Consider the following 57,267-nt stretch of genomic DNA (forward strand, 5'->3'; position numbering starts at 1 on the left):
GAGGGTCTTTCTGTCCGCCGTCGCTCTCGCCGCAACTGTCATCTTCTGGCTTTGAAAATTAACGAGTCTGGAGCCTAGCAGGCCGGCGCCCCGCGCCATCCGAATTCACATAGATTATGTCCCCGGATCGGATTATTGGGGGCAGGCCGGCGCATGCGCCGGCAAAAGGGGAATGCTTGGGCCCGACACGGCCCGGCGGGGAAGGAAGAACAGCGACGGGCAGGTGCCCCGACCGCAAGAACGACCGCCATCGCGGCAGCAACCCCGACATCGGGCGGCACGGCCCCGATGCAGGCACCGGAAAAATACCAACAGAAGAGAGTGAGACATGAACGACAGATCTGATGCACCGCGCGGCCTCTGGGGGCGCTGGCGGTCCATGCTCTTGTGGAAGCAGATCTTCCTGGCGCTGGCGGCGGGCGTCGTCATCGGCGTCGTGCTGAACCAGACCGGCAACGAAGCCGCCGCCGAGGCGATCAAGCCCATCGGCACGATCTTCGTCAACGCGATCAAGATGCTGATCGTGCCGCTGATCTTCGTGTCGCTGGTCGTCGGCATGACCTCGATGCACGACATGTCCAAGATGGGGCGGATCGGGCTGAAGACGGTCGCGCTGTACCTGATGACGACCGCCGTCGCGATCACCATCGGGCTGGTGCTGGGCGCAGTGATCCAGCCGGGCGCGGGCATCGACATGTCGGCCGCCGCCGCGATGGAGGCCAAGGACGCCCCCAGCCTGGTCGACACGATCGTGGGGCTGGTGCCGACGAACCCGGTCTCGGCCTCGGCCGAGGGGAACGTGCTGCAGATCATCGTCTTCGCCATCCTGTTCGGCATCGCGATCAACATGGCGGGCGAGAAGGGGCGTATCGTCCGCGACTTCTTCGACAGCCTGTCCGAGGTGATCTACAAGCTGACCAGCATCATCATCGGCTTCGCCCCCTATGGCGTCTTCGCGCTGATGGTCTGGGTCGCGGGCACCTATGGGCTGGAGCTGCTGCTGCCCCTAGGCGCGGTGATCTTCGCGGTCTATCTGGGCTGCGTCATCCACGCGCTGGTCGTCTATGGCGGGATGATCCGCCTTGGCGGCGGGCTGAACCCGGTGCGCTTCTTCCAGGGCGTGCTGGAGCCGCAGATGGTGGCCTTCACCAGCACCTCCAGCTCGGGGACGCTGCCGGTCACGATGACGGCGGTGCAGCGCAACCTCGGGGCGTCGAAGGGCGTGTCCAGCTTCGTACTGCCGCTTGGCGCGACGATCAACATGGACGGGACCGCGCTGTATCAGGGCGTCTGCGCGCTGTTCGTGGCGCAGGCCTTCAACGTCGATCTGGCGATGGGCGATTACGTCACCATCGTCCTGACGGCGACGCTGGCCTCGATCGGCACGGCGGGCGTTCCGGGCGCGGGCCTGATCATGCTGTCGCTGGTGCTGACCTCGGTCGGGCTGCCGCTGGAAGGCGTCGCGATCATCGCGGGGATCGACCGGATCCTGGACATGGCGCGCACCGCGCTGAACGTCACGGGCGACGCCGCCGTGACCGTCCTCGTCGCCAAGAGCGAGGGCGAGCTGGACCAGGCCGCATATGACACGCCCCACGTTCTGGACAGCGCGTCGCTGAAGGAAATGCGCGGCTGATCGCGCAGACCCGCGCGGGGCGGCATCCGTCGCGCCCCGCGCACCCCGCGACCGGTGCGGAACCGCCGAGGATCCGTCGCATTCTTCCGAACCTCTGGCACGGGCGCGGGCGACGTGGCAGTGTCGCGCGACGAACACCAGCGAATGGATGACAGGATGCGCTTCGCCCCCGCCGCGACACTGGCCCTCGTGGCCGCCCTTGCCGGTTGCGGCATGCCTTCGAACCGGTCCGCGCAGGAATGCATGGAGCGGGCGATGTACTTCGAATCCATCCGCTCCAGCCGCGACGGGATGATCGCCGTGGGCAGCGTCGTGATGAACCGCGTCAGGTCGCCCGAATATCCCAACAGCGTCTGCGCCGTCGTCGGGCAGAAGAACCAGTTCGCAAGCGGGGTGATGACGCGCAGGATGGACCTGCGCACCGCCCCACAGATCCGGGGCGCTGCCGCCTCGGTCCTGCGCGGTGAACGCCATCCGCTGGTCGGGCGGGCCGAGTTCTTCCACGCCGCAAGCTATCGCGCGGGCTATGACAACATGCACTATGTCGTGACGGCGGGGGGCAACGCCTTCTATGAACGCCGCAAGCCGCATCTGGTCACCCAACCGCGCCCCCTGCCCCCGCTCGAGGGCATCACGGGGCGGTAGGGCCGCAGATCAGGCCAGCGTCCGCAGCAGCTCCAGCATGCCGACTGCCGGGGCGTGGTCCGAGAACTCGGTTTCCCGAAGCCGCTCGGCCAAAATGCGCTGGACGTGCTTCAGGTTGTCGGCGGCAAGGTCCAGCAGATCATCCTCGCTGTCGATGGTGACGCGGTCCTTGCTGGCCGGATCGACAAGCTTCGATCCGATCCGCCCTTCGATCCATTCGAGGTCCGCCCGGTGACGCTCGAACGCGGGCGCAAGAAGGTTGTCGGACAGCCCCAGCTTTCGCTTGCCGATCCCGTTCAGGGCCTGAACCCACCTTTCGTTCCGCGCCGGTCGGCCGGGGCCTTCGGTCTCCAGCCCCCCGCCGAATTTTCGCTGGAAGTAAATGAGGGCGACAGCCTCGGCGCTCAGCCCCTCGTTGACCCGCCGGATCTCGTGGTCCTGCAGCGTGACTCCGACCAGTTCCGCGAAATCGCGAACGACATCGCCCTGCGGGAAACGGGTCGGGTCGAACACCCGAAGCTCGACCCGGTCATGCCCGAATGCCTGATCGAGGCGCTCGACCCGCTTGCGATATTGCGGCCACAGACCCAACGGCTCTATCCGACCGAGCCCGCCCGCCTTCACCCGCTGCTGGAAGGCGCTTTCCATGAAGGAATGCGGTGGTCGCAGATACATGACCACCCGCAGCGGCAGATCGAACTGCGCCAGGATATCCCGGAACGCGATGATCCGACCGTCGTCCTGGGGCAGGCTGATCGCCCCGGCAGAAAAAATGCCGATCCCACGAAGCTCCCGCAGGAAGGCATCGAACTTCGCATATGTCTCGCGCTTCATATCCGTCAGCCTGTCGCCGGATATCCCAAGCTGACGAAACGCGAAGTTGTTCTCGGGGTCGGGATTGGTCAGGGCCTCGAAGGCCACGCCGTGGTTCTTGCGCCCCGGATTGAAGTAGCTGACGCCCTGCCGACGCAGCCCGAAGAAGGTTTCCTGGATCGAGCTGCTGCCGGTCTTGTGCATGCCTGCGTGGACGATGAGCATCGCGTCGGCCCCTTGAAACCCCTGATCGCGCCTTGCCTAGCGGTTGGATCCATGACTGTCGAGACAGCGCCAGTGCACGCACCCCGGCATTTCAACCCCGCGATTGTTTCCCGAGGGCGAACTCTGAAGATCGAATCCGGCGGGTAATCACGTGCGGGGTCGGCGCCTATCTCCTGTTCATGAAGACGGACCCAAGACGGCCCGCCACCCAAGAACCAGGAGTTTGAAAATGAAAACCGTCACCTACGCCATCGCCGCCCTCGCCCTTGCCACCGGTGTCGCTCAGGCCAGCAGCTCGGGGCCGATCGGCGGATCGAACCGCGAAGCCCAAGCCGTCGCCACCGTAGAGGTCGCCGCAGGCAGCGTCATGACCACCCGCGAACTGGTCGATGCGGGTCTGTCCGCCGACGATACGGTCACCGTGACCAAGATCCAGGCGCCCGAAGGCCCGGTCGACAATTCGAGCCACGGCTACTTCTGATCGCCGCGCCACGATCCGTCCCTGAAGCGATGGACCGCCCGCCCCAGACCGGGGCCGGCGGTCCTTTTCATTCCTGCGGTGGTCTTGCGGCCATTCGTCTCCGGCGGTATGTGCGTTACAGTATCACGTAACGGAGACCCCATGCCCCTCGACGACCGCCTGCCCGTCACGATCCTCTCGGGCTTTCTTGGCGCGGGCAAGACGACGCTTCTGAACCGGGTCCTGCACAACCGCGAAGGCCGCCGCGTCGCCGTCATCGTCAACGACATGTCGGACGTGAACATCGATGCCGACCTGATCCGGAATGGCGGCGCGGAACTGAGCCATGCCGAGGAAACGCTGGTCGAGATGTCGAACGGCTGCATCTGCTGCACGCTGCGCGACGACCTGCTGACCGAGGTGCGGCGCCTTGCGGAGCAGAAACGCTTCGACCACCTGCTGATCGAAAGCACGGGCATCTCGGAGCCGCTGCCCGTCGCCGCGACATTCGAGTTCCGCGACCAGAACGGCGACAGCCTGACCGACGTGGCGCGGCTGGACACGATGGTCACGGTCGTCGATGCCACCACGCTGGCCCGCGATTTCGACAGCCAGGACCTTGCGCGCGACCGGGGCGAGGCCGCCGACGACCAGGACCGGCGCAGCATCGTCGATCTGCTGGTCGACCAGATCGAGTTCGCCGACGTGATCGTGCTGAACAAGGCGACCGATGCAGGCCCGGATCGGCTGGCCCTTGCGCAGCGCATCGTTTGCGCGCTTAACCCCGATGCGCAGGTTCTGGCCGCGGATCACGGGCAGGTGCCGGCGGACCGCATCCTGGATACCGGCCTTTTCGATTTCGACCGCGCGCATCTGCATTCGACCTGGGCCAAGGAGCTGCACGGCTTTGCCGATCACACCCCCGAGACCCTCGAATACGGCATCGAGAGCTTCACCTATCGCGCGCGCAGGCCCTTCGATCCGGCCCGCATCCACGAGGTTCTTGCGGGCGATCTGCCCGGAGTGATCCGCGCCAAGGGTCATCTCTGGATCGCGACGCGGCCCGACTGGCTGGCCGAGTTCTCGTTGGCAGGGACGATGGCCAGCATCCGCCCGTCGGGGACGTGGTGGGCGGCAGTGCCACGCGACCGCTGGCCGGACCATGCGCAGGCACGGGATTACCTGGACCGCCACTGGTCCGAACCTTTCGGCGACCGGCGGCAAGAGCTGGTCTTCATCGGGATCGCGATGGATCGGGCCGCGATCACGGCGGCGCTGGACGGCGCATTGCTGCAAGGCGCCGACAGCCTGCGCCCGCAGGAATGGGCCGCCCTGCCCGACCCCTTCCCCGAATGGAGGATCGCGTGATGCAGGCGACCGGTCGAAACACGCGCAGTCAGCTGCGCCGACGCCGCAGGACCGTCGATCCGATGGCGGAATACGACCGCCTGCCCGGCCAGTTGCGCGACTGGCTGGCCCATGCGGCGCTGCCCTGGTCGCCGCGCTCGGCGTTGCGGTTGTGGCAGAAGGCGCTGCGCGAGGGGCGCGGCGATGTCGATCTTGCGCGCAGCTATCTTGCGCAGGTCGAGAACCGGCAGCTGCGCCGCGATACCGCGGGCCTCTATGGCAGCGATCACCCCGCGGCCTGATCGCGGTCCTGCAGGATCTCGGCCAGCCAATCGAGGAAGACCGCCAGCCGCCGCAAACCCGAACTGCGGGTCAGGAACAGCGCCGTGATGTCCAGGGGCGCGGCCTCCAGCCGGTCGGGGAACAGCTCGACCAGGCGCCCCTCGGCGATGTCGCGGGCCACCATGAAATCCGAGAAGCGGGCGATCCCCATGCCCCCGATCACGAGGCTGCGCACCGCCTCTCCGTTCGCGGCGCTGACGGCGGCGGGCACGGCGACGGGGGCGTCCAACCCGCGAAAACGCAGCGTGTTGATGTGATCGGGCGCGGTGAAACGCACCTGCGACAGGCGCGCCAGGTCGGCAGGATCGTGCGGCCAGCCGTTCCGGTCCAGATAATCCGGCGCGGCGCACAGCTTCCACGGCGCGCGGCCAAGCGGGCGGTGCAGCAGGTCGCTGTCGGCGAGGGGGCCGAAGCGGATCGCGATGTCGGCCCTGCTCTCGATCAGGTCGACGGTGCGGTCGGTCATGTCCAGCGTCAGCTCGACCAGCGGGTGGCGGGCGTGGAATTCGGCCAGGCGCGGCGCGATCACGTGCAGGACGAAGGGCACCGGCGCGTTGACGCGCAGCGGACCGCGCGGCGTCCGGCTGCCCTGCGCCAGATCGGCCAGCGCCTCGGTCTGGCGCACGATTTCCTGCGCCGATTGCAGCAGCTGGCGGCCTTCGGGGGTCAGCTCGATCGCGCGGGTCGAGCGGCGCAGCAGGCTGACGTTCAGCAACTCCTCGAGCCGCGTGACCGTCCGGCTGAGGGTCGAGGGCGCGACGCCCAGCCTGCGCCCGGCCTCGGCAAAGCCTCCGCCCTCGACCACGGCGACGAACACCGCCAGATCGCGCGTCTGTGGCAATTCGTGCATCCGACGCAAAGCCCCTTTGCCAAACCTTCCGTTCACGCAAAGACCTAGCGCATCCATCTTGGCCACGAAAGACGCTTTGGAAGGAGCAGACGACATGACGATCCAAAATATCGGCCCCTCCGCGATCCCCAGCCTTGGGCTGGGAACCTTCAGGATGGACGCGGGCGAGGCGCGCGAGATCACCAAGGCCGCGCTGGCCGAAGGGTACCGCCATATCGACACCGCGCAGGCCTACGAGAACGAGGCCGAGGTCGGCGAAGGCATCCGCGCCGCCGACACCCCGCGCGACCGGATCTTCGTGACGACCAAGATCCTGCCGCGCGACTTCGCCGCCGCCGATTTCCGCAAGGCGACCGAGGCAAGCCTGCGCGCGCTCGGGACCGATCACATCGACCTGCTGCTGCTGCACTGGCCGTCCAGGGACATTCCCCTGTCCGAGACGCTGCCCGTGCTGGACGCGCTGATCGACGAGGGCAAGGTCCGGTTCGGCGGCGTGTCGAACTTCACCACCGCCATGCTGGCCGAGGCACAGGGGATCATGCGCGCGCCCATCGCCACGAACCAGGTCGAGATGCATCCCTTCATCGACCAGACCCGGCTGCGGTCCTTCATGCAGGATGCGGGCATCCCGCTGACCGCCTATGCCCCGCTGGCGCAGGGTCGCGTCATGCAGGACGACACGATGGCCGCCATCGCCGAGGCCCACGGCACCAGCGCCGCCGCGATCGCGGTCGCGTGGCTGCTGTCCAAGCCGGGCATGATCGCCCTGCCGAAGACCGCCCAGGCGTCGCGGCTGGCAGGCAACCTGCGTGCGGCCGAGATCGTGCTGACCGCCGACGAGATCGCGCGCATCGACGCGCTTGCAGGCCCCGATGGCCGGATCGTCGCGCCCGAGACGCTGGCCCCCGACTGGGACGACTGATCAGGCGGGCTTCATCGCACTCAGGACGGCGCGCGCCGCCGTCACGACCGGGTCGTGCGTCTCGCGCAGGATCTCGACCCGGTCGAAGCGGTCGGGATCGCGGGTGACGGCCTCGCGCAGCGATTGGCCGAAGGCCATGCGCAGTTCGGTCCCGATATTGAACTTGCAGATGGCCGAACCCCGCGCCAGCGCGCTGCGCTGCGCCACCGGCACGCCCGATCCGCCGTGGATCACCAGGGGCACATCGGTCACGGCCTCGATCGCGCGGATGCGGTCCTCGTCCAGGCCGCCTTCCTTCTGCCGCTGCAGATGGACATTGCCGACCGAGATGGCCATCGCGTCCACGCCGGTTTCCCGGGCAAAGCGCGCGGCCTCGTCCGGGTCGGTTCCGGCGGAATCGTCGCCGCCGGAATAGCCGACAAAGCCGATCTCGCCCTCGCAGGACACGCCCGCCGCATGGGCCATCTGCACGATCTCTCGGGTCTGGGCGATGTTCTCGGCCAAGGGTTTGCGCGATCCGTCGAACATGACCGAGGTGAAGCCGCACGCGATCGCCTCGCGGCATTCCTCGACGGTATAGCCGTGATCCAGATGCGCCACGACCGGAACCGAGGCGTGCTGCGCAAGGTGCCGGAACATCGCACCCAGCACCGGCAGCGGCGTATGCGCGCGACAGCCGGGACCGGCCTGAAGGATTACGGGGCAATCCTCGGCCTCGGCGGCGGCGACGAAGGCGCGCATGTCCTCCCACCCCAGGGTCACGAGGCCCGCGACGGCATAACCGCCGCGCAGCGCCGGTTGCAGCACGTCGGCAAGGGTCACGAGGCTCATTTGAACTTGCTCACCATGTCCATGATGCCGGGGATCGTGTGCAGCTGGTGCGCATGGGTCGGCTGGAAATGCTGCTTCAGGCTGCGCTGACTGAAACCGCCGAGGATGGTGAAGTAATACATCTGGTAACCCGGCAGCACCGCGCAGGGGTGATAGCCCTTGTCGAGGCAGATCGTCGATCCGTCCACGATGTGATAGGCATCGCCCGGCTTGCCGTCCTCGCGCTGGAGCATCTGGACCCCCGAGCCGTAATTCGGCTTGAATCGGAAATTGTAGGTCTCGTCATGGCGCGTTTCGGCCATGCTGCCATCGTCGGCCTTGCGGTCGGTATCGTGCTTGTGGCTGGGAAAGCCGGACCAGCCGCCCTCGCCCACCGTGAACAGCTCCGAGACCAGCAGGCGGCCCACACGGTCATGGTGGTTCGACCCCAGGATGTGCTTGATCTTGCGGTGGGTCTTGGTGTCGTCGGACCCGTATTGCACCACGTCCAGATCGGCGGCGCGAACGTCGAAGGGCTCCAGCACGCGGTCGTATTTCGCGCCGGCGACGAAGATCTCGGCCTGCGGGGACTTGCAGGTCAGGCGGACCTTCGCCCCGACCGGGACATAGACGCCCTCGGGCTCTCCGTCCCAGACATCCTCGGTCCGGTTGCCCAGATCGGGGTAATGCGCGCCATCGACCGCGACATCGACGGTGCCCGTCGCGGGCACCACGCAGGTCTCGTAGCCCGCCACGGCATAGTCGAAATGCTGGCCCTGCGTCAGCTTCACGATGTTGAAATAGTTCAGCGGAACCAGCGCATCATCGACATCGACGATGGGTTCGTTCCGGTTGTCATAGGGGGCGATATGCATGGGTCTTTCCTTCAGCAATCCGTCGCGCCGGGATGGGCGGCCAGGAATTCGTTCAATCCTTGGGTATCGGGCATGGCGGGCGCGCATCCGGGACGCGACACCACGATCGAGGCGCAGGCCGAACCGCGCAGAACGGCCTCGTGCAGGGGGCGGCCATCGGCGATCCCCGCCAGCAGCCCCGCCATGAAGCTGTCGCCCGCGCCGTTGGGCTTGATCGCGGTCACCGGGAAGATGCCGGTGCGGATCTCCTGCCCGTCCGCGAGGGTGATCGCGCCCTTGTGGCCCATCTTGTAGACGACCAGCTTGCCCTGAGCTGCCAGCTCGCGCGCCTTGGCCAGCCCCTTGTCGATCCCGCCCGCCATGAAGCCGAATTCCTCGTCATTGCCGACGATCATGTCGCTTTCGGCACCGGCCCGCGACAGGACCTGCGCCGCCACCTCGGGCGAGGGCCAGGAATAGGGGCGATAATCGATGTCGAAGATGATCGGCAGCCCCGCCCGACGCGCAAGGTCGAAGGCGTGGAACGTCGCCTCGCGCGCGGGGTCGGCGGCAAGGACGGTGCCCGCGGTGATCAGCGCGCCGAAAGCGGCGTAATCGACGCGTTCGACATCCTGCGGCGTCACCTGGAAATCGACGGCGCCGTTGCGATAGATGACGTTCTGGAAATCCTCGATCCGGCTTTCATAGACCGCCAGCGACAGGCGGTATTCGCCCCCCACCACCTGCAGATGGGTCGTGTCGACTCCGTAATGCCGCAGCCGGTTGGCGGCAAAGCGCCCGACCGCGTCGTCCGATACGCTGGTCACCAGCGCCGCGCGGCAGCCCAGCTTGATCAGACCCGCGCAGATATTGGCCGAGGAACCGCCCAGATCGGCCTGGAACATCCCGGCATCTTCGGATTTCACGCCCGGCGTGGCGGCGAACAGGTCCATCCCCGCCCGCCCGAAGACCACGAAGCTGCGCTTCGCGATGGCGTCCAGAAGCGCCTGCATCAGACGCCCCTCCGCTGGTTCGCGCGTCCCGATTCCCAGTCCAGATGCGCCTGGCGCACCTTGTCGCTGTCGGTGACATGGGGGGTGCCGACCTCCCACCAGGCATGGCCCTGCTTGGTCCAACCCTCGTAGGCATCGACGTTCATCACGATGACATAGGTCCGGTCGCTGGCCTTGGCGCGCTTGAAGGCTTCGGCCAGTTCGGCAGGGTTCTCGACACGCTCGGCGGTGGCGCCCATCGCCGCGGCATGGGCCGCGAAATCGACGCCGAAGGGGCGGGTCACGGTCGGGCAATCCGCGATCAGGTTGTTGAAGCTGTCATTGCCGGTGTTGTTCTGCAGCTTGTTGATGACCGCGAAGCCGCCATTGTCCAACAGCATCACGATCAGCTTCTTGTCGCTGAGGACCGAGCTGTAGATGTCCGAGTTCAGCATCAGATAGGAGCCGTCGCCGCAGAAGGTGATGGTGTCCTGATCCGGTTCCTGCTGCGCCTGCGCGATGCGCGCGCCCCATGCGCCCGCGATTTCGTAACCCATGCAGCTGAAGCCGAATTCCACATCGACCGTGCCGGTGTCCAGCGTGCGCCAATTGGCCGTAACCTCGGCGGGCAGACCGCCTGCCGCCGCGACGATCCGGTCGCGGCTGTCGCACAGCGCGTTCACCACGCCGATGGCCTGCGCATAGCTGTTCGGCCCGTTCCCCGCGCGGGTGTTCTCGGCCACGTAATCCTTCCAGCTCGCGCGTTCGGCCTTGGCGAAATCCACCCATTCGGTCGGGGCGCGGTATCCGCCCAAGGCTGCGTGCAGCGCGGTCAGCGACAGTTTCGCATCGCCCACCACGGGCAGCGACAGGTGCTTGCTGGCATCGTGCCGCGCCGCGTTCACTGAAACGAAGCGCGCATCCTGCGCGAAGGCCGTCCACGACCCGGTGGTGAAGTCCTGAAGCCGCGTCCCGACCGCAAGGATCACGTCGGCTTTCGCCGCGATGGCGTTGGCGCTGTCGGATCCGGTGACCCCGATCGGCCCGATATTCAGCGGGTGTGCGTCCAGCATGTTGGCACGGCCCGCGATGGTCTCGACGACCGGGATGTCATGCGCCTCGGCCAAGGCAGTCAGTTCGGCCACCGCGCGGGAATACTGCACGCCCCCGCCCGCGATGATCATGGGGCGCTTGGCGCCCGACAGCAGGGCGATGGCATCGGCGATCTCGGCCTGGTCCGGGGTCTGGCGGCGGATGCGGTGGACCTTCTTCTCGAAGAACACCGCCGGATAATCGTAGGTCCAGCCCTGCACATCCTGATGCAGCCCGATGAAGGCGGGCCCGCAATCGGCCGGGTCCAGCATCGTCGCCAGCGCGTTGGGCAGAGATTGCAGGATCTGCGCGGGATGCGCGATCCGGTCCCAGTACCGCGTCACCGGCTTGAAGGCGTCGTTCACGCCGAAGGTGGGATCGTTGAAATTCTCCATCTGCTGCAGGACGGGATCGGGCAGACGCGTCACGAAGCTGTCGCCGCACAGCAGCAGCATCGGCAGCCGGTTGGCATGGGCCAGCGCCGCCGCGGTCAGAAGGTTCGAAGTGCCCGGCCCCGCCGATGCCGTGCAGAACATGAACCGCTGGCGCAGCCACTGCTTGGCATAACCTGCGGCGGCAAAGCCCATGCTCTGCTCGTTCTGCCCGCGATACAGCGGCAGCTCCTCGCGCATGGTGTTCAGCGCCTCGCCCAGGCAGGTCACGTTGCCGTGGCCGAAGATGCCGAAACCGCCGCCGCAGACGCGATGCTCGGCCCCGTCGATCTGGATATACTGGTTCGCCAGCCAGCGGATGATGGCCTGCGCCGTCGTCAGGCGGATGGTCGGTTGGGTCATGGTGCTGGCCTCGTTAATCTTGCAGCCTTGGGGTGATTGCATCTTGCGGGTCGTCGAATCTGACGATACAACTTTTGCAACCGGTTGCAATTTGATTTTCGGGGAGGGGACGAAAGTTGCGCGAAATCGGAATTGGAATTCTTGGCGGCGGCTACATGGGCAAGGCGCATTCGGTCGCGATGGCGGCGGTGGGCGCGGTCTTTGCCACGACGCTGCGGCCACGACTGGAGATGATCTGCGCCTCGCGTCCGGACAGCGCGGAACGATATCGCCGCGAATACGGCTTTGCCCGTGCGACGGCGGATTGGCGCGAACTGGTGAACGACCCCCGGGTCGAGGCCATCGTGATCGCCACGCCGCAGGACACCCACCGCCAGATCGCCGAGGCCGCCTTTGCCCTTGGCAAGCCGGTCTTCTGCGAGAAACCCCTGGGCGCCGGGCTGGAGGACAGCCGCGCGATGGTCGCCGCCGCCGAGGCCAGCGGCCAGGCCAACATGGTCGGCTTCAACTATATCCGCACGCCCGCCAGCCAATATGCGCGCAAGCTGATCGCGGATGGCGTAATCGGCCAGGTGACCATGTTCCGCGGCGAACATACCGAGGATTTCTATGCCGACCCGCAGGCCCCCGCGACATGGCGCACGACGGGCATGGCGAACGGCACCATGGGCGATCTGGCCCCGCACATGATCAACGGCGCGCTGGCTCTGCTGGGCCCCATCGCCAGCGTCATGGCCGAGATCGAGACCGTCCACCCCACCCGCCCCGGCGGCGAGGTGACGAATGACGACCACGCCCAGATGATGGTCCGCTTCGACAATGGCGCGATGGGGCAGATGTATTTCTCGCGCATCGCGACGGGCCGCAAGATGGGCTATGCCTATGAAATCTCGGGGACCAGGGGCGCGATCCGCTTCGATCAGGAAGACCAGAACGCGATCTGGCTGTACCGGATGGAGGGGGACGAGGCGATGCGCGGCTTCACCAAGATCCTGACCGGCCCCGCGCATCCCGACTATCAGCCCTTCTGCCTGGGGCCGGGTCACGGCACCGGATACCAGGACCAGATCATCATCGAGGCCCGCGATTTCCTGAAGGCGATCGAGACGGGGCAACCCGTATGGCCGACCTTCCGCGACGGGCTGGAGGTGACGCGCGTCGTCCAGGCCGCCCTGCGATCCGCCAGCGACCGCCGCTGGATCGACATTCAAGACATCTGATCACCGGAGAACACCAGATGAGCATTCGTATCGGAAACGCGCCCTGCAGCTGGGGTGTGGAATTTGCCGGTGACCCGCGGAATCCCGATTGGCGGCAGGTGCTGAAGGAATGCGCCCAGGCCGGCTACAAGGGGATCGAGCTTGGCCCCGTCGGCTTCATGCCCGAAGACCCCGCGGTGCTTGCCGATGCGCTGGCCGAACATGACCTGCAACTGATCGGCGGCGTGGTCTTCCGCCCCTATCACGACCCCGCGGCATGGGACGAGGTGCTGGACGCCACCCACCGCACCGCCCGCGCGCTGAAGGCGCATGGTGCGCAGCACATGGTGCTGATCGATTCCATCTCGCCCCGCCGCGCCCCGACCGCCGGACGCGCCTCCGAGGCCGAGCAGATGGACCGCGCCGAATGGCAGTCCTTCCGCGACCGCATCGCGGAATCCGCCCGCATCGGCACCGAGGAATACGGCCTGACCGTCGGCATCCACGCCCACGCCGCGGGCTTCATGGATTTCGAACCGGAACTGGAACGCCTGCTGGACGAGGTCGACGAGAAGATCCTGAAGATCTGCTTCGACACCGGCCACCATTCCTATGCGGGCTTCGATCCCATCGCCTTCATGAAGCGCCACATGGATCGCATTTCCTATATGCATTTCAAGGATATCGATCCGAAGGTGAAGGCTTCGGTGATCCAGAACCGCACCGGCTTCTACGACGCCTGCGGTCAGGGCATCTTCTGCAGGCTGGGACAGGGCGACGTCGATTTCCCGGCGGTCCGGCAGGTGCTGCTGGATGCAGGCTTCCAGGGCTGGTGCACGGTCGAACAGGATTGCGATCCGACCATGGACGTGACCCCCATGGAGGACAGCCGCGCCAACCGCGAATACCTTGAATCAATCGGCTTCAAATAAGGGGCAGGCCATGACGAAACTGAAATGGGGCATGATCGGCGGTGGCGAAGGCAGCCAGATCGGCCCGGCGCACCGTCTGGGCGCCCTTGCAGACAGCCGCTTCGACTTTGTCGCGGGCGCGCTGGACCACCGCCCCGAGATCGGGCGCGAATACGCGACCCGGCTGGGCATCGCCGACGACCGCGCCTATGGCGGCTGGCAAGAGATGCTGGAGGGTGAGCGTAACCGCGACGACCGCATCGATCTGGTGACGGTGGCCACGCCCAACGCCACCCATTTCGAGATCACCAAGGCGTTCCTGCAGGCCGGCTTCAACGTGCTGTGCGAAAAGCCGATGACCATGACCGTCGAGGAGGGCGAAGAGATCGTCCGCATCGCCCGCGACACGGGCAAGATCTGTGCGGTCAACTATTGCTATTCGGCCTATCCGATGGTCCGGCAGGCCCGCGCGATGGTCCGCAACGGAGAGATCGGCAAGGTCCGGCTGGTGGTCACGAACTTCAGCCACGGCCATCACGGCGATGCGACCGATGCGGACAATCCGCGCGTCCGCTGGCGCTATGACCCCGCGATGGCGGGGGTGTCGGGGCAATTCGCGGATTGCGGCATCCACGCGCTGCACATGGCCAGCTTCATCGCCGACGATCAGGTCGAGCGGCTGTCGGCGGATTTCGCCTCGACCATTCCCAGCCGGGAACTGGAAGACGACGCCATGGTCAACTTCCGGATGGAGGGCGGCACGGTCGGGCGTCTCTGGACATCCTCGGTCGCGATCGGGCGGCAGCACGGCTTCGACATCCAGGTCTTCGGGGAAACGGGCGGGCTGCGTTGGGCATCGGAACAGCCGAACCAGCTGATCCATACGCCCGTCGGCGGCCGGACGCAGATCATCGAGAAGGGCGAAGGCGGCCTGCACGCCGATGCGCAGCGTCTCAGCCGCGTGGCCATCGCCCATCCCGAAGGCTTCCCGCTGGCGGTCGCGAACATCTATTGCGATCTGGCCGATGCGATCGCGGGCCATGACCGCGACGGGTTGCCCCTTGCGGCGGATGGCGTGCGGTCGATGGCCGCGGTCCATGCCGCCGTGGCATCCGCCAAGCGCCAGGGCGAATGGGTCGAGGCCCGCCCCTCGATCTTCCGATGAACGGTACGGGCGGTCCTTCGGGGCCGCCCCACCCCGGTTACGGCAGCGGGCGCAGGGTCTTGCGCTCGACGATGCTGCAGGGGAACAGCCGCGCCTCGGGATAGCGGTCGGGATCGTCCATCGTCGCCACCATCAGCTCGATCGAGGAATTCACGATCTCGCGGATGGGCTGGCGGATGGTCGTCAGGGCAATGTTTTCCCAGCCCGCGACCTCCATGTCGTTCAGGCCCAGAATGCCGATATCGCCCGGCACCGACAGGCCCGCATCCGAGATGGCCGAGATCGCCCCGATGGACAGCACGTCGTCGCCGCAGAAATAGGCCTGCGCGGGCCGATCCTTCAGCAATTGCTGCATCTGCTCACGCCCGGCCTCGAAGCTGTAGGCGCGCGCATGGCTGCAGGTGACGCGCACGTCCGGATGCGCCGCCAGTTCCGACAGGAACCCCGCCTGCCGGTCCTGGGTCGAGGTCGCGGCCTCGGGTCCGCCCAGAAACGCCAGATCGACATAGCCCCGCGCAATCAGCGTCCGCGCCGCCATGCGTCCGCATTCCACGTTGTCGATCCCCACGACATGCACGTCCGGGGCGCTGGAATATCGCCCGAAGGCGTTGACCACCGGGACGCCCGCATCGCGGAACGCCTGCGAGAATTCGGGCGGCAGGGTCGATGACGCGACCATCACCGCATCCACCGAATACTGTCGCAGCATCCGGACGGAATTGGCGGGCTCCACTTCGTCGGTCAGGTTGACCAGCAGGGGGCGCAGGCCCCGCGCCTGCAGGCCGCGCGTGAACTGGTCGAAGATCGACAGGAAGATCGGGTTGTGGAAGTTGTTCGACACCAGCCCGATCATCCGCGTCCGCCCCGTCGTCAGCGACGAGGCCAGCGCGTTCGGGCTGTAGCCCAGATCCCGTGCGGCCTTCTCGACCTTGCGGCGGGTCTTGTCGCTGACCGAGGCGCCGGGCGTGAAGGCACGCGACACGGCCGAGCGGCTGACCCCTGCGCGTTCCGCGACCTCTTTCAATGTGACGACCATGCCGGCTCCGCTGCGATTTGGCATTCCGATACCCTGTCAGTGCAGCTTTGGACATTAGTTTTCGCGCGTCCACATTGCAACCGGTTGCAATATGGCATGACGTGTGGTTATCTTTTCAGCGGAGGATGGGCCGAATGGCCTGCCTGAACGAATCTGGGAGGGTTCAATGAAGAGAACGGTTCGCACGCTTCTGATCGCCGCCGCGATCGCCCCCGCCCCCGTGGCCGCTATGGCCGAGGGCGAGAAATACATCCTTGTCAGCCACGCTCCCGACAGCGACAGCTGGTGGAACACCATCAAGAACGGCATCGCCCTGGCCGGCGAGCAGCTGGATGTCGAGGTCGAATACCGCAACCCGCCCACCGGCGACATCGCGGACATGGCGCGCATCATCGAACAGGCCGCTGCATCCGGCCCGAACGGCATCATCACGACGCTGGCCGATTACGACGTGCTGAAGCAGCCGATCATGGATGCCGTGGCCTCGGGCGTGGACGTGATCATCATGAACACCGGCAGCGGCGATCAGGCCCGCGAGGTCGGCGCCCTGATGTATGTGGGCCAGCCCGAATACGACGCGGGGCTTGCCGCCGGTCAGCGCGCCAAGGGCGACGGGATCGAAAGCTTCCTCTGCGTGAACCACGCCATCCAGCAGCCGACCCTGGCCGAACGCTGCCAAGGCTTTGCCGACGGGCTGGGGATCGAGCTGGGCACCTCGATGCTGGACAGCGGCGCCGACCCCGCGGAAATCAAGAACCGCGTGCAGGCCTATCTGTCCGCAAATCCCGACACCGACGCGATCCTGACGCTCGGGCCCGTCTCGGCCGATCCGACCCTGCTGGCGCTGGAGGAAAACGGCATGGCGGGCGACATCTATTTCGGCACCTTCGATCTGGGCGAGGAGATCGTCAAGGCGATCAAGTCCGGCGTCATCGAATGGGGCATCGACCAGCAGCCCTTCCTGCAGGCCTATCTGCCGGTCGTGATCATGACCAACTATCACCGCTATGGCGTGCTTCCGGGCAACAACATCAATGCGGGCCCGGGCTTCGTGACCGTAGAGGGCCTCGAGAAGGTCGAGCAGTTCGCCGGCGAGTATCGCTGAGCCGCGACGATTCGGGCGCCCGGCAATCGGGCGCCCCTTCCCCACAAGCAACATCGACAGGAGCGCGCTGATGGGCGACGCAGCTTCAACTTCGCCGTCGCAGGACGAGCGGATCAAGGAAATATCGGCCCTGCGCCGCGCGCTGATCCGGCCCGAACTGGGCGGCATGGTCGGCACGGTCGCGGTCTTCACCTTCTTCCTGCTGTTCGCATTCGACAGCGGCATGTTCAACAGCCAGGGCGTGATGAACTGGGCGGTCGTCTCGGCGCAGTTCATGATCATCGCGGTCGGCGCCTGCCTGCTGATGATCGCGGGCGAATTCGACCTGTCGGTCGGCTCGATGATCGGCTTCGCGGGCATGATCATCGCGATCCTGGGCGTCACGCTTGGCTGGCCGATGTGGATGGCGATCCTTGCGACCTTCGCGCTCTGCATGGCGATCGGGGCGCTGAACGGCTGGATCGTGGTGCGCACGGGCCTGCCCAGCTTCATCGTGACGCTGGCCTTCCTGTTCATCCTGCGCGGCTTCACCATCTTCCTGCCCCAGATGATCGAGCGGAAGACCATCATCGGCGGCATCCGCGACGCGGCGCAGGGCGACTGGCTGGCCGCGGCGTTCGGCGGCAAGATCCTGGGCGGGCTGTTCGTCTGGCTGGGCGACATGGGGCTGATCGCGGTGTTCGATCGCGGCACCCGCGCCGGGCAGCCGGTGGTCGACGGCATCCCCATGCTGATCGTCTGGGCGCTGGTCCTGATCGTCTTCGGCCATGTCGTCCTGACGCGCACGAAATTCGGCAACTGGATCTTCGCCGCAGGCGGCGATGCCGAGGCCGCGCGCAATTCCGGCGTGCCCGTCAACAAGGTCAAGATCCTGATGTTCATGTTCACCGCCTTCTGCGCGACGGTCTTTGCCGTCTGCCAGGTGATGGAATTCGGATCCGCAGGCGCCGATCGCGGGCTTCTGAAGGAATTCGAGGCGATCATCGCGGTGGTCATCGGCGGCGCGTTGCTGACGGGCGGCTACGGCTCGGTCATCGGGGCGGCGCTTGGGGCGCTGATCTTCGGCGTCGTCCAGCAGGGCCTGTTCTTCGCGGATGTCGAAAGCTCGCTCTTCCGGGTGTTCCTGGGGGTGATCCTGCTGGGCGCCGTGATCCTGAACACCAATATCCGCCGCATCATCACCGGAGAGCGCTGATCATGACCAAAGGGAACGCTCCGATCATCCAGATGACCGATATCGAGAAGCATTTCGGCAGCGTGATCGCGCTGGCCGGCGTTTCGGTCGACATCTTTCCCGGCGAATGCCATTGCCTTCTGGGCGATAACGGCGCAGGGAAATCGACCTTCATCAAGACCATGTCGGGGGTCCACAAGCCGACCCACGGCCAGATCCTGTTCGAAGGCCGCCCGATGCATTTCAACGATCCGCGCGACGCCATCGCCGCGGGGATCGCCACCGTCCACCAGCATCTGGCGATGATCCCGCTGATGTCGGTCAGCCGCAACTTCTTCATGGGCAACGAGCCCGAGAAGAAGGTCGGCCCGTTCAAGTTCTTCGACCACGATTACGCCAACCGCGTGACGATGGAGGAGATGCGCAAGATGGGCATCAACCTGCGCAGCCCCGATCAGGCGGTGGGCACCCTGTCGGGCGGCGAGCGTCAGACCGTCGCCATCGCGCGGGCCGTGCATTTCGGCGCGAAGGTGCTGATCCTGGACGAACCGACAAGCGCGCTTGGCGTGCGGCAGACGGCGAATGTGCTGGCGACCATCGACAAGGTGCGCAAGCAGGGGATCGCGGTGGTGTTCATCACCCACAACGTGCGCCACGCGATGGCGGTGGGCGACCGCTTCACGGTGCTGAACCGGGGCCAGACGCTTGGCACCGCGCAGCGCGGGCAGATCACCCCAGAGGAACTGCAGGACATGATGGCGGGCGGTCAGGAACTCGCCGCGCTCGAGGGCAGCCTGGGCGGGACCGTCTGACGGCCACCTGCCCCGAAACCAACGCGGCCCCGGCAGCGATTCCGGGGCCGCGTCTCGTCTCAGTCACGGACCGCGGGCGGGCGGTCGTCATGTTCGTCGGCCAGCACGCGGTCGCGCTGCATTTCCAGCCACATCGCGTTCATCACCGCGAAGATCGCGGCCAGCGGCAGCCCCAGAAGCCAGGCGAAATACCACATCGTTGCTCTCCTTTCCCTCAGTACAGGCTGTCGGAATCGGCAGTCACGTCGGCCTCGCCGACCTTGCCCCACAGCACGCGATAGACCCAGGCCGTATAGGCCAGGATGATCGGCATGAAGATCACCGTCGCGACCAGCATGATGAACAGCGTCAGATGCGAGGACGAGCTGTCCCAGACCGTCAGCGACGAACGCGGATGCAGCGACGACGGCAGGATGAACGGGAACATCGTCAGCCCCACGCTTGCGATGGCCCCGAAGATCCCCAGCTTGGACCAGACCAGGGTCGAGACCTCGCGGCCCGCGCGCAGGCCCGCCACGGCCAGCGACATGCCCGCCAGCGCCATCACCGGCGCCACCACGATCCAGGGCCGCGCGACATAGGCCGCAAGCCAGCTGTCCGTCCGCGCGACCTCGGAGTAGAGCGGGTTCGACGGCCCGTCGGTCACGACCTCTCCGATGATGGCGTAACCCTCGATCCCGAAGGCCAGCCACAGCCCCGCAAGGACGTATCCCGCGATGGTCACGACCCCCGTGACACCGCCGATGCGGCGGGCACGATCGGCCACCGCGCCCCGGGCCTTGAGCGACAGCCACGCCGCCCCATGCGTCACCAGCATCGCCAGCGACACGACGCCGGTCAGCAGCGCGAAGGGGTTCAAGAGCCCCAGGAACTTGCCGAAATAGCTGCCCTCGTAGCGCGAGAACAAATCGGGCGTCAGCTCGAACGGGACGCCCTGCAGCACGTTGCCGACCGCGACCCCGAAGACCAGCGCGGGCACCGCGCCCCCCGCGAACAGCGCCCAGTCCCAGCCGTTCCGCCAGGCGGGGGACGGCCGCTTGGACCGGTACTTGAACGCGACGGGCCGCAGGATCAGCGCGCAGAGGACCGCGAACATCGCAAGGTAGAACCCCGAGAAGCTGACCGCATAGAGCGGCGGCCAGGCCGCGAAGATCGCGCCGCCGCCCAGGATGAACCAGACCTGGTTCCCCTCCCATACGGGGCCGACGGTATTGATGGCGATGCGCCGTTCGGTGTCGGTGCGCCCGACGAAGGGCAGCAGCGCGCCGACCCCCATGTCGAAGCCGTCCGTCAGCGCGAAGCCGATCAGCAGGACCCCCAGCAGAAGCCACCAGGTCACGCGCAGCACGTCATAGGATATCAGTTCGTGAAGGATCATCTTGCTCACTCCGCAGGGGTCGGAACGGGGGCGGCACCGCCGCGCAGGCGCGTCTCGTGGCGGGCCTCCCAGGCTTCGGTCTCGTCGATGTCCTGGAACGGGCCCTTGCGGATGTATTTCAGCATCAGGCCCATCTCGACGACGAAGAGGATGGTGTAGAAGGTGACGAAGCCCGCCAGCGTCAGCAGAAGGTCCTGCACGCTGAGGTGGCTGACGGACAGCGCGGTCGGCAGCACGCCGTCGACCGTCCAGGGCTGGCGGCCGTATTCGGCCACGAACCAGCCCAGCTCGGCCGCGATCCAGGGCGCGGGAATGATCGCCACCGCGACCCGCAGCGCCCACCGCGGATAGCTTTGCTGACGGAAGGACGACCGCCAGAAGAAATAGGCCATGACCCCGATGAACAGGAACCCGAGCGCGACCATGAAGCGGAAGGACCAGAACAGCGGCAGCACGCCCGGAATGGTATCGTTGGCGGTCATCGCGATCTGTTCGGGCGTCGCGTCGCGCGGGTCGTCCATGTAGCGCAGCAGCAGGAAGGCGAAACCCAGGTTGCCCGAGTGCTGTTCGAACGTGTCGCGGATCGCGGGCGGGGTCGCATCGCGCATCTCGCGGATCGACATCAGCGCGTCATAGGCGAGGATGCCGCTTTTGATCCGGTCCTCGGCCTCGGCCACCAGGTCGTTGATGCCCGGGATCTCGGTCCCGAGGGACCGGGTGCCGATCAGCCCCATGACGAAGGGGATCTCGACCGCGTAATGGGTCTCGCGCGCCTCGATGTCGGGGATGCCGAAGGCGGTGAAGGGCGCGGGGGCCTCGTGGGTTTCCCACATGCCCTCCATCGCGGCCAGCTTCATGCGCTGCGTGTGGCTGGCGGCATAGCCGCTCTCGTCGCCCAGCACGACCACGGAGAGCGATGCCGCAAGCCCGAAGGACGCCGCGACCGTGATCGAGCGCCGCGCCAGCGCGGTGTGGCGGCCCTTCAGCAGGTACCACGCGGACACGCCCAGCACGAAGACGGATGCCGTGACGTATCCCGCCGACACGGTATGCACGAACTTGGCCTGCGCGACCTCGTTGAAGAGGACGGCGAAGAAATCGTCCATCTCCATCCGCATGGTGTCGGGGTTGAAGGACGCGCCCACCGGGTTCTGCATCCAGCCGTTCGCGATCAGGATCCACAGCGCCGAGAAGTTCGACCCGATGGCCACCAGCCACGCGACCGCCAGATGGGCCACGCGGCTCAGCTTGTCCCAGCCGAAGAAGAACAGCCCCACGAAGGTCGCTTCGAGGAAGAAGGCCATCAGCCCCTCGATCGCCAGCGGCGCGCCGAAGATGTCCCCGACATAGTGGCTGTAATAGCTCCAGTTCATGCCGAACTGGAATTCCATGGTGATGCCCGTGGCGACGCCCAGGGCGAAGTTGATCCCGAACAGCGTTCCCCAGAATTTCGTCATCTGCCGCCAGATCGGGCGGCCCGTCATGACATAGACGGTCTCCATGATCGCGACCAGGATCGACAGACCCAGTGTCAGCGGCACGAAGAGGAAATGATACATCGCCGTCATCGCGAATTGCAGGCGTGACAGCTCGACCACGTCGAGTTCCATTGCGGCAGGCTCCTTCGATGCTGTGCCGCCGGGGCGGCGCGCATCTTCTAGCAGCCCTGCCGACCGCGCGATTTGATCTGGCGCAAATCGCGCGGGGTTTCAGCGGCTTCCGGGTTGCGACAGCGCGACGCAGGCATCGAAGACGGGATGGTCCTGCCCGCGATGCATGGCCGTCAGGATCGCGGCATCGGGCAGGAAGGCGCGGATGTTCGACAGCACGGCATCCGCGGTATCGGGGTCCAGCCCCTCGGTCGGTTCGTCCAGCAGCAGGATCTGCGGGCGGGGCAGCAGGCTGCGCGCAAGGGCCAGCCTCTTGGCCTGCCCGCCCGACAGGCCCGCGCCCCCTTCGGCCAGCCGCGCATCCAGCCCGCCGCGTTCGCGGATGGCGGGCGTCAGGGCCACGACATCCAGCACGGCCCACAGCGCATCGTCGTCGAAATCGCCCGCAAGGGTCAGGTTCTCGCGGATGGTGCCGCCGATCAGGGCGCTGCGCTGAGGCAGCATCACGACGCGCGCGCGCAGCGATGCCTCGTTCCATTCGCAGGGTGGACGCCCCGCGATGCGGATGCCGTCACCCGGCAGCATGGCCGCGACGGCCAGCAGAAGCGTGCTCTTGCCCGCGCCGCTCGGGCCGGTCAGCGCAAGGGCCTGCCCCGGCCCAAGCGTGAAGGCGATATCGTGGCGGGACACCGCCAGATCGGGCCGGTTGGGCAGATCGGGGCGCGTGTCGGGGGCAGGTCGCCCCCGGCCGGGACCGATGCGACGGGCAGCGCCCGCAAGGCGTCCGATCTCGGCAAAGCCGCGCCGCAGGGGCAGCAGCGTCTCGGCCAGGGCCAGTGCGACGAACAGACCGATCGCCGCACGGGCGGGCCCCACAGTCTCGACCAGCGCCCCGCCCGCGACCAGCGCCCCCGCGACGGCCAGCGCCACAAGCGCCGACAGGACCAGCCCGGCCCGACGCTCGACCCGGTCGAGGATCGCCGCATCGCGACGGGCCGCATCGTCGATCTCGGTCAGCGCGGTTTCGCGGGCCGGAAGGCGACCGGCAAGGATCAGGGCCTCGCGGTCGCGGATCATGTCGATCATGCCGCGCCGCAACGCCTGCGCGCCGCGCTCTGCCATGTCGGCGGGCCGCAGCGTGCGCCGCGCCAGCCAGGTCAGCACGATGACCGCGCCGGGCAGCAGGACCGCCGCGACCGTCAGCGCCACCGACGGCCCGACCAGCCACCACAGCGCGGCCAGGGCCGCAAGCTGCGTGACCAGCCCCGCCGCGACGGGCAGGACCAGCCGCAGGATCAGCCCGTCCAGCGCATCCACATCCGCGATCATCCGCGTCAGGATCGTCTCTCCGCGCAGGCGGGCAAGGGCGCGCGCATCGAGGTCCGCATGCCGTCGCAGGATCGCGACGCGCAGCGCCGCCAGCGCGTGCAGGATCGCGTCGTGGGTCAGCAGCCTTTCGCCGTAACGCGCCGCCGTCCGGCCAAGCGCAAGGAACCGCACCCCCGCCGAGGGTCGGAACACGTCGAAGGCGATGCCGATGCCCGCCAGCCCCGCCACGCCGGTCGCGGTGATGAACCAGCCCGACAGCCCCAGCAGCGCGGCACCCATCAGCAGGACGATCACCGACAGCGCGGCCCCGCGCATCATCGCGCCGGGGGCGGCGCCGATCAGCAGGCGGACAAGACCAAGCATTCGGGTCATCCCGCCACCTTCGCGCGGGCGTCGGCTGCCGCGATCAGCGCGGGATCGTGGGTTGCGACCACCACCGCACGGCCCGCCTGCGCGATGCGCCGCAGCGATGCGATGATGCGCACGGCGGTCGCCCCGTCCAGGTCGGCGGTCGGCTCGTCGGCAAGGATCAGGTCGCCGCCCGCCATGACGGCCCGCGCCAGCATCAGCCGCCGCGCCTCGCCCCCCGATACGCCGCCGCCGCTTTCGCCCAGTCGGGTGTCCAGGCCCGCGGGCAGGCGCTCGACGATGCGGCTGGCATCGGCCATGCGCAGCGCGGGCCAGGGATCGGCCCCCGTGCTGCGCGGGTCCAGCCAGGCACGCAGCGGCAGGTCCGGGAAATGCGGACGCTGCGGGACAAAGGCCAGCCGCGCGCGCCAGGCATCCGCCGTATCGGGCGTTAGATCAGTGCCGCAGACCGCGATCCGCCCCGCATCCAGCGGCACGAGCCCCGCGATGGCCGCAAGCGTCGTGCTCTTGCCCGCGCCGCTTGGGCCGGTGACCGCGATGATCCCGCCGACTGCGACCTCCAGCTCGGGCAGGCGGACGTGCCGCCCCGGCAGCGCGGCCACGGCACCGGACAGCCGCAGCGCAAAGGCCCCCGGCAGCGGCGCGGCATCCCGGCCATCGCCGATCATCGAGACACGCTCGGCCGCGTCCAGCGCCTCCAGCTCCTCGACCACGGCAAAGCCCGCGGCGCGGTCGTGCCAGGCCGCCGAAAGATCGCGCAGGGGCTGGAAGAACTCGGGGGCGATCAGCAGCAGGAACAGCCCCTCGGCCAGGGTCAGGGGGGTGCCCCAGCTGCCGAAGCCGATCTCTCCCAGCAGGGTGAAGCCCACGAAGACCGCGACCATCGCCACCCCCAGGGCCGAGAACAGCTCGAGCACGGTGGAGGAGAGGAAAGCGATCCGAAGCACCGCCATGGTCCGCCGGCGCAAACCCTCGGCGCGGTCGGCAAAGCCCGTCGCCGCGCGTTCGGTCGCGCCCAGAAGGCGGATGTCGGACAGCGCGGCCAGCCGGTCCATCAGCATCTCGTTCATGGTGCCGATCTCGGACATCTGGCGGCGCGATGCCTGTTCGGCGGCCATCCCGACCAGCGCCATGAACAGCGGGATCAGCGGCCCCGCGACCAGCAGCGTCAGGCCCACGACCCATGACAGGCAGAACGCCAGAACCAGAAGCACGGGCGGCAGCACAGAGACCCGCGTCATCGCGACGTGATAGCGCGTGATCCAGGGCTGCAGCAGCGGCAGCTTCTGGACCGCCAGCGAGGCTATGGCGGCCGAGCCTGCGCCGGTGACTGCGCGGGCCTCGCGCCCGATCAGTGCGCGCCGTTCGCGGGCGATGGTCGCATCGGCGGCACGGAACAGCAGCGCACCGGCACGGTGATCCAAGGCCGCGCGCAGGATGCCCCCCGCCGCGATGATCCCGGCGGCGGTCAGCGTCCGCGCCGCGTCGGCATCGCCCCCGACCCAACCGGAAATGGCCCATGCGATCGCCGCCGCCTGCACCGGCCAGACCAGCCCCGCCGCGACCGACAGCATGCCCGCGCGCCGCAGCAGGCCATCGACCGGCGCGATGATCCGGTCCCGCGCCATCGCGCGCGGTGACCGCATTCCTACCACATTGCGCATATCGTTCACCATTCGCCGCCCTTACGATGCCGATCGCTACTCTACTGTAGGCGAGCTGTCGACAATGCGGCAAATGGCCATGGGAAGTGTCAGGGGCACCAATTGCGCCACCTACCGGTCAAGCCACTCGGCTCAGGCGTCTTCGCGGATGAAGCGGGCGGCCTTCTCGGCGATCATCAGGGTGGGGGCGTTCGTGTTGCCGCTGGTGATGCGGGGCATGATGCTGGCATCGACCACGCGCAGCCCCTTGATGCCGCGGACGCGCAGACGAGAATCCACGACGGCGTCCGGATCGTCGGCGCGGCCCATCTTCGCGGTCCCGACGGGGTGGAAGATCGTCGTCGCGATGTCGCCCGCCACCCGCGCCAGATCCTCGTCGGTGGAAAACTGCGGGCCGGGCTTCCATTCCTCGGGCCGGTATTTCGCGAAAGCGGGCTGGGACACGACCTTGCGGACCTGGCGCAGGCTTTGGGCCGCGACCAGCCGATCCTCGTTGGTCGACAGATAGCCGGGGGCGATCAGCGGTGCATCGCCCGCGCGGCCCGACCGCAGACGCACATGGCCGCGACTGGTCGGGTTCAGGTTGCACACGCTGGCCGTGATCGCGGGGAAAGGATGCAGCCCCTCGCCAAAGGCTTCGAGGCTGAGCGGCTGGACATGGTACTGGATGTTCGCATGCGCGCGGGCTGCGTCCGAGCGGGTGAACGCGCCCAGCTGGCTGGGGGCCATGCTCATGGGGCCGGACCGCCGCAGCATGTATTCCAGCCCGATCCGCATCTTGCCCAACCCGTTTCCGGCAAGCGTGTTCAGCGTCTTCGCGCCCGTGACCTTGTAGACCGCGCGGATCTGCAGGTGGTCCTGCAGGTTGGCACCGACGCCCGGCAGGTCCGCCGTGACCTCGATCCCGTGATCGCGCAGATGCTCCGCCGGACCGATCCCCGAGAGCTGCAGGATCTGGGGCGAATTGATCGCGCCCGCCGACAGGATCACCTCGGACCGGGCGTGGACACTCAGCGTCTCGGGGCCCCTCCGCACTGTCGCGCCGGTGCAGCGCCTGGCCCCGTCGGGGCCGGTCTCGATCCGCAGGTGCTGCACCGTGGCCTCGGTCCAGACGGTCAGGTTGGGACGGCGGCGCGCGGGTTTCAGGAATGCCTTGGCGGTGTTCCAGCGCCAGCCGGACCGCTGGTTCACCTCGAAATAGCCAACGCCCGCATTGTCGCCGGTGTTGAAATCCTCGTTCCGCTCGAAGCCCGCCTGGACCATGGCTTGGGTGAAATCCTCCAACACGTCCCACCGCAGGCGCTGCTTCTCGATCCGCCATTCGCCGCCACGCCCGTGCATGTCCGAAAACCGGCTGTTGCTGCCCGTCGCGGGATCCGCCCCGCCATCCAGCCGGTAATGATCCTCGTGCGCCTTGAAATCGGGCAGGCTGTTTTCCCACGACCAGTCGTCATCGCCCGTCAGCGCGGCCCAGCCGTCATAGTCGCGCGCCTGCCCGCGCATGTAGATCATGCCGTTGATCGACGAACAGCCGCCAAGCGTCTTGCCCCGAGGATAGCGCAGCGTGCGCCCGTTCAGCCCCTTGTCCGGTTCGGTATGATACAGCCAGTCGGTGCGCGGATTGCCGATGCAATACAGGTATCCGACCGGAATGTGGATCCAGGCATAGTTGTCGCGCTTGCCCGCCTCCAGCAGCAGGACGCGTTTCTCGGGGTCCGCGCTCAGGCGGTTCGCCAGCAGGCATCCCGCCGATCCGGCCCCGATCACGATATAGTCGAACCGGTCTTCCGGCATGGCAGCTCCTCCCTCGGTCCCCTTGCGCGGGGGCGATCCCTTGGGGACCAGATCTAGCGGGGTGCGGGGGCAGAAGGCTAATGACTAATCGCGCGGGGCGATATAAATCCTGCTGATATGAGACCGAGGGTGGACCTGAAGATCCTGACGGCTTTCGTCACCGTCGCGCGCGAAGGCAGCGTCTCGCGCGCGGCCGAGGCGCTGTGCCTGACGCAGCCGGCCGTCAGCCTGCAATTGCGGCGGCTGGCGCGGGAAACCGGGCTGGAGCTGTTCACCCGCAGCCCGCACGGGCTGGACCTGACGCCCGACGGGGCCGCCCTTCTGCTGAAGGCGCAGCGCGTCTGCGCCCAGATGGAGGAATTCGAGCTGCATGCGCGGCAGCTTACCAGCTCGGTTCGGGGCACGCTGCGCATCGGCACCATCATCGACCCCGAGTTCATCCGGCTTGGCGATTTCCTGCAAGGGCTCGTCGGACAGGCCCCCGATCTGCGCCCCGAGCTGACCCATGGCACAAGCGGCGACATCCTGCGCCGCATCGCCCGCGACCAGCTGGATGTGGGCTATTTCCTGGGCGAGGCTGCGGATCTTGCCGCGCTGATCGACGATCCCGCACAGGACCTGGCGTTTCGCAGGCTGACCGATCTCAGCTATCGCGTGGTGGCCCCACGCGGGTGGGAGGGGCGGCTGCGGGGGCTGGACTGGGCGGGGCTTGCCGCGCTGCCCTGGATCGGGACGCCCGTGGAATCGGTGCATTCGCGGCTGCTGTCCCGTGTCCTCGGGCCCCAGGGATTGCAGCAGAACATCGTGACGCTGGCGGATCAGGAAAACTCGATGCTGGAACTGGTGCGCGCGGGGATCGGTCTGTGCCTGTGCCGCGAGGCGGTGGCGCTGCATGAAAGCCACGCGCATGGCCTGGCAATCGTGCCCGACCTGCATCTTCGCACGGCGCTGCATTTCGTGACCCCCGGCACCCGCGCGACCGACCCTCGCATCGCGCTGGCGGGCGACACCATCGCCCGCATCTGGCAGGACCGCTGAGCGCGGGCCGCATTGCAAAGCGCCGCCCGATGCGCGACGCTTGCCGAAACGCCAAGGGGGTTCGCGATGCACAGCACAGGCCATGTCATGCCCGCGCGGGTGGGTTCGCTGCTGCTGGCCCTGACGCTTCTGACCGGTCCCGCGCAAGCCGACCCGGTCACGATCGAGGATGTCCGCGCCAGCGAGGGCGCGAATGGCTGGCGCTTCGACGTCACTCTGCGCCACCCCGATACCGGGTGGGACCATTATGCCGATGCCTGGCAGGTGCTTGCGCCGGACGGCTCGGTCCTTGGGACGCGGGAACTGGCGCATCCGCATGTGGACGAACAGCCCTTCACGCGCAGCCTGTCGGGGATCGCCGTCCCGCAGGACGCGGACCATGTGCTGATCCGCGCGCGCTGCCTTGTGGACGGCTGGAACGAGGGCACGGTCCGGTTCGACCTGCCGGGGCGCTGAGGCACAGGCTCAGCGGCGGCGGGCGAGATAGTCGAAGGTGATCGCGGCGACGATACCATAGAGCACATGCCCCACCAGCGCGACCCAGGTGATGCCCGTGAAGCCCAGGAAGAACTTCAGCCCCGCGACCGAGGAGATCCCGCCGATCGCGAAGATCCACAGCCCGAACCCGTAGATGGCCGAGGACAGCAGCATCGGCATGCCCGGCGCGAATTTCTGCTGCAACGGGCGGAAGATGTACAGCCACCCCACCGGATAGGCGATCAGCCCCACCAGGAACAGGTGCATCAAATTGCCCGCCCACGCGGCATTCGGCAGCCCGAACGTGCCCAGAAGCGACCGCGCCAGCCCCGCCGGTGCAAGGTTCGCAAAGCCCAGCATCGGGCTGATCGCCTGCCCCCACAGATCGAAGGCGACGGTGGCCACGGAACCCGCGATGACCATCGCGATCACGGTATCGGCATTCAGGGGCGGGGTGTTGGTGCAGGTCTGGGTCATTCTTGCTCTCCGTTCTCTGTTGGTCGTTTGTTGTTGTTCCAATTCCGTCCGAACTGCTGGAAAGTTACGAGGGCAGGCGCGCGATCACGCGTTTGTTACCTCGTCCGTGAAAGAGAACCGGGTTCCGCGACGAATGGAAGAGGCGAAGACAAGCTTGGACAGGAAAGTGGACGATCTGATGACGGATACGAGGCAGATGACGGCGGCGGACATCCTTGCGCAGCGGCTGTACCGGGCGGGGGTGCGCTTCGCCTTCGGCATGCCGGGGGGCGAGGTGCTGGCCCTGATCGACGCGCTGGCCCGCGCGGGGATCGAATTCGTGCTGGCCAAGCACGAGAACGCCGCGGGCTTCATGGCCGAAGGGGTCTATCACCGCACCGGCGCGCCCGCGCTTCTGGTCACGACCGTGGGGCCGGGCGCCCTGAACGCCGTCAACGTGGTCGAGAACGCGCGGCAGGACCGCGTGCCGATGATCGTGCTGTCGGGCGCGATCGACCCGGCCGAGGCCGCGACCTATACCCACCAGGTGCTGGACCAGCGCGAGGTGTTCCGCCCCGTGACCAAGGCCAGCTTCACCTTCGATGCGGGCGCGGCGGCGGCGATTGCCGACAAGGCTGTCGCCATCGCGACCGAAGGCCGCCCCGGTCCGGTGCATATCGACGTCCCGATCTCGGTCGCCTCGGCGCCGGTGCCCGCCCGGCCCGTCTTCGACCGTAAGGATGCGGCGCCCCTGCAACCCGCCGACGGGGGCGATCTGGCGCAGGCGCGGCGATGGCTGGCGGCGGCGGAACGTCCCGTGATCGTCATGGGGCTGGACGCCATGAACCAGAATGCCGGTGCCGCGATCCGCGATTTTGCCGAAAGCTTCGGCGCGCCCGTCATCTCGACCTACAAGGCCAAGGGCCTCATCCCCGAGGATCACCCCCTGTCGCTTGGCGCGGCGGGCCTGTCGCCCAAGGCCGATCGGCTGCTGCTGCCCCTGCTGGCCGAGGCCGACCTGATCATCTGCGCGGGCTATGACCCGATCGAGATGCGCGTGGGCTGGCGCGACCCGTGGGACGCGGCCACCGTGCCCGTCATCGACATCACCGCCGCGCCGAACCATCACTACATGCATCAGGCGGGCGTGAACTTCGTGGCCGATTGCGGGGCGACGCTTGCCACGCTGGCGCTTGGGGTGACGCCCCGCGCCGCATGGGGCGACCGCATCGCGCGGCTGAAATCCGAACTGGCCGCGGCCTTTCCGCGCGACGAGGACTGGGGCCCCGCCGCCGTCATCGACACCTGCATGACCGCCCTGCCCGAAGGCACGCTGGCCACCGCCGACAGCGGCGCGCATCGCATCCTTCTGTCGCAGATGTGGCGCTGCACCGAGCCGCGCGGCCTGATGCAATCCTCGGGGCTGTGCACGATGGGCTGCGCGGTGCCGCTGGCCATCGGCGCGGCGCTGGCCGCGCCCGAGCGCCACGTGGTGTCGTTCTCCGGGGATGCGGGGTTCCTGATGGTCGCGGGCGAACTTGCCACGGCGGCGGAACTGCGCACGCCCGCGATCTTCGTCGTCTTCGTCGATGCCAGTCTTGCGCTGATCGACCTGAAGCAGCGCCAGATGGGCCTGAACTCGAATGGGGTCGATTTCGAGGGACCGGACATCGCGGCCATCGGACGTGCCTTCGGCGGCGCGGGACATACCGTGCGCAATCGCGCCGAGCTGCAGGACGCGCTGCAGGCCGCCATGGCCGAGACCCGCTTTACCGTCATCGCGGCGGTGATCGACCGCAAATCCTATGACGGGCGGCTGTGACATGACCAACGACAAGACGCCGATGGCGCTGGAGGGGCTGGTCGTCCTGGACCTGTCGCGCATCCTGGCCGGACCGACCGCGACGCAGCTTCTGGGCGATCTGGGCGCGACCGTCATCAAGATCGAGAACCCGCGCAGCGGCGGCGACGACACGCGCGGCTGGGGTCCGCCCTATGCCACGCTGAAGGATGGCAGCACGGGCGATCTCAGCGCGTATTTCATGGCCGCGAACCGCAACAAGCAGTCGGTCGCCGCCGATCTGGGCACCGAGGCGGGGCGCGATCTGGTCGCCGCGCTGGCCGCCCGCGCCGATGTGGTGATCGAGAATTACAAGCCCGGCGGGCTGGTCAAGTACGGGCTGGATCACGACACGCTGCTGGCGCGGCATCCGGGGCTTGTCTACTGCTCGATCTCGGGGTTCGGGCAGACGGGACCGAACCGCGACAAGCCCGGCTACGACCTGATGGCGCAGGGCTATGGCGGCATCATGAGCCTGACCGGCGCCCCCGAAGGCCCGCCGATGAAGGTGGGCGTCGGCATCGCGGACGTGATGTGCGGGATGTATGCCACCATCGGCATCCTTGCCGCGCTGCGCCACCGCGACCGCACCGGCGAGGGGCAGCATATCGACCTTGCGCTGGTCGATGCGCAGATGGCCTGGCTGATCAACGAGGGCACGAACTTCCTGACCTCGGGGCAGTTGCCGCAGCGACGCGGCAATGCCCATCCGAACATCGTGCCCTATGACGTGTTCCAGGCCGCGGACGGGCATGTGATCGTCGCCGTCGGCAATGACGCGCAATTCGCGCGGTTCTGCGACGTGTTCGGCGCCGCGCATCTGGCGGCGGACCCGGATTATGCGACGAACCCTGCGCGGCTGGCGAACCGCGACGCGCTGATACCGCAACTGCGCCCGCTGCTGACCGCCCATCCCGTCGCCTGGATCGTCCAGCGGCTGGAGGCGGTGAAGGTCCCCGTCGGGCCGATCAACGATCTGGACCAGGCGCTGAACTCGGAACAGGCGCAGGCCCGGCAGATGACCGTCGCGATGGACGCCCCCGAAACCGAGGCGGGACAGGTGCGGCTGCTGGGCAATCCGCTGAAATTGTCGCGCACGCCCGTCACCTATCGCAGCGCACCGCCGCGTTTCGGGGCCGATACCGACCGCGTCAGGCGGGATCTGGGGCTGGACGGCGACTAGGCCGTCCAGCGATACAGCCAGACCTCGGACAGGGGGCGGTCGGGGGCGCGCAACTGGACGCGCAGTTCGGCCAGGGTCGCGGTCCCGGGGGTGAAGGTCACGGCAAGGCGAGCGCCCCCGGTATCGGGGTTGCGCTGCAGCACGCCGCCGCTGACCTGCCCCGCACTGCTGCGGGTCACCAGCTCCACGCCCGACAGGTCGCCCTCCAGATCGGGATGCGGGGCGAAATCGACCGTGATGATCCAGTCCTGCGTCTGCATGTGGCGGCCCATGCGTGTATTGGTGACCTGCGCCAGCCCGCGCGGGGGCGCGGGATCGTCGCCCCATGACAGGCGGTATCCGAAACGGTGTTCGGTACCGGGCAGGACCGGCTCGGACGGGCGCCAATAGGCGACGATATTGTCGAAGATCTCTCGATCGGCGGGGATCTCGACCAGCGTGACGGCCCCGCGCCCCCAATCGGCATCGGGCGTGACCCACAGGCTGGGACGGCGATGGTACAGCGCCTCGAGATCGGCGAAATCGCTGAAGCCCCGCGCCCGCTGCATCAGGCCGAAACCCTGCGGACCGTCATCGACGAAGGCCGAGATCTGCAGCTGTCGCGGGTTGGACAGGGGCCGCCAGATCGTCTCGCCCGCGCCGTTATGGATCAGCAGCCCGTCGCTGTCATGGACGGCGGGCCGGAAATCCGAGAACCGGTCGCGGATGGTCTCGTCGAACAGGAACATCGAGGTGAGCGGCCCCAGCCCGACATGCGACAGCGGCTGGCGCGCGAACAGATGCGCGGTCACGTCCATTTCCAGGACCGCGCCGGGGCGGATGCGGAAACTGTAAAGACCTGTCGCGCGCGGGCTGTCCAGCAACGCATGAATGACGGTTTCGCGCGCAGCGTCCGCCGGACGCTCGATCCAGAAATCGGTGAACTCGGGAAATTCCTCGCCGCTTGGTTCGGCGGTGTCGATGGCAAGGCCGCGGGCCGACAGGCCATAGATCTGCCCCGTGCCGATCCCCCGGAAATAGCTGGCGCCCTGAAATACGGCGAATTCCTGGAAGATGCCGGGCTTCTCGATCTCGGCGCGCAGGCGCAGCCCGGAATAGCCGAGCGTTTCGTCCACCGGCAGATCGGGAAAGCGGTCGGTCGTGTCGAAGACGCCCAGGTCGAACAGGACGGGACGGGTCTGCCCATCCTCGACCACCGAGATGCCGACCGGACGGCGATAGAACAGCCCCGGCGGGAACAGGTCAACCTGCAGCGGCGCCTGCCCGCCGCGCCACAGCGCATTGCGCCCGTCGAACCAGATCATCCGGTACTGGTCATAGCTGATCTCGTGCCATGCCTGCGGGATCTGCGGGCGCGGGCGATGAGGGGCGCCGGCCATGCGGCGCGCCCGGTCGATCAGCCCCTCGACCGAGAAGGGCTGGGCATCCCCAAGGGTCAGGCCCGGTTCCTCGGCCCATGTCGCGCGGGGGGCAAGGGCCGCAGCCATAAGACCGGCCAGGACGGATCGACGCCGCATCGGCTCAGGCCCTCTTGCGCCAGGGGTGGGATTTGAACCAGCCCGCAACATAGGCCACCATGACCAGCAGCGCCGCGCCCGTCAGGTTGACCCAGAACATCGTCCAGTTGCTGCGGCCCGCCTGATCCAGCGCCACGCCCATCAGCCGCGCCATGAACATCGAGGCGATGAACACCGCCAGCGACTGCTGCCCGACCTTCATGATCATCGCCAGGCAGGCACGCCAGATGCGGGTGACGGCCCCCTGCCCGCCCGGCGGCAGCAGGCGGTGCCCGGCCTCGCCCGCCGCGATCCAGGCCAGATAGGCGACAGCCAGGAAATGGACATAGCGCAGGATGCCGAAATCGCTCTTCTGGATCAGGAAGCGCCAGTCGGACCGCCATGCACCGATCTCGGGGATGGCGTTGATGATGCGGAAATAGGCGAAGGGCACGGTCAGCAGCACCACCGCCGCCGCGATCACCGCCAGTCGCCAATCGACCGGCGGCTTCGGGATCCAGCCCGCCGAGAAGGCGAAGCCTGTAAAGAAGATCAGCTGCCAACCGAGCGGATTGAAGAACCACTGGCGGTCCGACCACGGCTCGGCCGGGAAGTTCACGTCGCCGATATTCGCGGTCAGCCACAGCCCCGCGACCAGCGCCAGCGCCAGCAAACGCGAGATACCCGCCAGCCAGATCACCACCGGCATCAGCGCCAGCAGCACCAGATACATCGGCAGGATGTCGAAATAGTTCGGGACATAGAATAGCCCCATCAGCGCGGGCAGGTTCGTCAACGGATCATTGAAGAACGGATGCAGGTTCAGCGACCCGACATAGTCCTTCTCGAAGCTGCCCAGCCCGTTCAGCATCGCCATGGTCGCAGCGATCGCCATGAACAGCCCGATATGCGCCCAGTAGACCTGCCAGATGCGGAAGCCCACCCGCGCCGTCCCAAGCGCCATGCCCCGCTGTTCGAACAGCTTGCCGAAGGCGATGGCCGAGGCCGCGCCCGAACAGAAGACGAAAGCCTCGGTCGCGTCGGAAAATCCGAACCGCGCCGGGATCCACAGCGTCAGCCAGTTCGACGGCACATGCGCGATCAGGATGATGAACATGTTGATACCGCGAAAGAAATCAAGTCGCGGGTCGCGCACGCGCGCGGCAGGGGCCGAGACGGTCGCGGCGGGGGCGCGACCGGCATCGGAGATGTCTTGGACCATGGTCATGCGGGTCGGTGCTCTTTCAGTCTCAGGCAGAGGCGGCAAGCCGCATCGCGGCAGAGAGTTGCTGCATGCGGGCGGCGGCAAAGGCATCCTCGACCCCGCCACGCAGCGCGGTGCGCTTACGGATCAGGGCCTCGGTTTCCGACAGATAGCCCGCCCGCATCCCTGCGTCGATGGTGATGCGTTCGAACACGTCGCGCTGCGCGTGGCTGCCGCCGACGGTCTGCATGCGGGGCTGGGCCTGCGCAAGGTTGCGGAAGGCGGCGGCATAGCGCCCCTCGCCATAGGCGGCCAGCCCCTCGGCTGCGGTGAGGCCGGGATCGGCGATGATGCGCAGCGTCTCGGCCTCGGGGGCGGCGGCGTCGCGGTGGAACCGTTCCAGCATGGCCTGCGTCGCCTGTTGTCGCCCCTGCTGGCTGAGCGCCATCATGTAGTGCAGATCCGCGAAGGCCACGCAGGCATCGTTGGCGCGGGTCTCGGCCAGGTCGGCAAGCTCGTTCCAGCGGTCGCCGACGGACACGCCCTCAAGCTCCAGCCGCATCAGCAGCGAGCTGGCGTTCGAGAAGTCGCGGTAATCGTCGGTGCGGTCGTGGCGGACCTCGGTGTCGTACAGTTCGACCACCTTGTCCAGCTCTCCCCGGTCCAGATGCAGCAGCGCCTTGTGCCACCAGACGTGATAGCGGAAATTGTTGCAATGCAGCCAGCTTCCGCAGTTTTCCTCGATCAGGGAAATGCCGCGATCCGGTTGATGGGTCATGTCATAGACATGCGCGACCGCGTGCAGCCCCCAGGCATCGTCCGAGGCGTGACGCAGCCCCTCCAGCCCCGCCGCCTCGGCAGCGCGGTAATCGCCGGTCTCCTCCAGCGTGAAGGCGTGACAGCCCAGCACGAAGCCGCGCAGCGGGTGGTCGGGGCCATGCGCGGGCAGCACCCGTTCGATGGACCGCCGCATCCCGTGATGGTCGCCCAGCACGAAGCGGATCGCGTGCGAGACCTTGGCCGACAGCGTGTCGCGCGGATTGTCCAGCAGCGCCTCTTCCATGGCGGCGATCGCGCCCGAGGGACGGCCCGCAAGCCATGCAGACAGCGCGCGGCACCACAGCTTTTCGCGCAGCGCGGGCTGACCCTGGCGCAGCGCGGCCAGGGCCACATCCAGCGCATCCTGCGCGGGGGCGATCAGTTCGCGCCGGCCCAGCATCAGGGTGAACAGCCCCTTGGCGGCATGCCCCATCGCAAAGCCCGGTTCGCGTTCCAGCACCGCGCCCAGATGCACCGGCGTCTGGCTGCCATGGGCAAGGAAGGCGCGGATGGTGCTGTTCCATTCCTCGAGCGCGGTGGAATCGGTGATGCTGACGCTGCCGTCGCAGATGTCGGTCTTCATTCGCTTGGCCTTCCTGTTGGTCTGTTCGTGGGGCACCCGTCGGTCGTTGCCACGGATGCCCGTCAGGCTCAGTCGGGGACCGAGGCGCGGAAACCCGGAATGCGGTCGCGGGATGCGGCCGCCCCCTCGATCCCGCCCCAATTGCCCTCGGCCAGCGTGATGTTGCCGGGAATATCCTCTTCCCAGAAGCCTACGACCCTGTCGGTGATGTTCAGATACAGCTTGCCATCGACGATGCGCCACAGGTTCGGATTGCCCGGAACCTTGCCACCCTTGGCCACGCCATAGGCGCAATGCCCGTCATACTGGGGCGCGAATGCCGCCGGATCGGCCAGGAACCGGTCGCGGTTCGCCGCCGAGGCGAAGGCGAAGCTTGCGCCGTTATAGGTTGCGGTGAACTGCTTCAGCCCCTTGGCGGGCGTCGGTTGCGGCTGGCCAAGGGCCGCCTGCGGAAGGTCGAAATAGGATACGACGTCATATCCCGACACCGCGTATCCGGTGCGGTCGACATATTGCTCGCCCGCGAATGCGCCCGTGGCCATCACGAGCGAAAGGGCAGCGGCCTTCAAGGGAAAACGGATCATCTTCGGCCTCCGACATGAACCATGACGTGCGGTTCGTGCCGGAGGGCCGGAATGTTACACCGATCACGGCTTCGTGATCGTGGGGGCCGTCAGTGCACCGCCGCCAGCAGCGGCTTGGCATTGCGCTGGTGGCGCATCGCAAGCTGCCGCGCCTGTCTGCCCGACAGCAGCATCCGCGCCGCGATCGAGGAATAGTCCACATCCAGCAGGTCCGGGAAGATCGACAGGATCTCCTGGCGCGATTTCTGCGGCAGGGACTTCATCGCCTCGGGGCCGGTATGCAGGCTCTCGGTGGCCGCGCCGTTCGCGATGACCAGTTCGTGACGGTCGCACATGAAGTGGAAATACTCGATCTCGGTGCATTCGTGCATCACGTCGACCCCGTCCAGCGCCAGCAGCTGCTTGGCCGCCGCAAGCACCTCGGGCTGGCCGAACATGCGCTGCGCGATGCGCGAGCGGACCAGCATGCGGTGCTGGGGCGACACGATCAGGTCGCGTTCCGGCAGCCCGCAGCCAAGCGCGCCCGCCGCGATGCGGATCGGCTTCAGCTTGGGGTTCGCGCCCAGATCGGCCGCGCTCAGCTTCTGGCTGCCGATCCATTTGATCTGCTGCAGGCCGTTGTCGACGGTCTGGACGTAATCGCCTTCGGTCAGATCCTCGATGCGGACCTCGCCATTGTCGGTCATGATCATCGCGTCGCGGGTGAAGCAGGTGACCGAGATGTTGATCGTCTCGAAGTTCGAGAAGGTGATCCCCCCGACCTGGCCCGCCTCGTCGCCGCCGGTGATGCTGATCGTGCCGCGGCCATAGGTGCCGGACTGGATCGCCACGACCAGTTCGCCATAGGTGGGCTGGCCCGCGCCGCCGAAGGGCACGATGGTCCCTTCGTCGCTGGTGAAGACGCCGCTGGCACCCGGAGCGATGCCCGTGATGCTGTCGAAACCGGTCGCCGTGCTGAAGGTGATCGTGTCGTTCTGGCCCGCGACCTCGGCCGCGACGAAGTTCTCGAACGAGGTGAAGGTGCCCCCGTTGACGCCGTTGATGGTGGCCGAGCCGTTGCCGTTCTCGTCGACGGTCACGTTCATGTTGTTGGCAAGGGTTTCTACGCCAATATACGCCTGAAGAGTATCGGTCCCCTCTCCGCCATCGACCGTGTCGGCCCCCGAGGTCGCGATGACCAGGTCGTCGCCGATCCCGCCCTCGATCAGGTCCGCGAAACCGTTGCCGCCCGCCAGGGTGTCGTTGCCCTCCTCGCCAAACAGCGTGTTGTTCCCACCCTGCCCGAACAGGATGTCGTTGCCGATGCCGCCATAGATCGTGTCGTCGTCGGCGTTTCCGTACAGGCTATCGTTGCCGGCCCCGCCATAGATCAGGTCGGCGCCCGCGTCGCCCCCAATAACGTCGTCGCCGACACCGCCATCGATCAGGTCGGCCCCCGCGCCGCCCACGATGGAATCGGCCCCGTCCTCGCCATAGACGGTGTCGTTCCCGTCGCCCGCGTTGACGGTATCGTTCCCGGTCCCGCCAAAGACGAGGTCGTCGCCCCCGCCCGCACCGATGCCGTCATTGCCGCCATTGCCCAGGATCGTGTCGGCGCCGTTCGTGATCCGGTCTCCATCGGCATCGGTGAAGCCCACCCCCATGGTCTGACCATCGGCGGTTCCGTCCACGACGCCCGGGGCGTTTGCGAACAGGTTAAGGGGCTCGGTGCTGAGGGGGGCATATGACGCGAGCACACCACCCAAGAACGGCAAGCCCTGCGGAAGATAGACCCAAAGCTGCTCGGTATCGCCACTGCCGGTCGAGAAGATTATCATCGGTGTCGAGTTTATTGCACCGATAACCGCACTGGATCCGATGTAGTTCAGTGGCTGCTCGGGCCCGCCACCCAAGCTCACGGTGGTGTCGTCGTCCTGCGTCAGGATTCCGTCGCCGTCGGTGATGATCCCCGAGGTCTGTCCGGAAAATACAGGAAGAACGTCCAGCCCAAGCAGATTGGCGACGCTGCCGTCATAGGCATAGAGGTTGTTGCCCGTGTTAAGCGAAACGACCATGACCATCTTCCCCTTGGCGCGGACAGGGTCCGCAAGTTGACATGCACCATCACCCGACCGCAGCCGTTGCATGCGGCGATACTTGCCGGTGCCTCGGGGTCGTCCGAAGGGCCCGGTGGGCTTAGGCTTGGGGCGCGACCCCTCGAATGGGCGGACTACTGCCTGCGGTTGTCGAAATCGCGCTTTCGACTATCCTTACGGATAGCCTGATATAAAACCAATATGGCATTTTATAAAATTGCGTCGCACGCCAACCATTGCTAGGGAAACGATCACCCGGACCGGAGCCAGACCCATGAGTTCGCAGACAGAGACGGTCGAAGCCGACATCATCGCCCGCATCCTGTCGCGGCGGCTGCTGCCCGGCGACCGGATCGACGACGGCAATCTGCGCGAACGCCTCGGCGTCTCCGCGACCCCGGTCCGAGAGGCGTTCATGCGGCTGGACGCCAAGCGCATCGTCACGCGCAGATCCAGCGGCGGCGTCTTCGTGACCCGTCTGGACCTCGCGGACCTGCTGCGCCTGAACGAGGCCCTGTCCGAGATCGAGGGCGCGATCGCCTTTCACGCCGCCCAACGCATCAGCCGCGCGCAGCTTGGCGTGCTGGAAACCGCCATCGCCCGATGCGAGGCCGCGGGACAGGATGCCAACCTCTACTATGACGCCAATATCGACTTCCATCACGGGCTGATCGCCGCATGCGCCAACCCGGCCCTGGAAGAGGCCGCCTATGGCTTCGCCCTGCGCATCATCGGCTATATCGTCGCGAAGCTGGACCTGCCCGGCCAGATCGAGAAATCGAACCTCGAACACTGGCGGATCCACGAGGCCGTCGCCTCGGGACAGCCCGACCTGGCGCGCGACCTGATGATCCGGCACATCAAGATCAGCGACTCGGTCGCGATCGGCATCATGGGCCGGATGGCAGAAGGCGCGCCGCGCATCGCGTGACGCGCCGGGGCCTCAGCGGCGGCGGGGCACATGCGCGCGGACGGCGCGCAGGGCCTCCATCCCGGTGATCAGGCGGGCACCCTTCGACCGGAAGACATAGCTGGAGAACCAGTTCATCGCGACGAATAGCGGGCGCTTCATCCCGATCAGGAAGTAGATGTGGATCAGCCCCCAGCAGAGCCACGCGAAGAACCCGCTGAGATTGATCCGCCCGAACGAGATGATGGCCGAGTTCCGCCCGATGGTCGCAAGACTGCCCATGTGGCGATACCGGAAGGGCGCGGGCGCGGCGCGTCCCGTGGCCAGCGCGGCGATGCGGCGGCCCGCATATTTCCCCTCCTGCTTGGCGGCGGGGGCGATGCCCGGAACGTCCATCCCGTCGCGCCAGGGCAGCTTGGCCGCATCCCCGATCACGGAAACCGCGGGCAGGTCCGGCACCGTCAGGTCCGGCATGACGGCGACCCGCCCGATCCGGTCGGTCTCGCATCCCAGCCATTGCGCAAGGCTGTCGATCTTGACGCCCGCGGCCCAGATCGCGGTCATCGCGGGGATGGTCTCGCCCCCGGCGATGACGTGATCGTCGGCGATCTGTTCGACCATGACGCCTGTGCGGACCTCGACCCCCAACCGGTTCAGCGACGCCTCGGCCTTGGCAGACAGGCTTTCGGGAAAGGCCGAGAGGATGCGCGGCCCGGCCTCGATCAGGATCACGCGGGCATCGTCGGGATCGACGCGGCGGAAATCGTCGGACAGCGTGACATGAGCCAGCTCGGCGATGGCGCCCGCCATCTCGACGCCGGTCGGACCCGCGCCCACGATCACGAAGGTCATCTCTCGGGCCTGATCCTCGGGGTCCTCGCACAGTTCGGCGCGCTCGAACGCCATCAGAACGCGGCGGCGCACCTCGGTCGCATCGACGATCCGCTTCAGGCCGGGGGCGTGTTCGGCCCAGTGATCCTTGCCGAAATAGGAATGCGACGACCCGTTCGCAACGATCAGGTGGTCAAAGCGGGATTCCCCGTTCTCGTGCAGGACGACCTGACGGTCGGTATCGACATCCATGACCTTGGACAGCGTGACCGTGACGTTCTTCTGGGCCGAGAAGATGCTGCGGATCGGCCAGGCGATATCGGCGGGCGACAGGTCCGCCGTCGCCACCTGGTACAGCAGCGGCTGGAACAGGTGATAGTTGCGCTTGTCGATGATCTCGACATCGACGGGGGCGTGGCGCAGCGCCTTGGCGGCGGCCAGCCCGCCGAAGCCCGCCCCGATGATGACGACCCGCGGCCGCGTTTCCGTCTGGGACATGGGGATACCTTCCGTTTCCTTGCGAAGGGTCGCATGGAGGTCGGCCCTTTTCGCCGCCGCCATGCGCCCGTCGGATCGGAAGTTCAATGGGTTGCGCCATCACGACGGCGCGATCCCCCTTGCCTTCAGGGCAGGTCGAAGGACCACAGGAACGTCTCGCCCGAGGCATCGTCCACGCCGTCATTGTCGGTGACGATCCAGACCCGCCCCGCGTCCGAGATGGCCATCCCCTCGACCTTGTCCTGCACGTAGCCGTTCCAGCGGCGCAGGTCCGGGATCAGGTCGCGGACCACCTCCTTGGCGACCAGCGGCAGATCGCCGCCCAGGGGCGCGGGCTGCAGATCGGCCAGCGCCACGCGGGTCACGGTCTTGAGCACGGCCGCGTCCCCGATCAGGTTGTCGCGCTCGATCAGGTACAGGTGGTCGCCATGGACCGTCAGTTCGGACAGGCCGACCCAGCCCTCGCCGGTCTCGAGCGGATAGCGCACGCCCGACCATTCGCCGGTGGCGGGGTCCAGTTGCAGCAGCTTGGCCTGCCCCGCCGGATCGTCGCCCCATTCGCGCTGGACCGCGATCCACAGCTTGCCCTCGTGCAGGGCGATCCCCTCGAAGCCGAAGCGCTTGCGATGCGCGACCAGCGCCTCGGGCAGGCCGAATTCGCGGAGGATCGCGCCATCGGCATCCACCTGCAGGACCAGGTGCGGGACATCCTTGTCGGCATTTCCCTCGGATGCCAGCCAGAAGCCGCCCTGGCCATCCGGCGCGATGCCTTCCAGGTCGATCGCCTCGGCAGGCGCACCGTCGCGCGTCAGCACCGTCTTGGCGGTGATGCGGGCAGGCGTCTGCGTGGCGTCGATGGTGAAGATCGCGGGCTGCGTGTCATAGGCGCTGTCGCTGACGGCAAACAGCGTACCGGGCTGGGCTGGGTCCATCGCAAGGCCCGACAGCGCGCCCCAGCCGATCAGCTGGTCCGACCCTTCGGACGTCACCGTCGGATAGGCCGCCTGCTCCTCGGCGCGTTCGAAGATCATGACATGGGCGCGCGCGCCGCCATCCTCGCCCAGGTCGGTCTCGTTGGCGGTGGCGAACAGGTTGCGTTCGGGGATCGCGACCAGCCCCTCGGGGCCGATGCCCGAGGGCAGCATCTGCAGCAGGCGGGGCTGGGCCGGGTCGGTCGCATCATAGACGCCGACGACGCTGCCGCGTTCGGATGCGACGAACAGCAGGCGCTGGCCGTCGAAGGTTGCGACCGTCACGGCCTCGGGCTCGGCGCCCTTGTTCTCCGAGCGGTGCTCGGGATAGTGGCCGATGGCCGCGACCGCACGGTCGAAGCCGTTGCCGCTGTCGAAGACCACGCCGCCATCGCGCGCGAAGACGGTGAACCCACGAGAGCCGCCGTTCCAGTCGCCCTCGTTCGCGGTCACGAAATGATCCGCATCCAGCCATTTGACCGCGTCGGGCTCACGCGGCACGTCGCGAAGCTGGCCGGTAAAGTCCAGCGCCCCTTCCTCGGCCACGTCGATGCCGTCCAGATCGACGCTGCCCGCGCTGAAATGGCTTGCGATGGCGCCATCCGCGCCGATCACGACGACATGGTTGTTCTCCTGCAGGGTCACCACGATCTCGCCCGCGTCGTTGATGTCGAGGAATTCGGGTTCGGGATCCTCGGGCGCGATCTCGGCCAGGCCGGTCAGGTCCACGCGGGTCATCGCCGCGCAATCGACACCGCCCTCGGTCAGCGGCAGCAGCGCCACGAAGCCTGCGGGCATCTGCGGCAGGCCGCCATCGCCCAGATCCTCGTCACGCTCGTTCTCGATGGCGACCGCGATCATGTCCGCGCCGATGGCCACGCTGTCGGGCTGCCCGCCCAGATCGCAGTTGTCGACGATGCGCCCTTCGGCCAGGTCGATGCTGCGCAGCGCACCCGACGGGTCGGTGAAGCTGTCCGAGGTGTTGACGCCGACGAAGGCCATCCCCTTGCGGATCACGGCGGTCGTCGGTTCTCCGTCCACGTCGATATTGCCAAGCGGCTTCGGCGCGCGGGGGTCGGTGATGTCGATCATGCCGATCACCCCGAGCGGGCTGTCGGAATAGATCAGCTGCATGCCGTCCTCGGTCGCCGCCATGATCTCGGCCGAGGTCTCGCGCATCCGGTCCTCGCCCTCGGCCATGTTGGCGGTGGTCGCGAAGCTGGCGATCCGGTTGAAGACCGGATCGGCCAGCGCGGGCGCGGCCGCGACCAGCGCGCAGACGGCCGTCAGCGTTGCGGGAAGATGCATGGAAACCTCCTGTCCGTGTTTCCGTGCTGTTTCGCGGCGCTTCGTGACGGTTTCGTGCAGGCCGGGTGAAATGATGGTGACAGCCAGCCGTCACTCGGCCGCGCAGCGGGTCGCCTGTCGTGCCAGAAGCTGCGCGATCTCGGGGCGGCAGGACCCGCAATTCGTGCCCGCCAGCAGACATTCGCCCACCGCCTCGACCGAGGTCAGGCCGCCATCCTCGATCGCCGTGACGATGCTGTTCACGCCGACCCCGAAGCAGGAACACAGCATCGGACCCGGATCGGGACGCCCGACCGGCGGCAGCCCCGTCAGCACGTCCGTCCCGTCGCCCCCCGGCAGGCCCGCAAGATGGTCGCGCATGACCGCCACGGGCCGCCGCGCGACGAACAGCGCGCTGGCCAGCCGCCCATCGCGGAACAGCGCGATCCGCGCCGTGCCGCGCGCAGGGTCGCAGAAGCTGACGGCATCGCCCGCGGGACCGAAGATGCGGCGGGCCTCGGCCTCCCAGTCGTCGACGGGCGCGCTGCCCGCGATCTCGGCCCGGTAGCCGGCGGCGGTCCGGGCGATGGCCCAATAGGCGTGATCGGGCCGGAAGGCGCGGTCGGACACCGCGAAGCCGTACCACGCCGCGTCGAAGCGGCGCATGCCGACGACCGCGGCCTTGCTTTCGGGCTGCCCCGAGACCGGGTCCGTCACGGCGGGGATCAGCGCGTCGATCCGGGCGGATGGCGCGGTCTCGCCCGTCCAGTGGATGGGGGCGAACAGCTGGCCGGGGCGGACCGCATCGGTGATCCGCGCGCGCAGGATCGCACGGCCCGTCGGGCTGTGAAGCCGCACCAGGTCGGCATGCGCGATCCCATGCGCGGCAGCATCGGCGGGGTGGATGTCCACGAAAGGCTCGGGCAGGTGCGAGGACAGGCGCGGCGACAGCCCGCTGCGCGTCATCGTGTGCCACTGGTCGCGGATGCGCCCCGTGTTCAGCCGGAAGGGCAGATCCCCCGAGGCAGGCGCCGCCGGAGGCCGCGCCGTCACCGGCAGCATCCGCGCCTTGCCACCCGGGTGGAAGAACCGCCCGTCCGCGAAGAAGCGCCCGCCGCTGCGGCCAAGGCCGACCGGCCAGCGCTGCGGCTGCAGCGTGTCGTAATCCGCCCCGGCCAGCCCCGAGATGTCGAAATCCCGCCCGAACCCTGCGGCCACGCCCGACAGCCGCGCGTATTCGCCAAAGATCTGCGCGGGCCCCTCATGGTCGAAGCCCGCAAAGCCCATGCGGCGTGCGACCTGCGCCAGCATCCACCAGTCGGGGCGCGACTGGCCGGGCGCTGACAGAACGGCGCGCTGACGGCTGATCGTGCGGTCGGAATTGGTGACGGTGCCGTCCTTCTCGGCCCAGGCGGCGGCGGGCAGCAGGACATGCGCAAGACGCGCGGTATCGGTCGCGCCCGTCACGTCGCTGACGACCACGAAATCGCAGCCCGCGATGGCGCGGCGGACATTCTCGGCATCGGGCATGGTGGCGGCGGGGTTGGTGTGGATGATCCACAGCGCCTTGATGCGACCCTCGGCTGCGGCGCGGAACATCTCGACCGCCTTCAGGCCGGGCCTGTCGGCCATGCGGGGCGCGTCCCAGAAATCCTGCACGGCCTGCCGGTGCGCTGGATCTTCGAGGTCCAGATGGCAGGCCAGCATGTTCGCAAGGCCGCCGACCTCGCGGCCACCCATCGCGTTGGGCTGGCCCGTCACCGAGAACGGCCCCATGCCCGGCCTGCCGATCCGACCCGTCGCCAGGTGGCAGTTCAGGATCGCGTTCACCTTGTCCGCCCCCGACGAGGACTGGTTCACCCCCTGGCTGAAGATCGTCACCACGCGCGGCGTCGCGATCCACATGCGGCAGAACTCGCGCAGGGTTTCCTCGGGGATGCCGGTATCCATGCCCTCGGCGCGGGCGGCAGCGATGGCATGGTCCAGCCCCTCGACGTTCTGCGCGAAATCGGCGTCCACCGCGCCCGCATCCGCGATGGCGGCCAGCAGGCGGTTGAAGACCGCGACATCGGCCCCCGGCGACAGCGCAAGATGAAGGTCGGCCTGATCGCAGCTGGCCGTGCGGCGCGGGTCAATGACCACGATCCGCGTGCCGCGCGCCTGACGCGCCGCCAGCAGGCGCTGGTGCAGGATCGGGTGGCACCACGCGAGGTTCGACCCGACCAGCACGACAAGATCCGCCTCTTCGAGGTCGTCATAGGTGCCGGGCACCGTATCCGTCCCGAAGGCCCGCCGATGGCCCGCCACCGTCGATGCCATGCACAGCCGAGAGTTCGTGTCGATATTCGCCGACCCGATGAACCCCTTCATCAGCTTGTTCGCGACATAGTAATCCTCGGTCAGCAGCTGACCCGAGACATAGAACCCCACGCTGTCCGGCCCGTGTCGGGCGATCGTGTCGCGGAACCGGTCGGCCACCAGGTCCAGCGCGGCGTCCCAATCGGTCGGACGCCCGTCCACCAGCGGCGCGGTCAGGCGTCCCGCATGGCCGACCGTCTCGGCCAGGGCCGCGCCCTTGGAACACAGCCTGCCGCGATTGGCCGGATGGTCGGGATCGCCCCTGACCGACAGCCCGCCCGCGCCATCGGCGCGCAGCATCACCCCGCAACCCACCCCGCAATAGGGGCAGGTGGAACGCGTCTCGCCGCTCATGCGGCGGCCCTGCGCAGAAGGGTCGCGTCGATCAGGATGCGGCCCTGTTCGACCCTGACGGGATAGGTCGGGATGCTGGCATCCTCGCCCCGCGCCTGCCCGGTTTCCAGGTCGAAGACCCAGTTGTGCAGCGGGCAGGTGACGGCGCGGCCATGCACGATCCCCTCGGCCAGGGGGCCACCGCGATGGGGACAGGTGCCGCCCGTGGCGAAGACCTCGTCCCGGTCGGTGCGAAAGACCGCGACGCAGCCCAGATGGGTGCGCAGCTTGCGCGCGCCGCGCAGGGGGATGTCGTCGATGGCGCCGATATCGATCCAGCTCATTCCGCGGCCTCCAGTGTCAGGTCGGCAAGGGGGGCGTAATCCGCCGCGCGGGTGGCGGCATGTTCGGCCCAGGGGTCCTTGCGATAGATGGATTGCGACAGCTCGAACGCGTCGATCAGGCGGCGACGCTCGGCCTTGTCCTCGATCCGTTCGCGCACCCAGTCCAGCCCCACCTTCGCGATCCACTTGTAGGGGCGGTCCAGGTATTTCGCGTTCTCGCGATAGAGCTGGACGAAGGCGGTCGTCACCTCGATGGCCTCAGCCTCGGTCGCGACATCCAGCAGGCGCTCGGTCTCGCGCAGGTCCATGCCCGCGGCACCGCCGACGCCGATCTGGTAGCCGCTGTCCACGCAGACGATGCCCACATCCTTGCAGGTCGCCTCGGCGCAGTTGCGCGGGCAGCCGGAAACGCCCAGCTTGACCTTGTGCGGCGTCCACGACCCCCAGAGCAGCTTTTCCAGCCGCACGCCCAGGCCCGTGCTGTCCTGCGTGCCGAAGCGGCAGTGATCGGTGCCCACGCAGGTCTTCACCGTCCGCAACCCCTTGGAATAGGCGTGGCCGGACACCAGCCCCGCGCGGTTCAGATCGGCCCAGATCGCGGGCAGATCCTCGCCCCGGACGCCCAGCAGGTCGATGCGCTGGCCGCCGGTGACCTTGACGGTGGGGACGTTGTACTTCTCGGCGGCATCGGCGATGGCGCGCAGCTCGGTCGGGTTGGTCAGCCCGCCCCACATGCGCGGAACGACGCTGAAGGTGCCGTCCTTCTGGATGTTGGCATGCTTCCTTTCGTTGATGAAGCGGCTTTGCGGGTCGTCGCGATATTCCAGCGGCCAGTCGGCCAGCAGATAGAAGTTGATCGCGGGACGGCAGACATGGCAGCCGTTGCGGGTCTTCCAGCCCAGTTCCTGCCAGACGGCCTCTTGCGATTTCAGCGGCATGGTCTTGATCAGGCGGCGCACATCCTCGTGGGTGTGGTCGGTGCAGGCGCAGACGGGCTTGGCCACCGGCATGACGAATTCGTCGCCAAGCGTGACCTGCAGCAGCTGTTCGACCAGGCCCGTGCAGGTCCCGCAGGACGCGCTGGCCTTGGTAGTGGCGCGGATGGCGTCCAGGTCGGTCGCCCCCGCCCCGATCGCGTCGGTGATCGTGCCCTTGCAGATGCCGTTGCAGCCGCAGATCTCCGCCTCAGGCGGCAATGCTGCAACGGCTGACAGAGGGTCCGCCGAGGCACCCCCCTGATGCGCGGGGCCGAAGATCAGCGTCTCGCGCATCTCCTCGATCGGGGTGGCGTCCTTGATCAGGCCGAAGAACCAGTTGCCGTCGGCGGTGTCGCCATACATCACCGCGCCGATCAGGCGGTCGCCCTCGATCACCAGCCGCTTGTAGATGCCGCGCGCGGGGTCGCGGAAGACGATGTCCTCGCGCCCCTCGGCATCGGCGAAATCGCCCGCGCTGAACAGGTCGCAGCCGGTGACCTTCAGCTTGGTGGACAGCGATTTCTGGACGAACGCGGCATCCTCGCCCAGCAGCGTGGCGGCCAGAACCTTCGCCTGGTCATAGAGCGGCGCGACAAGGCCGAACACCGCGCCCTGGTGTTCGACGCATTCACCCACCGCGAAGATATCCGCGTCCGAGCTGCGCATCTGGTCGTCCACGTGGATGCCGCGCCCGACGGCAAGCCCCGCCTGCTGCGCCAGCGCGACATTCGGGCGGATGCCCACCGCCATGACCAGCAGGTCGCAGGGCAGATCGGTGCCATCCTCCAGCCGCAGGGCCGCGACATGGCCGTCCTTGCCGACGATCTCCTTCGAATTGGCCTGAAGTCTGACCTCGATCCCCTTGGATTCCAGCGATTTCCTCAGAAGGTATCCGGCGGCCTCGTCCAGCTGCCGCTCCATCAGGTGGCCCATGATATGGACGACGGTGACCTGCGCACCGCGCGCGGCCATGCCCGCAGCCGCCTCGAGACCCAGCAGCCCGCCCCCGATCACGACGACACGCTTGCCCGCGCCCATCGCCATCATGCGCTGCGTATCCTCGAGGTCGCGATAGGCGATGACGCCTTCCAGATCGTGACCCGGCAGCGGGATGATGAAGGGGTTCGACCCCGTACCCATGATCAGCCGGTCATAGGGCACCGCGCCGTTCTCGCCATGCACCACGCGCGCCTCGCGGTCGATGCGCAGCACCTTCTCGCCAAAGCGGGTGGCGATGCCGCGATCGGCGTACCAGGCATCGTCATGGGTGACGATATCCTCGTAGGTCTTGTCGCCCGCCAGCACCGGCGACAGCATGATGCGGTTGTAGTTCCCGCGCGGCTCGGCATTGAAGAGGGTGATCTGGAAGCGGTCCGGAGCCGCATCGGTCAGGTGTTCCAGCACCCGCCCCGAGGCCATGCCCGCGCCGATCACGACGATCTTCTGCTTGTCCATGTCCATCACTCCGCAGCGATGGCCTTGGGGTCGGTCTTCCCCTTGGCCCTGGCTTCGTTCGGCCGCGCGCCATGCTCGTATTCCTGAAGGAAATCGAGGACCTCCTGGCGGTAGGCGTAATAATCGGGATGTTCCAGCAGCGCCTTGCGGGTGCGCGGGCGCGGCAGGTCGACCTTGGTGATCTTGCCGATCGTGGCCTGCGGGCCGTTCGTCATCATCACCACGCGGTCGGCCAGCAGGATCGCCTCGTCCACGTCATGGGTCACGCAGATCGCGGTGACCTTGGTGCGGGACCAGACCTCCATCAGGACCTCCTGCAGCTCCCACCGGGTCAGGCTGTCCAGCATGCCGAAGGGTTCGTCCAGCAGCAGCAGCTTGGGCGACAGGGCGAAGGCGCGCGCGATGCCCACGCGCTGCTGCATGCCGTTCGACATCTGGGCTGCGGGACGGTCCATCGCATCGCCCAGGCCCACGCGTTCCAGATAGTATTCGACCACGTCCTGGCGCTCGGCCTGGCTGGCACGGGGATAGACCTTGTCCACGCCGACGCTGACATTCTCCTTGGCGGTCAACCAGGGGAACAGGGACGGCGACTGGAACACCACGGCCCGTTCGGGATCGGCGCCCTGAACGTGCTTGCGGTCCAGCGTGATCGCGCCCTTGCTGATCTCGTTCAGGCCCGCGGCCATCGTCAGCACGGTCGATTTCCCGCAGCCCGAATGCCCGATGAGCGAGATGAACTCTCCCCGGTCGATCTTGAGGTCGAAATCCTCGACCACGGTCAGCGGCCCCTTGGGCGTGGCATAGATCTTGTGCAGCTGCGAGAATTCCAGGAAGCGCTGATCGGCCAGCCCCGCCTGCGCATCCGCCACGGCGGTGGGCTTGCCGAAGATGGGCGTCACGTCGGGCAGCACGCGCGTGCCCTCGACCCGCGCCTCGATGCCCGCGTCCATCAGGTATCCGGTGACGGCGGCGCGCAGCTTCTTGAAACCCGCGTCGCTGTTCATCGCGCCCCGATCGCGCGGGCGGGGCAGATCGACGCGGAATTCCTGGCCCAGGGTGCCGTCGGGGTTCAGCGGCACGATGCGGTCGGCCAGCAGGATCGCCTCGTCCACGTCGTTGGTGATCAGCACGCAGGTCTTGCGGTCGGCGGCGCAAAGACGCTCGATCTCGTCGGCAAGGTTCGCACGGGTCAGCGCGTCCAGCGCCGACAGAGGCTCGTCCAGCAGCAGCATCTCGGGGTCCATCGCCAGCGCGCGGGCGACGTTCACCCGCTGGCGCATGCCGCCCGACAGTTCCGCCGGGCGCCGATGGGCGGCGTGGCCCAGCCCCACCATGCGGACATAGTGGTCCACCCGCGCGGCGCGGTCGGCACGCGACAGGTTCGGGAACATCGTGTCCACCGCCAGCGCGACGTTCCCGTTCACCGTCAGCCAGGGCATCAGCGAATAGGACTGGAAGATCACGCCGCGCTCGGGGCCGGGTTCGGTGATCGCGCTGCCCTTGAAGGTGACGCTGCCGCGGGTGGGGCGTTCCAGCCCCGCCATCAGGTTGATCAGCGTCGTCTTGCCCGTGCCCGAGAAGCCCAGGATGACCAGGAACTCTCCGGCCTCGACCTTCAGGTCCACGTCCTTCAGCACCTGCGTTTCCCCGAAGGATTTCGAGACGCCCGTGAATTCGAGTATCGTCATGACCTGTCCCTCAGCGGTTGTTGGTGAAGGTGAACAGCGACTGGATGGTGAACATCAGGCGGTCCAGCAGGAAGCCGATGATGCCGATGGTGAAGACCGCGACCATGATCTTGGCCAGCGACTGGCTGCTGCCGTTCTGGAACTCGTCCCAGACGAACTTGCCCAGGCCCGGGTTCTGGGCCAGCATCTCGGCCGCGATCAGGACCATCCACCCCACCCCGAGCGACAGGCGAAGGCCCGTGAAGATCAGCGGCAGCGCGGAGGGCAGGACCAGCCTGCGGATCTTGGTCCAGGTGCCCATCTTCAGCACCTTCGAGACGTTCACCAGGTCCTTGTCGATGCTGGCCACGCCAAGCGCGGTGTTGATCAGCGTGGGCCACAGCGAACACAGCGTCACGGTGATGGCCGACACCAGAAACGACTTCTCGAACCAGCCGTCATCGGCGGTATACAGCGCCGAGACCACGATCGACACGATCGGCAGCCATGCCAGCGGCGAGACCGGCTTGAAGATCTGGATCAGCGGGTTCAGCGCCGCGTTGGCGGTGGCCGACAGCCCCGCCGCGATCCCGAGCGGCACCGCCACGGCGGTCGCCAGAAGGAAGCCGAAGAACACCGTCGTGATCGAGGTCCAGATCTGCTGGTAATAGGTCGGCGCGCCCGTGAAATCGCGGAAGCGCGGTTCCTGCCCCGCCGCGATGCGTTCGGCGTTGCGTTCGTCCTGGCGGGCATAGAAGTCGGCGGCGCGTTCGCGCGTGCGGGCCGCGTCCTCGTTCAGGTTCACCACCTGCTCCCACACGGCGGCGGGACCGGGGATCGCCCCGAGCGATGTCTGCACCCGCGGCGCAAGCGTTCCCCACAGCAGCAGGAAGGCCATGATCGCCAGCAGCGGAACGCCCATCAGGCGCCACAGCTCGCGGCCCTGCGTGCGGGCATTGTCGCCCGCCGCGATCCGCATCATCGGCGTCAGCCAGCCCAGGCCCGCGACCTTCAGCCAGGCATCGGCCTTGTTGATGCGGGTGAAGTTCCGTTCGCGGCGTGCCTCGCGGGCGGCGTCGAAATTGGGGTCGATGGTTGTCATGATGCCCCCCCTCAGCCCGTCACTTCGCCGTCGGCGATCTTCTGTTCGCCGCCCAGCCCGATGGGGAAGCTGTCGATATAAGCGTTGGGCGTGCGCCCGTCATAGGGGATGCCGTCGATCAGCGTGTCCACGACATCCTTGAAGCCGTCGCTGTCGAAGGGGAAATCGGCCGCATCCGCCAGCCCTTCGTCCACCAGGCTCTGGGCCGCCTCCAGATAGATGTCGGGGCGGTACACGGATTTCGCGACATCGTGGTACCACTCGTCGGTCTGCGGTTCGGCGATCTGGCCCCACCGGCGCATCTGGGTCAGGTACCAGACCGCATCCGAATAGAAGGGATAGGTCGCGTTGTAGCGGAAGAAGACGTTGAAATCGGGCACGTCGCGCACGTCGCCCGGTTCGTATTCGAAGGTTCCGGTCATGGATGCGGCGATCACCTCGGCATCGGCCCCGACATATTCGGGCCAGCTGAGCATCTCGACCGCCTCCATGCGGTTGGCGTTGTCGTCGGCATCCAGCCACATCGCGGCGCGGATCAGCGCGCGGACCAGGGCGCGGGTGGTGTTGGGGTTCTGCTCGACGAATTCGGCGGTCAGGCCGAAGACCTTCTCGGGGTTGTCGGGCCAGATCTCGTAATCGGTGACGACCGCCACGCCGATGCCGCGCTGGACGGCGGCCTGGTTCCACGGCTCGCCCACGCAATAGCCGTGGATCGTCCCGGCCTCGAGCGTGGTGGGCATCTGCGGGGGCGGGGTGACCGACAGGAAGACATCGGCGTCGATCTGCCCCGACACGTCGTCGGGGCTGTAGAAGCCCGGATGCAGCCCGCCCGCCGCCAGCCAGTAGCGCAGCTCGTAGTTGTGGGTGGACACGGGGAAGACCATGCCCATGTTGAACCGCTCTCCGGCGTCGCGGAATTCCTCGACCACGGGGACCAGCGCCTCGGCGCCGATGGGGTGGACCGGGCGGCCATCGTCCATCGAGGCGACATGCGGGCGCATCTTCTCCCACACCTCGTTCGACACGGTGATGCCGTTGCCGTTCAGGTCCATCGAGAAGGGCGTGACGATATGGGCCTCGGAGCCATATCCGATGGTGGCGGCCAGCGGCTGGCCGGCCAGCATGTGCGCGCCGTCCAGCGTGCCGTCGATCACCCCGTCCAGCAGGACCTTCCAGTTGGCCTGCGCCTCGAGCGTGACGAACAGGCCCTCGTCCTCGAAGTATCCGCGTTCATAGGCGACGGCCAGCGGCGCCATGTCGGTCAGCTTGATGAAGCCGAAGGTCAGCTCGTCGATCTCGAGATCCTGTGCCGCAAGGGGGCCCGCAAGGGCGGTGCTGGCGGCGAGGCTGGCAAGAAGGCGCTTCATGGAAGATGTCTCCTGTCACTGGTGGCCCATGTCCGGGGCCGAAATGCAAAAAAGCCGCTGACGCGCCCTGCCATGCGGCAGAGGGTCGAGCGGCTGTGCTCATGGGGCCCCGACACTGGGGTTCCCGTGTGTATTTTGGGTATTGCGGACCCGAGGACGCCATTGCCCCCGTTGATCCCAGCATCCGGTGGCATCCGCCCCCGGTCAAGCGCAAGCGCCGCGATGCAGCACGATTTTCCGCCTGCGGGGCGCGATCTGCCCGCAAAACGGGCGTCAGTCGGCGTAAGGGTCGAAAATCTGACCATCGAGGAAGGCATCCGGTTGCAGGACGACCTCGCCCTCGACCGCGGGAACCTGCGTCGGGTGGTGCAGCGCGCCCTCGACCTTCTCGTTCGCGCCGGGCATGTCGGCGCCGATTCCCGCCAGCTGGCTGCGATAGATGTCGGGCCGGAAGACCTGCCCCGCGCGGTCCATCGCGGCGGCGCGGTCGCCACCCGTGCGCGCGGCAAGGCGCGATGCGATCCATTTCGCCTGGCTGGGCCAGGGAAAGCCCGTGGCGCCGGCGTGAAACTCGACAAAGCGATCGACCTGCCGTTCCTCGCCCCTGCCCGACACGACCAGACGACCTGCAAGCGCGCGGTCGATCATCTCCGGGGGCAGGTCCAGCCATGCGGGGCGCGACAGGATCTCGGACGCGGCGGTCCGCGCGGCGGGATCGGCCAGCCAGCGCGAGGCACGCCAGACCGCCCGCATCAGGCGGCCCAGAAGATGCGGCTCGGTCTCGGCCCATTCCGTGCGCACGGCCAGCACCTTCTCGGGGGCGAAGGACCAGATCGCCTTGCCCGGCAGCAGCAGCGCCCCGTATCCGGCCTCGACCGAGACCGAGCCCCATGGCTCGCCCACGCAGAAGGCGTCGATTTCCGACGCGGCAAGGGCATCGGCCATCAGCGGCGGCGGCACGGTGCGGATGGTGACGGGGATGTCGGCCAGCGGCGTGGCCGCGAACCAGCGGTGCAGCAGCTCCACATGCATGGAGAAGGGGAACGGCGCGCCGATGGTCAGCCCGTCGGGCGCGATCCGCGCCAGCGCCGCGCCCGCCGCGAAGGGATCGCGGAAATCGAACGGGTGGCCGATATCGCGCAGCGCCTGTTCCAGGCGGCGGCTGACGCCGATCACGTCGCCGTTCATCGACAGCACCATCACCGCCGACAGCGCGGTCGAGACGCCCCCCATGCCAAGCGCCATCGCCACCGGCACGGGCGACAGCAGATGGGCCGCATCGACCCGCCCGAAGGCCAGCATGTCGCGGACCGAGGACCAGGACGGCGCGGCGATCAGGTCCAGCTCCAACCCCTCGTTGCGGGCAAAGCCCATTTCCTGCGCGACGATCAGCGGGGCCGCATCGACCAGCGGCATGTAGGCGACGGGAAGGCGCAGCATCCTCATGACAGCAGCTCCGATGCGGTCACCAGCGCCTGCGCGACCTCGACGATCTTGCGGCCCTGATCCATCGCGGTGCGGCGCAGCAGGGCATAGGCCGCGTCCTCGTCGATGCGGCGGGATTTCATCAGCAGGCCCTTGGCGCGGTCGATGACCTTGCGTTCCTCCAGCGCGCGCCGTGTCTCGGCCAGCTCGGACCGCATCTGGCGCATCATCTGGAAGCGTGCGATGGCGGTGTCCATCACCGGCTTCAGCCGTTCGGGCAGCAGGCCGTCCACGACATAGGCGCTGACGCCCGCCTCGACCGCGGCGCGGGCAAGGCCGCCCGCCGCGCCCGACACGAACATCGCGACGGGACGGTCCAGCGGCCCCGAGGCCAGCGTCAGTTCCTCCAGCATGTCGCGGGTGGGGTTGTCGATGTCGATCAGCACGATGTCGGGCTGGCAGGCCGCGATCTTGCGGGCAAGGCCCGTCGCCTGTCCGATCACGTGCACCTCGTGGTCGCCCGCGTCGCGCAGGGCGTCCATGATGGCGATGGCGCGGTCGCGGTCTTCCTCGACCACGACGATGGAAAGCGGCTGGCTCATGCTGCATGAATGGTGCAGGCGCGGCACGGGGCAAAGCGATAAGGCGCGGCGGCGGGCGGATCGTTGCGCGATTGCCCGCGAAACAGGCAGCCGCCACAAGAGGGGAACAGACCGGATGTTCGGATTCCGCGATATCGACATCATCCGCGCCATCGTGCGTCATGGCGGCTTTCGCGCGGCATCGGACGCGACGGGGCTGGCGCAATCCGCGATCTCTCGTCGCGTGCGCCATCTGGAAAGCCGGATGCGCATCACCATCTTCGAACGCGACGGGCGCGGCGTGCGGCTGACTGCCCCCGGCCGCCGCCTGGTCGAAGAGGCCGAGATCCTGATCGCCCAACGCGACCGCATCCTGGAGGAACTGACCCAGGGCGACATGGCGGGCGTCGTCCGGCTGGGCGTGGCCGAGACGATGACCCACACCATCCTGCCCCGCCTGCTGACCGACCTGCGCACGCGCCACCCCCTGCTGCGGTTCGAGATCTCGGTCGACACGTCCGAGCAGATGGCCCAGATGCTGACCGAGGATCAGCTGGACGTGGCCATCCTGCTGCGCGACCAGGCCCCGCGCGGCGCGCATCTGGCGGCCCTGCCCCCCGTCAGCCTGGGCTGGTTCGCGGCGCCCGCGCATTTCGCCCTGCCCCGCCCGGCGGGCATCGACGATCTGGCCGCGAACCCCATCGTGTCCTTTCCGAAATCCACCCTGCCCCACCGGCGGGTTCTGGACCTGCTGTCGCCGGGGCGCAGGCAGGCGGTGGCGGTCCACGGATCGGCCTCGCTCGCGACGGTGCTGCACCTTGTCGGGCAGGGCTTCGGCATCGGCACGATCCCCCATGACATCGTCCGCGCCTGGCCCCATGTCGGCATCGAGGAGATCCCGACGCGCGACGACGCCCGCCTGCCCGACCTGGATTTCGCCATCTGCTTCATGCCCGAACGGAACGAGGATATCGGCCGCGAGGTGACCCGCGCCGCGCTGGATGCCGCCGCCCACTGATCGCGCTGTGCGATCATTAATGAGCATGAATGAACTATTGATAAGATATGACGGTTTGCTGAATCCTGTTGGAAACCCAGCAGGAGAACCGCAATGACCATCGCCGCACCCATTCTGCATGATCCGCGACTGCTTCGGGCGCAGATCCGCGGGGGTGGTTTCGACGGTCCCACGGCGGGGCATGGCGGCGATGCGCTGCAGGCGAACCTGGTGATCCTGCGCGGCAGCGATGCCGCCGATTTCCTGCGCTTCTGCCAGTCGAACCCGCGCCCCTGCCCGCTGCTGGCCGTGGGCGAACCGGGCGATCCCGCGCTGCCGACGCTTGGGGACGGGATCGATCTGCGCCACGACCTGCCGCGATACCGCATCTGGCGCGACGGCGAACTGGAGGCCGAGCCGACCGACATCTCCGATCTGTGGCAGGACGACATGGTGTCCTTCGCGCTTGGCTGCTCCTTTAGCTTCGAGGATGCGCTGACCCGCGCGGGCATTCCCGTCCGCCATCAGGATGCGGGCCGCAACGTGCCGATGTATCGCACCAACCTGCCGACGCGCCCCGCCGGACGCTTCGGCGGTCCGATCGTCGTCAGCATGCGCGCCATGCCCGCCGCCGACGCGATCGAGGCCGTGCAGATCTGCGCGCGGATGCCCCTGGCGCATGGTGCGCCGATCCACTTGGGCGATCCCTCGCGCATCGGGATCGCGGACATCCACGCCCCCGATTACGGCGACGCGCCCGATATCCGCGACGGCGACATCCCGGTCTTCTGGGCCTGCGGCGTCACCCCGCAGGCCGCCATCGCCAGCGCCCGCCCTGCGCTGGCGATCACGCACGCCCCCGGTCACATGCTGGTCACCGACATTCCGGCAGACCGCGCAGAGATGCGGCTGACCGGCGTCTACCTATAAGAACCAACAGGAGAGATGACATGAAACGCACCACGCTTGCCCTTCTGGCCAGCACCGCCCTGATGGCGACACCGACCCTGGCCGAGGAACTGGCCATCGTCGGCAGCTGGTCGAACCTGCCGCTGTACCAGGACTTCGAGACCCCCTT

Annotated in this window: 49 protein-coding genes (1 of these 49 only partly in view); 20 read left to right on the forward strand and 29 right to left on the reverse strand. The window is 67.6% G+C overall.

Annotated features, from left to right (window positions below; translation table 11 throughout):
* The first annotated feature begins 328 nt into the window (after positions 1-328).
* Entirely contained in the window at positions 329-1,636 is a 1,308-nt protein-coding gene (locus QMZ16_RS06325) for a dicarboxylate/amino acid:cation symporter (protein ID WP_282602565.1), read from the forward strand.
* 213 nt (positions 1,637-1,849) lie between these two features.
* Positions 1,850-2,281 (forward strand): cell wall hydrolase, encoded by a 432-nt coding sequence (locus QMZ16_RS06330; protein WP_282602714.1) that lies wholly within the window; start codon positions 1,850-1,852, stop codon positions 2,279-2,281.
* A gap of 9 nt (positions 2,282-2,290) precedes the next feature.
* On the opposite strand, the gene QMZ16_RS06335 is transcribed toward QMZ16_RS06330, so the two are convergent.
* Positions 2,291-3,319: a hypothetical protein gene (locus QMZ16_RS06335; protein WP_282602566.1), complete on the reverse strand. Its 1,029-nt coding sequence runs from the start codon at positions 3,317-3,319 to the stop codon at positions 2,291-2,293.
* Positions 3,320-3,548: 229 nt separating this feature from the next.
* On the opposite strand from QMZ16_RS06335, the gene QMZ16_RS06340 reads away from it, so the two are divergent.
* The 3 genes from QMZ16_RS06340 (at position 3,549) to QMZ16_RS06350 (ending at position 5,428) form a co-directional block, all read left to right on the forward strand.
* Positions 3,549-3,800 carry a hypothetical protein gene (locus tag QMZ16_RS06340; RefSeq protein WP_282602567.1) on the forward strand — a complete coding sequence of 84 codons (252 nt, stop codon included), beginning with the start codon at positions 3,549-3,551 and terminating at the stop codon, positions 3,798-3,800.
* 141 nt (positions 3,801-3,941) lie between these two features.
* The gene (locus tag QMZ16_RS06345) at positions 3,942-5,147 is read left to right on the forward strand and encodes a GTP-binding protein (protein WP_282602568.1); all 1,206 of its coding nucleotides are present in this window, start codon (positions 3,942-3,944) and stop codon (positions 5,145-5,147) included.
* Entirely contained in the window at positions 5,147-5,428 is a 282-nt protein-coding gene (locus QMZ16_RS06350; protein WP_282602569.1) for a DUF6525 family protein, read from the forward strand. The genes QMZ16_RS06345 and QMZ16_RS06350 overlap by 1 nt, the downstream gene beginning before the upstream one ends.
* Here QMZ16_RS06350 and QMZ16_RS06355 read toward each other — a convergent pair.
* The gene (locus QMZ16_RS06355; RefSeq protein WP_282602570.1) at positions 5,413-6,318 is read right to left on the reverse strand and encodes a LysR family transcriptional regulator; all 906 of its coding nucleotides are present in this window, start codon (positions 6,316-6,318) and stop codon (positions 5,413-5,415) included. The two genes, QMZ16_RS06350 and QMZ16_RS06355, sit on opposite strands and share 16 nt — an antisense overlap.
* 94 nt (positions 6,319-6,412) lie before the next feature.
* On the opposite strand from QMZ16_RS06355, the gene QMZ16_RS06360 reads away from it, so the two are divergent.
* Positions 6,413-7,240, forward strand: a complete 828-nt coding sequence (locus tag QMZ16_RS06360; RefSeq protein ID WP_282602571.1) for an aldo/keto reductase — start codon at positions 6,413-6,415, stop codon at positions 7,238-7,240.
* On the opposite strand, the gene QMZ16_RS06365 is transcribed toward QMZ16_RS06360, so the two are convergent.
* The 4 genes from QMZ16_RS06365 to iolD are packed head-to-tail and all read right to left on the reverse strand — an operon-like array spanning position 7,241 to position 11,782.
* Positions 7,241-8,071 carry a class II fructose-bisphosphate aldolase gene (locus tag QMZ16_RS06365; protein WP_282602572.1) on the reverse strand — a complete coding sequence of 277 codons (831 nt, stop codon included), beginning with the start codon at positions 8,069-8,071 and terminating at the stop codon, positions 7,241-7,243.
* A complete protein-coding gene (locus QMZ16_RS06370) occupies positions 8,068-8,925 on the reverse strand; it encodes a 5-deoxy-glucuronate isomerase (protein WP_282602573.1) in 858 nt (285 codons plus the stop codon). Before QMZ16_RS06370 ends, QMZ16_RS06365 begins: the two co-directional genes overlap by 4 nt.
* Positions 8,926-8,936: 11 nt before the next feature.
* Positions 8,937-9,917, reverse strand: a complete 981-nt coding sequence (gene iolC, locus QMZ16_RS06375) for a 5-dehydro-2-deoxygluconokinase (RefSeq protein ID WP_282602574.1) — start codon at positions 9,915-9,917, stop codon at positions 8,937-8,939.
* Positions 9,917-11,782 carry a 3D-(3,5/4)-trihydroxycyclohexane-1,2-dione acylhydrolase (decyclizing) gene (gene iolD / locus QMZ16_RS06380; protein WP_282602575.1) on the reverse strand — a complete coding sequence of 622 codons (1,866 nt, stop codon included), beginning with the start codon at positions 11,780-11,782 and terminating at the stop codon, positions 9,917-9,919. Before iolD ends, iolC begins: the two co-directional genes overlap by 1 nt.
* Before the next feature lie 116 nt (positions 11,783-11,898).
* Between iolD and QMZ16_RS06385 the strand changes: the two genes are divergently transcribed.
* Genes QMZ16_RS06385 through QMZ16_RS06395 form a run of 3 tightly spaced genes read left to right on the forward strand, consistent with a single transcriptional unit; the run spans position 11,899 to position 15,057 of the window.
* The gene (locus QMZ16_RS06385) at positions 11,899-13,002 is read left to right on the forward strand and encodes a Gfo/Idh/MocA family oxidoreductase (protein WP_282602576.1); all 1,104 of its coding nucleotides are present in this window, start codon (positions 11,899-11,901) and stop codon (positions 13,000-13,002) included.
* Positions 13,003-13,019: 17 nt separating this feature from the next.
* Positions 13,020-13,913, forward strand: a complete 894-nt coding sequence (locus QMZ16_RS06390; protein WP_282602577.1) for a TIM barrel protein — start codon at positions 13,020-13,022, stop codon at positions 13,911-13,913.
* Positions 13,914-13,923: 10 nt separating this feature from the next.
* A complete protein-coding gene (locus QMZ16_RS06395; RefSeq protein WP_282602578.1) occupies positions 13,924-15,057 on the forward strand; it encodes a Gfo/Idh/MocA family oxidoreductase in 1,134 nt (377 codons plus the stop codon).
* A 37-nt stretch (positions 15,058-15,094) separates the two neighbouring features.
* Here the strand turns inward: QMZ16_RS06395 and QMZ16_RS06400 are convergent, their stop codons facing one another.
* Entirely contained in the window at positions 15,095-16,093 is a 999-nt protein-coding gene (locus QMZ16_RS06400) for a LacI family DNA-binding transcriptional regulator (protein ID WP_282602579.1), read from the reverse strand.
* A gap of 229 nt (positions 16,094-16,322) precedes the next feature.
* On the opposite strand from QMZ16_RS06400, the gene QMZ16_RS06405 reads away from it, so the two are divergent.
* From QMZ16_RS06405 to QMZ16_RS06415, 3 genes are all read left to right on the forward strand, one after another.
* Positions 16,323-17,198, forward strand: coding sequence for a sugar ABC transporter substrate-binding protein (locus QMZ16_RS06405; protein WP_282602715.1), 876 nt, complete (start codon positions 16,323-16,325; stop codon positions 17,196-17,198).
* Between the two features lie 70 nt (positions 17,199-17,268).
* The gene (locus QMZ16_RS06410; RefSeq protein WP_282602580.1) at positions 17,269-18,393 is read left to right on the forward strand and encodes an ABC transporter permease; all 1,125 of its coding nucleotides are present in this window, start codon (positions 17,269-17,271) and stop codon (positions 18,391-18,393) included.
* Between the two features lie 2 nt (positions 18,394-18,395).
* Positions 18,396-19,184: an ATP-binding cassette domain-containing protein gene (locus QMZ16_RS06415; protein ID WP_282602581.1), complete on the forward strand. Its 789-nt coding sequence runs from the start codon at positions 18,396-18,398 to the stop codon at positions 19,182-19,184.
* 59 nt (positions 19,185-19,243) lie between these two features.
* Here QMZ16_RS06415 and cydX read toward each other — a convergent pair whose 3' ends face one another.
* From cydX to QMZ16_RS06445, 6 genes are all read right to left on the reverse strand, one after another.
* Positions 19,244-19,381 (reverse strand): cytochrome bd-I oxidase subunit CydX, encoded by a 138-nt coding sequence (gene cydX, locus QMZ16_RS06420; RefSeq protein ID WP_022706080.1) that lies wholly within the window; start codon positions 19,379-19,381, stop codon positions 19,244-19,246.
* Between the two features lie 17 nt (positions 19,382-19,398).
* Positions 19,399-20,562, reverse strand: a complete 1,164-nt coding sequence (gene cydB / locus QMZ16_RS06425; protein ID WP_282602582.1) for a cytochrome d ubiquinol oxidase subunit II — start codon at positions 20,560-20,562, stop codon at positions 19,399-19,401.
* Between the two features lie 5 nt (positions 20,563-20,567).
* Entirely contained in the window at positions 20,568-22,172 is a 1,605-nt protein-coding gene (locus tag QMZ16_RS06430) for a cytochrome ubiquinol oxidase subunit I (protein WP_282602583.1), read from the reverse strand.
* Between the two features lie 99 nt (positions 22,173-22,271).
* Positions 22,272-23,873, reverse strand: coding sequence for an ATP-binding cassette domain-containing protein (locus tag QMZ16_RS06435; protein WP_282602584.1), 1,602 nt, complete (start codon positions 23,871-23,873; stop codon positions 22,272-22,274).
* Entirely contained in the window at positions 23,870-25,516 is a 1,647-nt protein-coding gene (locus QMZ16_RS06440) for an ATP-binding cassette domain-containing protein (RefSeq protein ID WP_282602585.1), read from the reverse strand. The genes QMZ16_RS06435 and QMZ16_RS06440 overlap by 4 nt, the downstream gene beginning before the upstream one ends.
* 150 nt (positions 25,517-25,666) lie before the next feature.
* The gene (locus QMZ16_RS06445) at positions 25,667-27,328 is read right to left on the reverse strand and encodes a GMC family oxidoreductase N-terminal domain-containing protein (RefSeq protein ID WP_282602586.1); all 1,662 of its coding nucleotides are present in this window, start codon (positions 27,326-27,328) and stop codon (positions 25,667-25,669) included.
* Positions 27,329-27,457: 129 nt separating this feature from the next.
* Between QMZ16_RS06445 and QMZ16_RS06450 the strand changes: the two genes are divergently transcribed.
* Together QMZ16_RS06450 and QMZ16_RS06455 are read left to right on the forward strand one after the other, a co-directional pair.
* Positions 27,458-28,366: a LysR family transcriptional regulator gene (locus QMZ16_RS06450; RefSeq protein ID WP_282602587.1), complete on the forward strand. Its 909-nt coding sequence runs from the start codon at positions 27,458-27,460 to the stop codon at positions 28,364-28,366.
* A gap of 66 nt (positions 28,367-28,432) precedes the next feature.
* Entirely contained in the window at positions 28,433-28,822 is a 390-nt protein-coding gene (locus QMZ16_RS06455) for a hypothetical protein (RefSeq protein WP_282602588.1), read from the forward strand.
* A gap of 9 nt (positions 28,823-28,831) precedes the next feature.
* On the opposite strand, the gene QMZ16_RS06460 is transcribed toward QMZ16_RS06455, so the two are convergent.
* Positions 28,832-29,320, reverse strand: a complete 489-nt coding sequence (locus QMZ16_RS06460) for a DUF6789 family protein (RefSeq protein WP_282602589.1) — start codon at positions 29,318-29,320, stop codon at positions 28,832-28,834.
* Between the two features lie 178 nt (positions 29,321-29,498).
* Here QMZ16_RS06460 and QMZ16_RS06465 point away from each other — a divergent pair, with 178 nt between their 5' ends.
* Entirely contained in the window at positions 29,499-31,121 is a 1,623-nt protein-coding gene (locus QMZ16_RS06465) for a thiamine pyrophosphate-binding protein (RefSeq protein ID WP_282602590.1), read from the forward strand.
* Position 31,122: 1 nt separating this feature from the next.
* Positions 31,123-32,322, forward strand: a complete 1,200-nt coding sequence (locus tag QMZ16_RS06470) for a CoA transferase (RefSeq protein WP_282602591.1) — start codon at positions 31,123-31,125, stop codon at positions 32,320-32,322.
* On the opposite strand, the gene QMZ16_RS06475 is transcribed toward QMZ16_RS06470, so the two are convergent.
* The 5 genes from QMZ16_RS06475 to QMZ16_RS06495 all read right to left on the reverse strand — a co-directional run bounded on the left by QMZ16_RS06475 (position 32,319) and on the right by QMZ16_RS06495 (position 39,062).
* Complete coding sequence (locus tag QMZ16_RS06475; protein ID WP_282602592.1) at positions 32,319-33,839, reverse strand: glucan biosynthesis protein G; 1,521 nt, start codon at positions 33,837-33,839, stop codon at positions 32,319-32,321. The genes QMZ16_RS06470 and QMZ16_RS06475 overlap by 4 nt on opposite strands.
* 4 nt (positions 33,840-33,843) lie before the next feature.
* Entirely contained in the window at positions 33,844-35,046 is a 1,203-nt protein-coding gene (locus QMZ16_RS06480; RefSeq protein WP_282602593.1) for an OpgC domain-containing protein, read from the reverse strand.
* Positions 35,047-35,068: 22 nt separating this feature from the next.
* A complete protein-coding gene (locus QMZ16_RS06485; protein ID WP_282602594.1) occupies positions 35,069-36,424 on the reverse strand; it encodes a tetratricopeptide repeat protein in 1,356 nt (451 codons plus the stop codon).
* A gap of 68 nt (positions 36,425-36,492) precedes the next feature.
* Positions 36,493-37,008, reverse strand: a complete 516-nt coding sequence (locus tag QMZ16_RS06490) for a YHS domain-containing (seleno)protein (protein WP_282602595.1) — start codon at positions 37,006-37,008, stop codon at positions 36,493-36,495.
* An 89-nt stretch (positions 37,009-37,097) separates the two neighbouring features.
* Positions 37,098-39,062, reverse strand: a complete 1,965-nt coding sequence (locus QMZ16_RS06495; protein ID WP_282602596.1) for a Hint domain-containing protein — start codon at positions 39,060-39,062, stop codon at positions 37,098-37,100.
* A gap of 295 nt (positions 39,063-39,357) precedes the next feature.
* On the opposite strand from QMZ16_RS06495, the gene QMZ16_RS06500 reads away from it, so the two are divergent.
* The gene (locus QMZ16_RS06500) at positions 39,358-40,014 is read left to right on the forward strand and encodes a GntR family transcriptional regulator (protein WP_282602597.1); all 657 of its coding nucleotides are present in this window, start codon (positions 39,358-39,360) and stop codon (positions 40,012-40,014) included.
* A 12-nt stretch (positions 40,015-40,026) separates the two neighbouring features.
* On the opposite strand, the gene QMZ16_RS06505 is transcribed toward QMZ16_RS06500, so the two are convergent.
* The 10 genes from QMZ16_RS06505 to QMZ16_RS06550 form a co-directional block, all read right to left on the reverse strand.
* A complete protein-coding gene (locus QMZ16_RS06505) occupies positions 40,027-41,322 on the reverse strand; it encodes an NAD(P)/FAD-dependent oxidoreductase (protein ID WP_282602598.1) in 1,296 nt (431 codons plus the stop codon).
* 125 nt (positions 41,323-41,447) lie between these two features.
* Positions 41,448-43,601, reverse strand: coding sequence for an esterase-like activity of phytase family protein (locus QMZ16_RS06510; protein ID WP_282602599.1), 2,154 nt, complete (start codon positions 43,599-43,601; stop codon positions 41,448-41,450).
* A 90-nt stretch (positions 43,602-43,691) separates the two neighbouring features.
* Positions 43,692-46,292 carry a nitrate reductase gene (locus tag QMZ16_RS06515; protein WP_282602600.1) on the reverse strand — a complete coding sequence of 867 codons (2,601 nt, stop codon included), beginning with the start codon at positions 46,290-46,292 and terminating at the stop codon, positions 43,692-43,694.
* The gene (gene nirD / locus QMZ16_RS06520) at positions 46,289-46,615 is read right to left on the reverse strand and encodes a nitrite reductase small subunit NirD (RefSeq protein ID WP_282602601.1); all 327 of its coding nucleotides are present in this window, start codon (positions 46,613-46,615) and stop codon (positions 46,289-46,291) included. The genes QMZ16_RS06515 and nirD overlap by 4 nt, the downstream gene beginning before the upstream one ends.
* A complete protein-coding gene (gene nirB / locus QMZ16_RS06525) occupies positions 46,612-49,047 on the reverse strand; it encodes a nitrite reductase large subunit NirB (protein WP_282602602.1) in 2,436 nt (811 codons plus the stop codon). The genes nirD and nirB overlap by 4 nt, the downstream gene beginning before the upstream one ends.
* A 5-nt stretch (positions 49,048-49,052) precedes the next feature.
* Entirely contained in the window at positions 49,053-50,738 is a 1,686-nt protein-coding gene (locus tag QMZ16_RS06530) for an ABC transporter ATP-binding protein (protein ID WP_282602603.1), read from the reverse strand.
* A gap of 10 nt (positions 50,739-50,748) precedes the next feature.
* Positions 50,749-51,819: an ABC transporter permease gene (locus tag QMZ16_RS06535; protein ID WP_282602604.1), complete on the reverse strand. Its 1,071-nt coding sequence runs from the start codon at positions 51,817-51,819 to the stop codon at positions 50,749-50,751.
* Between the two features lie 11 nt (positions 51,820-51,830).
* Positions 51,831-53,186, reverse strand: coding sequence for a CmpA/NrtA family ABC transporter substrate-binding protein (locus QMZ16_RS06540; RefSeq protein WP_282602605.1), 1,356 nt, complete (start codon positions 53,184-53,186; stop codon positions 51,831-51,833).
* 273 nt (positions 53,187-53,459) lie between these two features.
* A complete protein-coding gene (locus QMZ16_RS06545; protein ID WP_282602606.1) occupies positions 53,460-54,632 on the reverse strand; it encodes an ABC transporter substrate-binding protein in 1,173 nt (390 codons plus the stop codon).
* Positions 54,629-55,213 (reverse strand): ANTAR domain-containing protein, encoded by a 585-nt coding sequence (locus tag QMZ16_RS06550; RefSeq protein ID WP_022706106.1) that lies wholly within the window; start codon positions 55,211-55,213, stop codon positions 54,629-54,631. The genes QMZ16_RS06545 and QMZ16_RS06550 overlap by 4 nt, the downstream gene beginning before the upstream one ends.
* A gap of 115 nt (positions 55,214-55,328) precedes the next feature.
* On the opposite strand from QMZ16_RS06550, the gene QMZ16_RS06555 reads away from it, so the two are divergent.
* From QMZ16_RS06555 to QMZ16_RS06565, 3 genes are all read left to right on the forward strand, one after another.
* Complete coding sequence (locus QMZ16_RS06555) at positions 55,329-56,210, forward strand: LysR family transcriptional regulator (RefSeq protein ID WP_282602607.1); 882 nt, start codon at positions 55,329-55,331, stop codon at positions 56,208-56,210.
* Between the two features lie 93 nt (positions 56,211-56,303).
* On the forward strand, positions 56,304-57,119 hold the full coding sequence (locus QMZ16_RS06560; protein ID WP_282602608.1) for a putative hydro-lyase: 816 nt from the start codon (positions 56,304-56,306) through the stop codon (positions 57,117-57,119).
* Between the two features lie 20 nt (positions 57,120-57,139).
* Positions 57,140-57,267: the 5' portion of a TRAP transporter substrate-binding protein gene (locus QMZ16_RS06565; protein WP_282602609.1), read on the forward strand. The gene runs 907 nt beyond the window's last position; only the first 128 of its 1,035 coding nucleotides appear in the window; the start codon lies at positions 57,140-57,142; its stop codon lies off the right edge, out of view.

It is taken from the genome of Paracoccus sp. PARArs4 (assembly GCF_947311865.1).
In the GTDB taxonomy this organism is placed as follows: Bacteria; Pseudomonadota; Alphaproteobacteria; order Rhodobacterales; family Rhodobacteraceae; genus Paracoccus; species Paracoccus zeaxanthinifaciens.

Excerpts from the sequence above, each read along its gene's own strand:
- QMZ16_RS06325 (WP_282602565.1), top strand. The coding sequence starts at position 329 with ATGAACGACAGATCTGATGCACCGCGCGGCCTCTGGGGGCGCTGGCGG.
- QMZ16_RS06330 (WP_282602714.1), top strand. The coding sequence starts at position 1,850 with ATGCCTTCGAACCGGTCCGCGCAGGAATGCATGGAGCGGGCGATGTAC.
- QMZ16_RS06335 (WP_282602566.1), bottom strand. The coding sequence starts at position 3,319 with ATGCTCATCGTCCACGCAGGCATGCACAAGACCGGCAGCAGCTCGATC.
- QMZ16_RS06340 (WP_282602567.1), top strand. The coding sequence starts at position 3,549 with ATGAAAACCGTCACCTACGCCATCGCCGCCCTCGCCCTTGCCACCGGT.
- QMZ16_RS06345 (WP_282602568.1), top strand. The coding sequence starts at position 3,942 with ATGCCCCTCGACGACCGCCTGCCCGTCACGATCCTCTCGGGCTTTCTT.
- QMZ16_RS06350 (WP_282602569.1), top strand. The coding sequence starts at position 5,147 with ATGCAGGCGACCGGTCGAAACACGCGCAGTCAGCTGCGCCGACGCCGC.
- QMZ16_RS06355 (WP_282602570.1), bottom strand. The coding sequence starts at position 6,318 with ATGCACGAATTGCCACAGACGCGCGATCTGGCGGTGTTCGTCGCCGTG.
- QMZ16_RS06360 (WP_282602571.1), top strand. The coding sequence starts at position 6,413 with ATGACGATCCAAAATATCGGCCCCTCCGCGATCCCCAGCCTTGGGCTG.
- QMZ16_RS06365 (WP_282602572.1), bottom strand. The coding sequence starts at position 8,071 with ATGAGCCTCGTGACCCTTGCCGACGTGCTGCAACCGGCGCTGCGCGGC.
- QMZ16_RS06370 (WP_282602573.1), bottom strand. The coding sequence starts at position 8,925 with ATGCATATCGCCCCCTATGACAACCGGAACGAACCCATCGTCGATGTC.
- iolC (WP_282602574.1), bottom strand. The coding sequence starts at position 9,917 with ATGCAGGCGCTTCTGGACGCCATCGCGAAGCGCAGCTTCGTGGTCTTC.
- iolD (WP_282602575.1), bottom strand. The coding sequence starts at position 11,782 with ATGACCCAACCGACCATCCGCCTGACGACGGCGCAGGCCATCATCCGC.
- QMZ16_RS06390 (WP_282602577.1), top strand. The coding sequence starts at position 13,020 with ATGAGCATTCGTATCGGAAACGCGCCCTGCAGCTGGGGTGTGGAATTT.
- QMZ16_RS06395 (WP_282602578.1), top strand. The coding sequence starts at position 13,924 with ATGACGAAACTGAAATGGGGCATGATCGGCGGTGGCGAAGGCAGCCAG.
- QMZ16_RS06400 (WP_282602579.1), bottom strand. The coding sequence starts at position 16,093 with ATGGTCGTCACATTGAAAGAGGTCGCGGAACGCGCAGGGGTCAGCCGC.
- QMZ16_RS06405 (WP_282602715.1), top strand. The coding sequence starts at position 16,323 with ATGGCCGAGGGCGAGAAATACATCCTTGTCAGCCACGCTCCCGACAGC.
- QMZ16_RS06410 (WP_282602580.1), top strand. The coding sequence starts at position 17,269 with ATGGGCGACGCAGCTTCAACTTCGCCGTCGCAGGACGAGCGGATCAAG.
- QMZ16_RS06415 (WP_282602581.1), top strand. The coding sequence starts at position 18,396 with ATGACCAAAGGGAACGCTCCGATCATCCAGATGACCGATATCGAGAAG.
- cydX (WP_022706080.1), bottom strand. The coding sequence starts at position 19,381 with ATGTGGTATTTCGCCTGGCTTCTGGGGCTGCCGCTGGCCGCGATCTTC.
- cydB (WP_282602582.1), bottom strand. The coding sequence starts at position 20,562 with ATGATCCTTCACGAACTGATATCCTATGACGTGCTGCGCGTGACCTGG.
- QMZ16_RS06430 (WP_282602583.1), bottom strand. The coding sequence starts at position 22,172 with ATGGAACTCGACGTGGTCGAGCTGTCACGCCTGCAATTCGCGATGACG.
- QMZ16_RS06435 (WP_282602584.1), bottom strand. The coding sequence starts at position 23,873 with ATGACCCGAATGCTTGGTCTTGTCCGCCTGCTGATCGGCGCCGCCCCC.
- QMZ16_RS06440 (WP_282602585.1), bottom strand. The coding sequence starts at position 25,516 with ATGCGGTCACCGCGCGCGATGGCGCGGGACCGGATCATCGCGCCGGTC.
- QMZ16_RS06445 (WP_282602586.1), bottom strand. The coding sequence starts at position 27,328 with ATGCCGGAAGACCGGTTCGACTATATCGTGATCGGGGCCGGATCGGCG.
- QMZ16_RS06455 (WP_282602588.1), top strand. The coding sequence starts at position 28,433 with ATGCACAGCACAGGCCATGTCATGCCCGCGCGGGTGGGTTCGCTGCTG.
- QMZ16_RS06460 (WP_282602589.1), bottom strand. The coding sequence starts at position 29,320 with ATGACCCAGACCTGCACCAACACCCCGCCCCTGAATGCCGATACCGTG.
- QMZ16_RS06465 (WP_282602590.1), top strand. The coding sequence starts at position 29,499 with ATGACGGATACGAGGCAGATGACGGCGGCGGACATCCTTGCGCAGCGG.
- QMZ16_RS06470 (WP_282602591.1), top strand. The coding sequence starts at position 31,123 with ATGACCAACGACAAGACGCCGATGGCGCTGGAGGGGCTGGTCGTCCTG.
- QMZ16_RS06475 (WP_282602592.1), bottom strand. The coding sequence starts at position 33,839 with ATGCGGCGTCGATCCGTCCTGGCCGGTCTTATGGCTGCGGCCCTTGCC.
- QMZ16_RS06480 (WP_282602593.1), bottom strand. The coding sequence starts at position 35,046 with ATGACCATGGTCCAAGACATCTCCGATGCCGGTCGCGCCCCCGCCGCG.
- QMZ16_RS06485 (WP_282602594.1), bottom strand. The coding sequence starts at position 36,424 with ATGAAGACCGACATCTGCGACGGCAGCGTCAGCATCACCGATTCCACC.
- QMZ16_RS06490 (WP_282602595.1), bottom strand. The coding sequence starts at position 37,008 with ATGATCCGTTTTCCCTTGAAGGCCGCTGCCCTTTCGCTCGTGATGGCC.
- QMZ16_RS06495 (WP_282602596.1), bottom strand. The coding sequence starts at position 39,062 with ATGGTCGTTTCGCTTAACACGGGCAACAACCTCTATGCCTATGACGGC.
- QMZ16_RS06500 (WP_282602597.1), top strand. The coding sequence starts at position 39,358 with ATGAGTTCGCAGACAGAGACGGTCGAAGCCGACATCATCGCCCGCATC.
- QMZ16_RS06505 (WP_282602598.1), bottom strand. The coding sequence starts at position 41,322 with ATGTCCCAGACGGAAACGCGGCCGCGGGTCGTCATCATCGGGGCGGGC.
- QMZ16_RS06510 (WP_282602599.1), bottom strand. The coding sequence starts at position 43,601 with ATGCATCTTCCCGCAACGCTGACGGCCGTCTGCGCGCTGGTCGCGGCC.
- QMZ16_RS06515 (WP_282602600.1), bottom strand. The coding sequence starts at position 46,292 with ATGAGCGGCGAGACGCGTTCCACCTGCCCCTATTGCGGGGTGGGTTGC.
- nirD (WP_282602601.1), bottom strand. The coding sequence starts at position 46,615 with ATGAGCTGGATCGATATCGGCGCCATCGACGACATCCCCCTGCGCGGC.
- nirB (WP_282602602.1), bottom strand. The coding sequence starts at position 49,047 with ATGGACAAGCAGAAGATCGTCGTGATCGGCGCGGGCATGGCCTCGGGG.
- QMZ16_RS06530 (WP_282602603.1), bottom strand. The coding sequence starts at position 50,738 with ATGACGATACTCGAATTCACGGGCGTCTCGAAATCCTTCGGGGAAACG.
- QMZ16_RS06535 (WP_282602604.1), bottom strand. The coding sequence starts at position 51,819 with ATGACAACCATCGACCCCAATTTCGACGCCGCCCGCGAGGCACGCCGC.
- QMZ16_RS06540 (WP_282602605.1), bottom strand. The coding sequence starts at position 53,186 with ATGAAGCGCCTTCTTGCCAGCCTCGCCGCCAGCACCGCCCTTGCGGGC.
- QMZ16_RS06545 (WP_282602606.1), bottom strand. The coding sequence starts at position 54,632 with ATGAGGATGCTGCGCCTTCCCGTCGCCTACATGCCGCTGGTCGATGCG.
- QMZ16_RS06550 (WP_022706106.1), bottom strand. The coding sequence starts at position 55,213 with ATGAGCCAGCCGCTTTCCATCGTCGTGGTCGAGGAAGACCGCGACCGC.
- QMZ16_RS06555 (WP_282602607.1), top strand. The coding sequence starts at position 55,329 with ATGTTCGGATTCCGCGATATCGACATCATCCGCGCCATCGTGCGTCAT.
- QMZ16_RS06560 (WP_282602608.1), top strand. The coding sequence starts at position 56,304 with ATGACCATCGCCGCACCCATTCTGCATGATCCGCGACTGCTTCGGGCG.